This is a genomic window from Sunxiuqinia indica, from assembly GCF_009847015.1.
Classification (GTDB): domain Bacteria; phylum Bacteroidota; class Bacteroidia; order Bacteroidales; family Prolixibacteraceae; genus Sunxiuqinia; species Sunxiuqinia indica.
Genome location: NZ_WVEM01000020.1, coordinates 1 through 57,671, shown reverse-complemented (window position 1 = coordinate 57,671; position 57,671 = coordinate 1). Strand labels below are relative to the sequence as shown.

Below are 57,671 nucleotides of genomic sequence, written 5' to 3'. Positions count from 1 at the left end.
ACTGCCCGAACCGCCCCGTTGATGACGACATCATCCGGCGATTGCCCTAATCCCAACACTTGGGTATAGTAGCCTACTTTTACGTCAAGGCTGTACTGTCCTGGTTCGAATAGAAATGCAAACCGATTTTCATTAAACTCACTCTCCGGCTTTGTCTGAACCTCAAATATTGAATCGATCAATTGCTGAACCTCCATCATGTCCATATCAGGTGAAAAAACAAAAACGTTCTCACCCAGACTACTGACAGGGTCGCCCTCTTTTTTTTCCACTGAACTGCACTGAGCCGCCACTATTAAAAAAGAAAGAAGGCTCGTCCATCTAAAAAAAATCTTATACATAAATTTACCTGGTCTTTAGTTTTCTTATAAAATCTGTCTGTATCACTCTTCCAAAGTCATGTCATCAACACCTATCGTTGAAATATCTCCGGATATTTGCGGATGAAATAAACCGGCGTGCAACTCCACGCATGACAGTAACTGTTGATTGGGAAGAAATGATAGGGTGACAGAAAATCATTGCTTGGGTCGTACACTTCCCAGAAGGTGTCTGCGCCCTTATCTACCATGCCTCCCCAGTATTCAACCAATGATGATTTTGCTTGCTCGTTCATGTTTGAATTGATCAGTGCCTGAATGAAATAACTGTACATGTAAGGTCCGCCAGGATATAACGCCTCTTTATGATTCATCACTGCGGTCAGCGCCTGCTGACTTTGCTTCTCACTTAACACCCCTCCAAGAATCATCCAGATTTGAGACGCATAGGAAATTTGATTGCCTTCCCCACATTCAAATAAACCTTTCTTTTTATTGTACAAATTTTTCAGTGCAGCTTTACGCATCTTTTTAATTTGGTCAGGAACTGACTTGATTTCGTCTTCTTTTCCAAGCATCTGTGCCAGCTCATAAGTGTTTTGTAGTGTAAAAATCATCAATCCCTGGATTGCTGCATTTTTGTTTAGCCCGTCCTTCCAATCGAAAAATAACCACCACTCCTTATTGGCACGCTCATAGTCAACCAGTCCGTCTTCATCCACATAATTGTCGATAATATCCAACTGGCGTTTCGCTACCGGCCAGAGTTCTTTGGCTGTTTCGTAATCGTTTGTTGCAGCTAAGTAGTCTTTTAAAGTTACATTGTACAAAAAGGAATAATCCATCAGTCGTTGGCCTGCCTGTGGATGTGGCTCCGGGCTTTCAAAAACAGTACCCAGCACATAACCATCATCATCCGTTAATCCTGCTAACAAGTACAGACAGCGTTGCGTTAGCTGATGATTTTCAAAAGAGTAAATGTTAGCGAGTGATTCCAAATACATATCTCCCCCCCAAAGGCGTCGATCTCTTTTCGGCCCATCTTCATAAACCGTTTGCATACATTCCTTCAAGGTTTTTAAGCCGATCCTATCAATTTGACGGATTTCTTTCAAAACCGATTCCGGCAAGTCAGCTGGTTTTTTATCAACTGAACTAACGGCCGTGAATTTGAGCTCACTGATTTTAAAGTCGAAATACTGCGATGCACCGAGCAGTGCAATTTTCATGTACCGACCGGATATTCTGCGCTCCAGCTTGACGGTTGAAGGAACGTGCATCACGGTTACGACTTCATCTTGCAACCAAGCTCGGCTTAAATCGCCTGGATAAGGATCAAAAGGCGTGGCAATTTCTGCCGGAACTTCTCCAAAAGTCAGTTTAAACCTGACAGGAGCGTCCGATGTTCCCCAAATAGTTTGGAGATCCATTGAAAAATAACCAGTATAATGATCACCGAAATCGACCACCACACTTTTTACTTGACGAAAAGAACTCGCGTAGAGCGAGTCAATAGTGGCTACTTTTTTGGCTTCCCACCCCTGAAACGCGTTTTCGTTTTCCACCATTTCAACCAGGCCGACCGGTTTAACGACGGTTTCTGTCAGCTCCGGTTTTAGCTGTTCAGCCTTTTCTACCCATTGCTTGCCATTGGGATAATAACTTTGAGCAGTTACACTACCTGAAAAGATAGCAGCAATTGCAATAATTAAGATGTGTAAATTGACTTTATACATGAGGTAATAGTTTAGATTTTTCTGCTTTAAAGTGTCTGTTCTTTTTCTAATCGTAAAGTTGTTGTTAAGCGAACTTTTTCTGATGACGACCCAATAAGGATGGCGTATTCTCCTGCATCGGTCTTCCATTCTGCCTGTTCGGAATCGTAAGAGGCCAGATCTTCCGGTGTGATTTCAAATTGGAGCGTGGTTGATTCGCCCGGTTGTAGCAAGGCTGTTTTTGAAAAATGTTTCAACTGAATCATCTTTTCTCCTTCTACTTGCACATATAGCTGAACCACTTCTCTTCCTTTTTCCGCTCCCGCATTGGTGACAGTCAACTCAATGTTGAACTTATTACCTTCGGATGGAATTAACGTCAGATCGTTGTATTCGAAATCGGTGTAGGACAATCCAAATCCGAATTCATAAGAAGTTTCGATTTGATTAGCTGAATAATGACGATAGCCCACTAAACTTCCCTCCTCATAGTTCACTTCTTTGGGATCCAAAGTCGGATCTGGGAAATATTCAGATGACGGAACATCTGCATATTTCACCGGGAAGCTCATGGTTAATTTACCTGAAGGGGAAACTTTGCCAGACAAGATTTGAGCGACTGCATTGCCGGCTTCCTGTCCCGGTTGCCATGCTAAAAGAATGGCATCTGCATCTTCTTTCCATGATGCTGTTTCAATAACTCCCCCAATATTCAGAAGTACAACCAGTTTTTTGTTTGCTGCATGAAAAGCCTTAGCCAACTTTTCGATCATATTTTTCTCTATTGCCGTTAGTTCAAAATCACCTTCGATTTTCCGATCGGCAAATTCTCCGGATGTACGTGAAATCGTAAACAAGCCAACATCACAAACTGAAGCAACTGCTTCGAGGGCGTGTTTCGACCAATCCATTTCATTCAACATCACGTCCGGATCAAAATAAGATTTTTTCTCACCGATTCGTTTTTTCTCTGCAATTACGTGATTTTTATAGGCTTCAATCAAATTAACAGGTATTTCGTAGCCCAGGTTTTCCAATCCTTGCTGAATTGATGTCGTGTAAGCCATGTTTACATTCCCACTACCCGTTCCAACAGCTATGGTCTCAAAAGTCCCAATTCCAAAGGCCCCAATTTTCTCTGCTGTTTCTTTTAATGGCAATGTTTTATCTTCATTTTTCAATAAAACCATGCCTTCTGTCGCAGCTTGCAACGCGACTGCTGCATGCTGTTTTAAGTCCGGATTATCATTGTATTGATACTTTTTGAATTTTGGTGTTCGTTTGATGACTTTCAGAATTCTGTCGATATTACGATCAACGGTTTTTTCATCCAATTCGCCTTTTTCAACAGCCGCTTTAATCTGGCTGGCAACGTATTTACTTCCCGGCATTAATAAATCATTCCCGGCTTTCACTTGTTCAATGCGATTTCTGCCAGCAAACCAATCGGTCATCACAAAACCATCGAAGCCCCATTGATCTCTCAGAACTGAATCCAACAACCACGGATTTTCAGCAGAGTAAGTACCATTTATTTTATTGTAAGCTGACATCACTGTCCAGGGAGCTGATTCCTTTACTGCAATTTCAAAACCTTTTAAGTAGATTTCTCTCAGAGTTTCCTCACTCACCATTGCATTGATTGACATACGATTGGTTTCATTGTTGTTCGCTGCAAAATGCTTGATTGATGTTCCAACACCATTCGATTGAACGCCTTTCACCATGGCTGCAGCCATTCTTCCTGATATGACAGGATCTTCCGAGTAATATTCAAAATTCCGTCCGCCCAGAGGATTCCGGTGAATGTTTAAGGCAGGAGCCAACAGAATATCGACACCGTATTCCAACGCTTCCTTTCCCATGGTTGCACCCACCTCACGAACCAAAGCCGTATCCCAGGTGCAAGCCAATAATGATTCAATTGGAAAAGCGGTTGCAAAATAAGTCTTCGAGGTATCTGCCCTGTGCGGATCAATACGAACACCTGCTGGACCATCGGCTAACACAATGGCAGGTATTCCCAAGCGTGGAATTCCAAAAGTTGTTCCGGCAGCACCGGGAACTAGTTTTTCTGTTTTTCCGACAACCGGAGGCTGAGTCATAAACAGCGTATCGTCGCCACCAAACATAGAAGGATAGCCTCGCGGAAAACCGGGGTCGTCGCCAACGAGCAACTGCACTTTTTCCTCCAGCGTCATTGCGGCAATCACTTCCTGATTGGAATGTGTCCCTAACTGAATTTTGGAATTTTGATTAACGCAGTTAGTGGTGATCAAAAATACACAGAGCAAAAGAAGCAATGGCGTAATTTTCAGTTTTAATCGCATTATCTGATACATGATTTTTAGTTTTCGGGGTGTCTATTTACGGTTTGATATCCAGTTTATTAAATCAATCATTGAATGATTATTTTTTTTGACTCTTGCTGGGTTGAATGGTCAATATTCACGATGTAACAACCGCGAGCCAGGGAAGAGGCATCAATCTTCTCATTGCCATTTAAACCGCTTTTCTTGATCAACGCATTCCCGTTCAAGTCCGCTATGGTTAAAGAATAATTCGCGAGCTTGGTTTGAATTTTAAGTTTTCCACCCGGTTTTAATGGATTAGGATAGACATTGAACAATGATTTATTTTCGATCGAAGTCATCGAAGTCGCTGTTCCGGAGCCACCTAACTGCAACCAGTTCATTTGCCAACCTCCACCATGCACTACCAATTTGAGTTGATGGGCACCTTCTGCTAAAGAAATATCCTGATCATAAGTAATGGTCTCCCATGTTCCGAGCGTGCTTGTAATTGGTGTATCAAAGGTTCCGACGAGATTTTCTCCATCATACAATGAAAATGACGATTCCCATACGGATGTAATTCTTATTTTCAATTTATAATTATCGGTTTTATCAACCTGAACGTTGTACTTCAGCCAGTCAGTATCGTCAAAATCGTGTGCCGCTAAAATACCTGATGTATCTTCAATTTTAACAAGATGAATCCCTTCCATATCCACATAGTGCTCTGTCTCAATCGTATCACCTAAGGTGTGATAATGCTCTTCATCGTAGGAGGACATATTCGCATAAATCAACCCCAGGTCCGTTAACGCTCCACTTACATTGTTGTAAAAAAGGTTTGTATTGAGCTGATTCGGATTTCGGGAAAGAAGCCAGGCATAGCGAAAAACCTTCGGTTCATTTTCCAAATAGTCGACCGCTTCGACCATGTAATTTTGCTGAGAGGTTTCTGTGGTGGTTCCGGCACTATGATTGAACTCTGTTAGCCAGATGGGTTTATCGTACTTCTCGAACAAACTAATATACCAAGGTAAGGCGCCTGCGTTATCAAAATAACCATGTACACCGATGTAATCAACCCGGCTGGTATCCGGAAGCGCTGCAAAAAAATCATCCAGGTATTCTACCGGATCAACGTATGCTTTTCCATTTTCTTTGACAGCCCCTTCCTCCCAGCAAAAGTTAACCGCCGGACTAACCAATTTCAAGTCAAATTCATCTGCAATTTTTTCTAATTCGGGCCATAAAGCTGCAGCCTGAGATGGTGTTAAATTTGCCTGTTCCAAAAAATTAGGCTCGTTAAATCCAAGTAGGTATTCTATTTCAGGATGGTTACTTAAAAATGTTCTTAAAGCTTCCCTGTCGTAACTGTTTCCCCATGCCATTGGTGTATAGTCGATGTAGTCTTTGACTTCGTTTTCGATGCTCGCCTGTGTGTTCTGGCCCCAATTATAATACCAACCATACTTTGAGGCAGCTAACAGGTCTGCCATATCGTAGAGATCTCCGCAAAATCCGCGTTTGTCACTCACCGTTTGCGAATGAGAAACGATCCAGAAAAAGCTAATTAGGATTGAAAGGTATATTTTTACTAAATTCATTTGGTACGAGTTAGTTATTAAAATGTCTGCGCAATCGTTTCTTTTGAACTAGGGAACAATCAGTTTCTCACGGTAATTTCCCGTAATCACGAGGTAAACTCCCGAAGACAAGTCCGACAAATCGATTGATCCACTGCCTGCAAGCTTGTTGTGATAGACTTTTTTTCCATCGGAATTATAAATGGCAACGTGAGTATTTTTTAAGTTCGGTAACGTATAATTTAAAACCTGATCAGGGGCTAACGGATTTGGATAGAGTTTGCAGGCGTGTTCAAATTCTCGACTCGAAGTAGCAACATCTTTCGTCCCCCAGGTGAATATTTCCCATCCATCAAAATTTCTTCGGTTAGCATTCATGGGGATGCTTCCATCCTCCATTGAAACGAAGCCACCTAGCCCCAACAAAGCCACTTCATGATTCGGCAGATTTATCCAGTAAAATTTTTCTGATTCACCGATCTCTGATTTAGAACAAGTCATGGAAGTCATACCATTATTGGAACTTACGTACTTGCCATTGTTACCTTGCAACGCAATTTGTCCGTCATTGGCATCTACAATTTTGAATATCTCCTGATCGCCCAACCCTACGCTGTTACACGTCATTGGTACATCACCTCCTTTAGAACTAACGTAAGTCCCATTATAGGCCTGAAACCAAACATACTTGTCAATTCCTCTAAAAACTTCCTCTTGTGTATGATTTCGGATGGTATCGATTAGTTTATCGTTACGAAAAAACTTAGGTGTCTTAAATTGATCCCATTTCATTTTAATTTCTTCTACCGGATCGAAGCTCAATTCAGGAACGGGATTGTTATTTCCTAAATATAAACCCCAGTTGTATTGATTGGTATTGTTTTTATAGCACCAGTTGGACCAGGAGGCGTTGAATGAATTTAGTCCCAACATCCATTTTCCCCAAAGGTCAAGGTGATTCCAAAAATTATACTCGCCAGCCAATACGGGAACATTCCAATGTTTTTGGTGCCATGCCATATCCGACAGGGCATAATTAATAAATCCATTTTGAGAGTCTCTATTCTCAAAGTCAGTATTGTAATAATGTGCCTGATACAATACGTTTTCCCATCCCTTTTGACCGGGCGATGCAATCATGTCGAAGTTGTAGAACGCCTGAACTGAAATAATATGGTCAGGATCAATTTTTCTGACTTCCTGATAGATTTTATCATACATGTCGCTGATCGTAAACTGCGGATTGTTGCTTACGGGCTCATTCATCAAATCATAAGCCGCAACAGTTGGCTCTCCTTTAAAGTGTTCCGCTACTGCTTTCCATAGATCAACGGTCTTTTTTTGCGCTTCCGGATCATTCCATAGTTCGTTGGTGACGGCTTGTCCACTAGTAATATAACCGTCAAGTCCACCGGGAGCTCCATGTAAATCGAGCATGACATAAATCTCACGTTTTGAACATTCGGCAACCAACCAGTCAAGTTGATCAAAAGCGTACTCTTTTATTGTTCCATCATTATTCATGATTTCCATCCAGTAGAAGGGCACGCGGACCATATTCATGCCCATTGCTTTAATGGAATCGAGATCAGCCGTCGTAATCCAGATTTGCTGATAATAGTCCCACAGTTGATCGGCAGCTTCAACGCCAAAACGATCATAAGTAGCATTCCGAACGGAATAATCATCGTTCATCATCAGGTAAAACTCGGCAACAGCCCAATTTGCGTTCGATGAAGCAGCAACCTGATACCTTACATATTTTGCTTCAATAGCTCCGGTATTGAATGAAATTTGGCTCGAACCGCCCGAACTATTGGCGATTTGTGTCCAGTTAATGCTGTCGGTAGAAATTTCAATGACATACTGTACTGGAGATTCATTGGTGTTCTCTCCTGATTTAATCAGGACACGATCAAAAACAAGCTTTTCATTTAAGCTGAATATTAGCCACTGACTTCCATCACCATTTTGAGTGACACCAGACTGCCAAACAGTTTCGTCGTTACCATCAATTATAAAATCTAAATCACTGGTTGAAACGCTACCGGATGAGTAAACTTGCCAATTGTCTCGATTGATTGCTCCGTATCCCAGGGGACCAATCCAATGCTCCATACTTAGCCACGAGCCAAGGTTAGTGCCCCGTAGCGAAACAACTTCTCCACTTCCCGATTCATTCTTCATCACCGGTCCATCAGTTTTCAAAAAATCTGAACTATCGAATTGAGCATTGACTTCAGAAAATATTGAAATTAATGCAATAATTGACAGCAATATATTTAAAGTTCTCTTCATTATTGGTTTGACTTAAAGCAGATTGCTTATTCTAAACTGGTTCAAATTGGCATAAGAAGTCCCGATCTCGATTTTTTTTCAGCGAGATTTAAATGAATAGTAGAGCAGGCAATTAAAAATTAATTACCTGCTCGTAAAAAGAATTTAGTATCCTGGATTTTGTTCCATATCCGGATTTAGACGTATTTCTCTTTCAGGAATCGGAAAGATCAACCGTTTTTCTGTAACATTATAGGTCTCGCTAATTGGAGAGATACCGGCAGGATAATAATATTCCTGTGGATTGGCTTTAATTTTTGCTCCCTGAGCATTCATCACTTCAATGGCATTGTCCGTACGTACCAGGTCTAACCAGCGCTTATTTTCGAAGGCTAACTCAATTTGTCTTTCCCGAAGAATAGCTTCACGAAGTTGTGCTTTATCAGTAATTGTTAATGGAGCCAGTCCCGTGCGAGAATGAGCATGTACCATATTTAAATAGGTTAATGCATCGCCTGGCTCATCCTGCTCGTTGTGTGCTTCGGCCAACATTAATAAAACCTCAGCATAACGGTAAACCGGCCAGTCATCGTTTGTATTTGGGGCAATACTTGCTCCATGCACATATTTTTTCACATAGGGACGGTTGGTGTACCCTTCTCCGGTATAAAACCCGATTGACGCATCCAGACGTTGATCTCCATCTTCGTATGATGCAATTAAATCCGGGGTAGGAACATTCCAACCGGCATAAGCATTCGTATTTCCATCGGGGAATCCGGCGATTACACCAGGATTATTTAAGATAGGCAAAAAGTTGTAAGCCCAGTTACTTGCAGCTCCCGCCGTTGGATCGTCGGTGTACTGGACTTCAAAGATCATTTCTGCATTGTTCTTGTTGTTTGGATTAAATATCGATGCATAGTCCGATAATAAAGAATAGCCAGTTACTTTTGTCAAAGCTATTTCAGCCTTTTCCCATTCTTCCAGAACAAGATATACATTACCCAATAAGGTGTACGCTGCACCATTCGCTACATAGCCAGCAGGTTGAGCCGAAGGAGCAGGCAAGAGTTCTGCCGCGGTCGAAGCATCAGCAATAATTTGATCATATACCAGGTCTTTGGGTGTTCTGTTTTTTAATGTCTCGTTGTAGCTTGTTGGAGGATCAATGATTAGAGGAACATCACCAAAATACTGCACCAGATCAAAATAGGCAAATGCTCTTAAAAATAAAGCTTGACCTTTGTAATTATTTTTAGCTGCTTCATCAAATTCAGCCTCATCTATTCGACTTAAAAGCTGGTTCGCTCTTCCGATAATAATGTAATCGTTATTGTACTTATTGGAAATTGATCCTCCGTTAGAATCGTCGATAAATAAATCGACATATTCTCGATCAGCATATCCTCGGTTAACAGCATTAAAACTAAACGTAGTATTGTCTGATCTCATTTCGCCCATGGTCCATGCACCATAACCAGCTAAACCGGTATTATAAAGTGTTCGCAAAGGCTGATATACACCTATTATTGCTTGTTCGTAATCTGACTTTGTTTGATAAAAGTCTTCAGCAGAAACCACCGTTTCAGGCAGCTTGGTTAAAAAATCCTCGCTGCATGATGTTACCCCCAATATGGCAACAACAAGCAAGTAAATTAATTTATATTTTTTCATCGTTGATTTCATTTTTCGATTATAAATTCACGTTAACGCCCAGTGTAAATGTTCTTGGAACCGGATAGGTGGTATAGTCATTTCCTGAAAATAATCCAGCACCGGCTGAGACTTCTGGATTGTTACCCGGATAGTCGGTAAATACATAAGCTTGTTGTATACTACCATACACCCGCAATCCTCTAATATATCTTGTATTACGAATTGGAACCTGGTAACCAAGCGTTATATTTTTAATCGTCAGATAACTCGCGTCATAAAGAAATTTAGAACTCATCCAGTCACGCTCATAACCTGTTGTACCCGATATAACCTTACCATAGATGCCATCGCCAGGATTTTCTGGCGATCTCCACCTATTGTCAACCGCTTGTAGTACATTAAATGCACCATCTAGGTTCGTTGAGAATCGCTCAATATGATTAAAGATTTTATGTCCAAAAGCCCCTTGAGCTACAATCGACAAATCGAAGTTTTTATAATTAAAGGTATTGGTTAAACCATAAATTGCTTTAGGAGTTGAACTACCCAACACAATCTTGTCTCTGTCGTCGTTGTTAACCCAACCATCACCATCATTGTCGGCAAATTTAACGGTACCTATCTGAGCGCCATCGCGACCAACCTCATCAATTTCTTCTTGCGTGTAATAAAGTCCTTCCCACTTTAGTGCATAAAGTTGTCCTAAAGGTTGCCCAACCTCTGTAATTGTATTATCTCCATATATTGCAGCATTGGAAGTACCCAGCTCTAGAGCCTCATTCCGGTTAAATGCAATATTGAAATTAGTATTCCACTTAAACTCTCCAACCAGGTTTTTGGTATTTAAGGCAAATTCATGCCCCCAGAATTTCAATTTGCCGACATTGGTCGTAAAATTGAAAAAGCCTGAAGAAATTGGAATATCAACATTGTACAACAGGTTATCCGTAATCCTGCGGAAATAATCGTAAGTTAGATAAATACGATTGTTAAAAAGACCAAAGTCTAATCCTAAGTCGACCTCAGTCGTATTTTCCCACCCTAGTTCTGTGTTGTTCAGGCCAGCTAAACTTTTACCACTTATTAAAGTGTTATTAATCGGACTGTTTGTCGCCACCATACTGGCATACTGCGTATAGTTCCCGATATTGTTGTTTCCGGTAACCCCGTAACTGGCTCTCAATTTCAAAAATGAAATTTGTGGAACTGCTCCCATAAAATCCTCTTCAGAAGCAATCCATCCGATCGATCCGGAAGGGAAATCCCCCCAGCGATTATCGGACCCGAATTTGGAAGAACCATCACGACGATAAGCTAGCGTAAGCAAGTATTTCTGCTTATAGTTGTAATTAATACGGCCGATTAAAGACAATAAAGACCAGTCTTGAATATCTGTAGTTCCGGTAATATCTTTAGCGACATTTAGCGTGTGAACCTTATTGTCCGGGAAACCCGTTCCACTCATCGATCCACTCTCGCCATGAGCACTTTGTGAGGAATAGGCTCCTAAAACTTCAAAGTTGTGATCTTGAATACTTTTCTTGAAAGTCAATATGTTTTCCCACAACCATGAATAGCCCAATGAGTTTCCGTGAGTAGCATAAATACGAGAAGCATCCGCTTCATTTCCTGGATTAAAGATACTACCCGCTGTTGAAGGATTAAAAAAGTCTGAAACACTACTTCCCAAATCAATACCCACAGATGATTTATATTTCAACCCTTTTATTGGTTCGTATTCCAAAAATCCCGTTGCTAAAAGCCCCACATTTTTTGAGGTATTTTTTACTACCTGTACTTGATTGTACCAGTTTGGTCCCGGACTTGATCCATAGTCATTCCCCCATACTCCCGCATTTACAGGAATTGTTCCATCTTCATTTATATAAGGAGCAATTGGTGAAGTCAAAAGTGCAGACTGGACAATACTGGGAGAGTTGTACCAAATACCATCACTTTGAGGTGTTTTATTTGTTGTGACTGTATTGGATGCGTTTACACCAACCTTAACTTTATCATTAAACTGATATTCTGAATTTATCCTCAACGAGAAACGTTTGTAATTTGAATTCAGCAACACACCATCCTGGCTAAAGAAGCCACCAACTACGGCTGATCTGAATTTATCTTTACTGGTGCTATAGTTGATCGAGTAATTTTGGATTAAGGCTGTTCTTGTTACAGCGTCTAGCCAATCCGTTCCTTCTCCGTATTGTTTCGGGTTTTGAAACATTTCGGGAACACCCCAGCCATTTTCTTCATGAATTTCTTTCTTAAAACGGGCAAATTCCTGTGCATTCATCATTTCAGGACGCAAATAATCAGGAATCTGCTGAAGTCCTTCATAAACACTAACGGTTAAACTTGATTTGCCAAATTTCGCCTGTTTTGTTGTAATCAGGACAACACCGTTTGCTGCTCGTGATCCGTAGAGAGCGGTAGAGGAAGCATCTTTTAGGACTGTTATACTTTCTATTTCATCTGGATTGATATTAGATATATCGCCCGTAATTGGAAATCCATCAACTACATACAAGGGATCACTCCCTGCTGATATCGAAGCTTGACCACGAATCCGAATTGACATTCCTTGTCCCGGAATACCTGTTGTTTGATTGATTTGCACACCCGCTAATTTTCCCTGTAACTTTTGAGTAAGCTGTGCGGTAGGTATATTTTCAAAATCCTCACTATCAACACTCTGAATTGCTCCCGTTACATTCCGCTTCGATTGCGTTCCATATCCAATAGCCACAACTTCATCAATACCGATGGTCTCCTCTGCCAGGCTTGCGTTAATCGTTGACCGCCCACCAACACTGATCTCCATGGGCCTCATGCCAACAAATGAGAAAACCAAAACGCCATCGCCTGGAACATCGGTTAAGGAGTAATTTCCATCTCCATCAGTGATTGTTCCTTTCATGGTTCCCTTAATAACTACCGTAACACCGGGTAGAGGAACACCTGATGCATCGGTAACTATTCCGGAAACAGAGACTTGCTGTTCGATCACATTTCGATTGTTCAGGTTATTTCCAAGCTTATCGTCCTTGTACAAGGAAATCTGACGGTCATCAATTGTGTAGTTAATGTTTGTGCCATTTAGAAGCTCTGACAACACAACATCAATTGTTTTTTCATTTACAGAAATTGAGCGTTTAATCGTTTTATCAATAATTCCACTTTCATACAAAAACACAAAACGACTATTGTCTTCAATTTCCAACAATGCCTGCTCAATCGTCACATTGTTTAGCGACAGGTTCAACTTCGTATTCTGGGAATACGAACCTGCATAAACCGAAAAGGTTAATAAAAAAGTTAGTAGGGTCGTTAATCGCATAATTAACAAAAACTTTTGGATACCTCTCCGTTCTGGAGAGACATCATTTTTCCATTTTTTTTTCATAAATTTGAAACTTAACAGGTTTAAAATTGCCTTTAGACAGGCGGTTAAACTAATTTTAGAGGCTGGTTAGGGTTGGCGCTTTTAACCAGCTTCTGCTTTTTATCTATTTTGTTACATCTTCCTCATTTTTTAATTTGAAAAACACTTCTCGATCATTCTCGCTATAATTTCCGTTTGATATTAAAGCCACAGCATCCAACACTCGCTGAAAGTCTTCCTTTAAGTCCAGCTTACCGGAAACTATTTTCTCTTCTGCTGCCGACGACCAGTCTATATCGATATCGTAAAACCGTGCTACCCTTTTCAGGACTCTGGGAAGAGGAGCTTCATTAAAAATGAACAGTCCATCAATCCACGAGGTGTACGTTTCTGCGTCAACTTGCCTCACCGCATAAGAATCATTAGTATTATCAACGATTACCTGTTGATCCGGCTTCACAATGATATCGCTACCCCATAATTTCTTCCCCGGATTCAAGCTTATAACTCCTTCAACCAGTACAGTTTCTTCGGCATCTTCATCAGGGTATGCTTTTACATTGAAAGAAGTACCCAACACCTCAATTTTTGAATTTGCTGTTTCAACAATAAATGGTCGCAACGGATCCTTTCTCACTTGAAAATAAGCTTCTCCCTGCAACTGAACATTTCTACTATTTTTCTCAAAGTGTGAGGGGTATACTAAACGCGAACCTGCATTCAACCAGATTTCTGTATGATCAGCCAATATAACCTTCGACTGTTTTCCAAAAGGAACGATCAACTCGTTGTGTTCTGTTTTGGAAGAAGCATTTGGTAATGAAATCGCTTTCCCATCGACCTCTATTTGATTTCCCGCCTGAAGATATTCAACGCTGGAACGTTCTGAATCGATCGGAATCAGTCTTCCATCATCCAATTTTAAATGTGTTTGCGAGTAATCCTGAATGTTGTATGCTGTTTGAAAGTGCATTGAGTTATTTTGGGCAGCAAAATACCATGCTAAAGCAGAAATTGAGAATACGATCATAATACCTGCCGCATATCGCATGGTTCGTTTGATCGTAAGCGTCTTCTTCCCTTTGTTATACGCCGCACCAATATTCTTCCACATTTCCAGTTTACGCCGCGGATCGGTAGTCAATTTTTCATCTTCTAAAAGTCGGATAATCTGGTAAGCTTCATGAAAAGTGGTTTTCTGTTCCGGATATTTTTCCAAAAACTGATGATAGTGCTTTGCCAATTCTGGATCGTTCGATTTTGCCCACCGGCAAAAATCATGATCGTCTAAAAAATCTTCCAGCTTGTATTTTTGAAAATTATCTTTCATTTCCGTGTCTTTCATGAATAAGTATCATCAAAAGACAATCTATAGACATTTTTTTTGAAAAAAAAATAATAAAAAATTAAACCATAAAAACTAAACCACTATAATTCAACTACTTCTTATGCAAAAAATGAACGAAAAATAGTTGCGAAAATGAGGCTAGAGTAGTTTTCGGTACCAAAAGTATCTTTGATTGTTTTCAATGTACGATAAACAATTGTGCGAACAGATTCCACACTAATCTGCATCAAATCCGATATCTGGGGATAATCAAACCCACAAGTGAATTTTAGGTATAAAACTTCTTGCTGTCGACTGGTAAGGCTTTGCTTAACCATCGTTAGAAATTTGCTTTTTATTTTTTCTGTTTCGTCAGCAATCAGCCTGTTTTCAATGGAATAATTGATTCGAAATTCGGTTTCACCTAAGTTATCGGTGGAAAACATTCTTTTTGCTTTTCGCTGCTCATTGGAAATCTGGTTTCTCAAGGCTTTCATCAAATAAAATTTAATGTTTTCTACAGATCTTTGTTTCCCTCTATTTTTCAATAGGTCAATAAATAGGTTCTGAATACAATCTTCGACTAGGTACCGATCGGTGGCATATTTCATTCCAAAATTCAACAGCAAATCAAAGAAGTCAAAATAAATGGTCGAAAGAGCCGCATCGTCTCCTTTCAAAAAGCTTTCCCAGATTTTTTGATAATTATCGTCCATTTCTCTCACCCTCTCCCGCCTATGTTAGTAGCAACTTGAAAGGCCTAAAATAGACAATTTTAATTACACTGCAATCTACTCAGTCGGAATTCACGCCCCAATACTCTGAACATAAACATGTTAATTTAACAGCGAGCATTCGGTCCTCCTGCACGGCACGTAAACAAAACAAGAAACAGACAGGTTCTGTTAAAAAGCTCGCAAGTTATATTGCATATTACTGAGTTAACTCAATGATTTAGCAACAATATATAGCAACGTATTACACATATCGCCCGGCCGACCAAGACATCGCCCGACAATCATTGTAAGTAACATAACCCGCATTCATTGGCATCAAAAGATTACCCCGATCTTAAAAAAGCATTCCCATTTTCTGAAAAACAGAATCATATTGTCGTAGAAAAATTGGGCGTAAAAAGAGAAAAGTATTATCTTGATCTCCTCACAAAAAATGAACTAAAATGACGACCAAATTCTCAATTCTTCTATCGCTAACTCTGTTCTTTGTACTTCAATTTTCCGCTTTTTCACAACATAAAAATGCTGACATTCAGCAAATCATCAGTCAAATATCAGAACCAGAAATACCGTCGAATACAATAAAGATTACGGATTTTGCTTCGGTTGATGAGCTAGCAAAAAACAGCAAACCGGCAATTGATCAGGCGATAAAAGAATTAAAATCCAAAGGAGGCGGGAAGCTTGTGTTTCCGTCGGGCAAATACCTCATCAATGGCCCAATTCATTTAATCAGCGATATGGAATTACACCTGGAGGAAGGAGCGAACTTACGATTTGGGTCCAATTATGAAGATTATCTTCCGGTAGTGAAAACCAGTTGGGAAGGTACGTTCTTATACAATTACAGTCCGTTTATTTATGCGTATAAGTGTACTAACATTGCCATTACCGGTTTAGGAGTAATTGATGGAGAAGCTTCAGAAACATGGTCGACCTGGCACGGCAAACAAAAACCGGATCAACTTCTTAGTCGCGAAATGAATCACAGCAATTCACCAATGGAAGAGCGGATTTTTGGACAAGGACACTTTTTAAGACCACAGTTAATTCAGTTTTTCGATTGTAGTAAAATCAAGGTTTCCGATGTCAAATTGGAAGATTCTCCTTTTTGGTGTTTACACTTGCTACGTTGCGAAAATGTGACCGTGAGAGGCGTGCGTTACGATGCTCAAAATAAAAACAATGACGGAATAGATCCGGAATATTCAAAGAATGTTCTCATTGAAAATATTCATTTCAACAATTCTGACGATAATATTGCGATTAAAGCCGGAAGGGATCACGAGGGAAGAGGCTCCAGATATCGATCGGAAAATATTGTCGCCCGAAATTGCCATTTCAAAGGCTTGCATGCCTTAGTCATTGGAAGTGAAATGTCGGCCGGAGTTGAAAACGTTTTTGTGTACGATTGTGACTTTGCAGGGAAACTCAAAAGGGGGGTTTATCTAAAATCAAATCCCGACCGGGGTGGTTTCATTCGAAATATATTCCTTGACAACATTGCTTTTGGTGAAGTAGAAGATTGCGTTTACATCACCTCATTCTATCATGATGAAGGCAAAGGCTTTGCGACTAAAATATCTGACATCTATTTTAACGACATAACCTGCCAACAAGCGAGCGGAACAGGCATTGTTATTCAGGGATTTCCGTCAAAAAAGGTTTCTGATGTATTCTTTAATAACCTCACCATCCATTCAGCAAAAAATGCGATCAGCCTTTCTGACACTCGAAATATTGTACTGAATGATGTAACGATTGGTGAACCGGCGACAGCGCCTTCATTTGTTGAATAAAGTTTTCAAAAGAGCGATCTGCCGCGGAATGCTCAATACGACAGATATTTTTTGAGCAACATAGCCTCTATCGGCGTTTTGCTTCGAGTTTTTCGATAAACTTTTCTTGCTGCCAGTTCCATCATCCCGTTAAAGGCAACAAAAAAGGAGAACCAATTTCTTGATTCTCCTTCTGTTAAGTAGCGGGAGCCAGACTCGAACTGACGACCTTTGGGTTATGAGCCCAACGAGCTACCAACTGCTCCATCCCGCAATATATCTTAAGTATTTTTAGTCTCTTTGAACGTACATTTTTGACAATCTTGTCTCAAATGCGGATGCAAATATAATGGATGTTTTCAGAAAATCAAAATGATTGTGATTTATTTTGAAATATCTTCACCTCGTTAAAAAGTCTTAATTTCAGAGCTTCGAAATAGGCAATCATCGAATTGTTGCTAATTTTGTTGCTGCAAAATCGGAGAATGGCAAAAAAGGAAAAAAAGAAAAAGCTAATTGAAAAGCTCAAAAACCGTTACAGGTTAATCATTTATAACGATTCAACCTACCAAACGGCATGGAGTATAAAGTTAACACGACTCAAGGTTTTTACCTTTTTCGGGATTGGCGGATTACTTCTCATTCTTTTCACCATCCTAATGATTGCTTATACACCAATCCGCGAATTCATTCCAGGCTATCCCTCATCCGAAGTTCGGCAATTAATTGTGCACAATGCGGTTTTGGTCGACTCATTGGAAGAACAATTGCAAATCAGAGACAACTACTTCGAAAAAATACGAACTTTAATTGAAGGAGATGTCCCACAGGATCCTGATTTTGTTACTGATACAGCCATCCCCCAAAACAATTTGCAAATCAATTACTATAACCACGATTCGGTTTTCAAACAAAAAATACTGGAAGAGCAACTCAACCTGTCCATTCAAAAAGAAAACCCCCAAAACAGAAACATTGCCAACATCCATTTTTTTGTTCCATTGAAAGGAATGATCACCAATAAATTCGATGTCCAATCCGATCATCGGGCTGTTGATGTTGTTGGATTACCAAATTCGAGGATCTCAGCGGTGCTGGATGGCACGGTAATCTTTGCGGGGTGGACAGCCGAAACCGGTTATGTCATCTATCTGCAGCACGAAAATGACTTAGTGTCGGTCTACAAACACAATGCTGAGTTGCTAAAAGATGTTGGAGACCAGGTAAAAGCGGGTGAAGCGATCGCGATTATGGGAAATACCGGAGAGTTGACTACTGGCCCACACCTTCATTTTGAACTCTGGAATCGCGGTATCGCTATCGACCCCGAAAAATACATTGACTTTTAAACCTAGCCATGAAAAAACGTATTGCTATTTTAGGATCAACCGGATCAATTGGAACGCAAACATTGGAAGTCATTGCTCAAAACCCCGATCAATTTGAAGTGGAAGTTTTGACAGCCAATAATAACATTGGTCTGCTGGTTGAACAAGCAAAGAAACACCAGCCCAATATGGTGGTGGTCGCCAATCACTGCCGTTACGAAAAGCTTGCCGAAGCATTGAAAAATGAGCCAATTAAAATATTTGCCGGCAAGGAAGCTCTGGAACAAGTGGTTCAGTTGGATACTATAGATCTGGTGGTGACCGCGATGGTTGGCTATTCTGGATTAATTCCAACTTTAAAAGCAATTGAAGCAGGTAAACACATCGCACTGGCCAACAAGGAAACACTAGTCGTAGCCGGTGAAATTATTACTCGTGAGGCTTTGAAAAATAAAGTCAGTATTTATCCGGTTGACTCCGAACATTCAGCCATCTTTCAGTGTTTGGCAGGGGAACACATGAATGAGATTGAAAAAATTTATTTGACCGCTTCCGGAGGCCCATTTCTAAATTACAGCCAGGAGCAACTAGAAAAAGCAACTAAGGCTGATGCATTGAAACATCCAAATTGGGACATGGGTGCCAAAATCACAGTAGATTCGGCCAGTATGATGAATAAGGGATTTGAGGTAATTGAAGCCAAATGGCTATTCGACTTAAGACCGGAGCAGATTGATGTAATCGTTCATCCGCAAAGCATTATTCATTCTCTGGTTCAATTTCGTGATGGTTCGATGAAGGCCCAAATGGGACTTCCGGATATGAAATTGCCCATTCAATATGCCATGAATTTTCCCAAACGGCTACCTTCGAATTTCGAGCGATTTAACTTTATCGACTACCCAAAACTGACTTTTGAACAGCCGAATACAAAAAAATTTCGTAACCTTGCACTCGCATTTGAAGCCTTGAAAGCAGGGGGCAATTTACCATGTATTTTGAATGCCGCAAACGAAGTTGTGGTGCAAGCCTTTTTAAAAGAAAAAATACGCTTTGTTGATATGCCCGATCTGATTGAAGAAAGCATGCAAAAAGTAAGTGCCATAAAAAATCCGGTTTTAGACGACTATATTCAAACTGATAAAGAAACACGATTGTTAACGACTTCGATCATTAAACAACGAAGTAAATTAAAGCTATAAAAGAAGAATGGAACAAGTATTTATAAAAGCAGCACAATTGATTTTAAGTTTATCCATTTTAGTGGTATTACACGAATTTGGACACTTTGCTTTTGCCCGCCTGTTTAAAACCCGGGTCGAGAAATTCTACCTGTTTTTTGATCCTTGGTTTGCCTTGTTTAAAACAAAACGCGGCGAAACCGAATATGGAGTTGGCTGGCTACCACTGGGCGGCTATGTGAAAATTTCCGGGATGATTGATGAGTCGATGGACAAAGAAGCCATGCAACTGCCACCTCAACCACACGAATTTCGATCAAAAAAACCATATCAGCGTCTACTTATTATGCTTGGTGGAGTGATGATGAATTTTATTTTTGCTTTCGTGATTTACATTGGAGTACTTTACGCTTGGGGAGAGCAGTTCTTACCCAACGAAAATGTCACCCATGGAATCATGGTATCCGAAACCGGGGAAGAAATCGGACTTGAAGATGGAGATCAAATTTTATCGGTCGACGGCAATTACATCGACAATTTCAACAAAATCATACCAACTGTTATTCTTGACAATGCAAAAACCATCCAGGTTTTAAGAGATGGGAAGCAAGTTGAAGTTGAGGTTACTGATGATGATTTAGCAACACTTATAAAAAGCAGCCGCGTAATCAGCCCCAGAGGATTTTTCCATGTAAAAGTAGCCAAAGTTGAAGAAGGTTATCCAGCCAAAGCTGCCGGTCTGCAGAAAGATGACGTATTTGAAGGAATCGACGGAAAAGAATTTACCTACTACGACGAATTTTTAAACTACATCAAATCGCATAAAAACGAAAAGATTGAGCTTGCAGTTAATCGGGATGGAAAGTCACTAACAATTCCTGTAACTGTTCCTGAAGATGGGATTACCGGATTTCAGGCAAAACCACAAGAAGAAGCGTTTAGTTACCTTCAATTTGAGACCATTGAATATGGCTTTTTGGAGTCTATCCCAGCTGGCTTTTCCCGTGGAGTAAACACCGTAAAAGATTACCTGAAGCAATTCAAACTCATATTTTCTCCAAAAACAAAGGCCTACGAATCTCTCGGTGGATTTATTGCCATTGGAAATATTTTTCCCGGAGCGTGGGATTGGTATTCATTCTGGAACATGACCGCCTTCCTGTCTATTATTCTGGCAATTATGAACCTACTTCCGATTCCGGCATTAGACGGAGGACATGTCACCTTCCTGCTTTACGAAATTGTTTCAGGACGCAAGCCTGGTGAAAAATTCATGGAATACGCACAAATTACCGGCATGGTCATTTTACTTAGCCTGGTGCTCTTTGCCAACGGAAATGATATCTTCAAACTAATTAATCAGTATTTTTAAATAAGGAATTAAGAAGCGATTGTTTTTTTTCTATTTTTGTAGAAACCATTTAAACGTTAAACTATGTATTTATCAATTATCTGCGGCATGTTTGGCCCTCAAGAAATAATCATCATATTAGTCATTGTATTACTTTTATTTGGCGGCCGCAAAATTCCTGAACTAATGAAAGGACTGGGAAAAGGAATGAAGGAATTTAAGAATGCCACCAAAGAAGACGAGGAGCAACCAGAAACAAAAAAAGATTCTGAAAAAAAATAAAGAACAAGATTTATACTGAAATGAAATCCCGTTTACATGACGGGATTTTTTTATGGTAAGATTTTTGTAGATTTAGCTGCAAAACTCAGATTCTGATAACTATGAAACGAATATTTTCCTCAACTTTTTTATTGGTCGTAATGGCTGCATTGCTGTTCACTTCGTGTGACGACCAAACCAATATGCGTAAAAAAATTACCGGCAAAGCCGGCGAATTAGTGGTGGTAGTACCTGATGCAACCTGGAAAGGTGAAACTGGAAAACGATTCCGGGAAATACTGGCGCAACCTCAGCTTGCCTTACCACAAGATGAGCCAATTTTTGACCTGATACAGGTTCCCCCAAATGCTTTTGGCGAAATTTTTAAAACAACCAGAAATATCATCCGTGTCAAAATATCGACGACCGTTGATTCTTCACAAGTACGGTTCAGAAAAGACATATGGGCCTGGCCGCAATCTGTCGTGGATATTAACGCGCGATCAACCGAAGATTTCAATCAGCTGCTCGAGCGACATTCGGATCGGATTATTGCATTTATGCTAAAAGCGGAGCGTAGCCGCCTACAAATGAATTATAGGAATTACAGCGACAAGGCAGTAAAGAACACGATCAAGGAGAAATTTAACATCGACATAACTATTCCTCCAGGCTTTAAAGTGACACTTCAGAGAGAAAATTTTGCTTGGGTTCGTTATGAAACACCGGAGATCAGTCAAGGAATTATCATTTACACCTATCCATACAAGTCGGACAGTACATTTACGAAAGATTTCTTACTAAACAAAAGAGACTCGATACTGAAAGCACATGTTGAAGGCCCGGCCTCGGGGAGCTACATGACAACCGAGCATCGGATACCTCCGGTTTTTAATGTGTTGGAACATAATGGCAACTATGCTGCCGAGATGCGTGGATTATGGCGTGTTGAAGGTGATTTCATGGGCGGGCCATACGTCAACTTATCGGTATTAGACGCCGCCAATAACCGCATTGTTGCCCTTGACGGTTACGTTTATGCTCCACGTTTCGACAAACGCAACTACCTGCGTCAAGTGGAAGCTATGATTTATTCATTGAAGCTACCCGACCAGAAAAAGAATGATAAAATCAAAAGCCAAATAGACATGGGAAATTAACAGCAAAAAAAAATAAAAAGAAAGGGAATTGTGTGGATCACACAATTCCCTTTCTTTTTGCTGTAATCTTGTAATTGACTCTTGTAATACGACTTGATTTGAAAGCATTAACTGCTTTTTCATGCAACCGGGATCAAATCCCGAATTTATGTTTCTTTCGCCCTCTGGGAGTGTTATCGTATAAGAAGTTTCCTGTTGAGTTTCCCAAAATTTACTTCAAGCAACTTTTGGTATTTCTTACTTTTTCATCATCCAGCTTTAATCTTCTTCGCGATAAACCAGTTCGGTTTTGCCATTTTTATCACCTAACTCCCATGTTTCGATCATAAATAGAACAAGTCAGTTTAAGACTTACAATCAAGATAACATCTATTACATCTTTTGATTTTGTTCAAATAGACAATAGTTACTCATCCAAGTCATTTTTCAGTTGAAAATATTCTATTTTTGATCACTTAAACAAGATTTGTATTTTTTAGTTTAAGTGCAAAACGAATTAATTAGCATGACCGAAACATCATCTTATTTTCCGGCTGAATGGGAGAAACAAAGTGGCGTTCAACTAACCTGGCCCGATACTCAGACCGACTGGAACTCAATCCTCGGAGAGGTACTTCCCGTTTATGAACAAATTGCCAGAGAAATTCTAAAGCGCGAAAAGCTCTTGATTGTTTGCCGTGATAAAAATTCACTTCCCGACTTTCTTCAAGATGATAATGAGCAGCTGATTATTCAGGAGATGCCCATCAACGACACCTGGGCCAGGGATCATGCAGCAATTACAATTATTGAAAATGGGCAACCAGCACTACTCAATTTCCGCTTTAATGGTTGGGGAATGAAATTTCCGGCAAACCACGACAACCAAATTACGTCAACTCTTTACCAACAAAAAGCTTTTCGGGAAGGAATTCAGTTACATGACCTTTCATATTTCACCTTCGAAGGCGGAGCGATTGAAAGTAATGGTGCCGGCTGTGCATTAACAACCAGCGAATGCCTGCTATCAAAAAACCGCAACGAACATTTAAGTCAAACAGCTATTGAGTTTTTGCTGAAAAAAACCATGCATATTGAAAAAGTGCTTTGGTTACATCATGGTTTCTTAGCCGGCGATGACACTGACAGCCACATTGATACGCTGGCTCGTTTTTGCAATAAAAACACAATTGCTTATATCAAATGCACCAACACGCAGGATCTTCATTATGACGCACTCCAAAAAATGGAAGCAGAACTAAAACAACTGACTGATCAAAATGGTCAGCCATTTCAGCTCGTTCCACTACCCTTTCCCGATCCAATATACGATGAAGACGGGGAGCAACTACCCGCAACTTATGCGAATTTTCTGATACTGAACAAGGCCGTGCTGCTTCCTGTTTATGAAGTAAAACAGGATTTGGATGCTATCGAAACCATAAAAAAGCTGTTTCCTGAACATGAAATTGTGCCGATAAACAGCCGTCCGTTGGTTAAACAGCACGGATCAATTCATTGCATCAGCATGCAGTTTCCAATTGGCGTACTCTAATTATAAAGAAACAAATGACAGCAAATAAAATTAAAGTTGGACTCATACAACAAAGCAATACCGGAGATATCGATCAGAACAAAGCAAAACTAGCTCGAAACATTGCCGACTGTGCCAAACAGGGAGCCGGGCTTGTTGTGCTTCAGGAGCTGCACAACAGCCTCTATTTTTGCCAAACAGAGGAGGTCAATTCGTTCGATCTCGCTGAACCAATTCCAGGCCCGTCAACTCAATATTATTCTGCATTAGCAAAAAAACACCAGCTGGTGTTGGTCACTTCCCTGTTCGAAAAGAGAGCCGCCGGCATCTATCACAATACAGCGGTTGTTTTTGAAAAAGATGGAAGCATCGCCGGTAAATATCGTAAAATGCATATTCCGGATGATCCGGGCTTTTATGAAAAATTCTACTTCACACCGGGCGATTTAGGCTTTCATCCCATTGAAACGTCTATTGGCAAACTAGGCGTATTGGTGTGCTGGGATCAGTGGTATCCTGAGGCTGCCCGCTTAATGGCTATGGCTGGTGCCGAGATGCTCATTTATCCCACTGCAATTGGATGGGACCCACGTGATGACGAGCAGGAAAAAGATCGCCAACGCAACGCCTGGATTACCATTCAGCGTTCGCACGCAGTGGCTAATGGTGTGCCGGTAATCAGCGTCAACCGGGTTGGACACGAAGGCGATCCGTCGCAGCAATCAGAAGGAGTTCAGTTTTGGGGTAATAGCTTTGTAGCCGGACCGCAGGGTGAATTTTTACAACAAGCACCCACCGATACAGAACAAAATTTGTTGGTTGAAGTAGACTTAACCCGATCCGAAGATGTACGACGCATCTGGCCATTTTTCCGCGATCGCAGAATTAGCAGCTATGCCGATATTACCAAACGTTTTTTAACCGACTAAAAGAAGTCTTCAAACTCAGCCGGTTTCTTGCTGGTGTCATTTTGCTCATCGCAATCCAAATCCATAATGAAGTTGGTTGGCTTTTCAAACTCGTGGTCGGGTTTGTACTCGAGCGATTTGTCGGCATACACCTTCTTCATAAACCTCCCCCAAACCGGCAAGGCCATGTTAGCTCCCTGTCCGGTTGAGATGTCATCGAAGTGGATGCTTCGCAAATCTGCACCAGTCCAGACACCGGCTGCAATTTGTGGCGTCACTCCCATAAACCACCCATCAGAATGGTTCTGTGTTGTTCCTGTTTTTCCAGCAATAGGTCCTTGAATTTGTCCATAAACCGGATGCCAACGAACACGTCCTCCGGTTCCGCCATCAATCACTCCACGAAGTAGATTGATCATCAGATAAGCCGTTTGTTCATCAATAGCATCGTGCCGTTCAGGACGGAAGCGGGCAATTACATTCCCATGTTTGTCTTCAATATGAGTAACAAAAATGGGCTGGGTATAAACGCCTTTATTGGCAAAAGTTCCATAAGCGCCCACCATTTCATATAAGGTAATATCCGATGTTCCTAAGAACATGGATGGCACCGGATCAATTTTACTATAAACACCCATTTTTTCCATCACATCAACCACCGATTGTGGATTATATTGTTTCATCACCCAGCCTGAAATATTATTCACCGAATTAGCTAGTCCCCACTTTAGGGTAACCATTTCGCCTTCACGCTCACTTCCCGAGTTTTTAGCTTCCCAAATAGTTCCATCCGGCATGACGAATTGCTGGCGAACGTTGGGCACTTTAGTACATGGCGATAATCCGTTTTGCATCGCCAGTGTGTACATAAATGGTTTCACGGTCGATCCAACCTGGCGCTTTCCTCCCTTCACCATGTCATACATAAAGTGCCTGTAATTAGGTCCACCAACATAAGCCCGAACCTGCCCGGTTGCCAAATCCATAGCCATAAACGAAGAGCGGAAATAACTGAGATAATGTCGAATTGAATCCAATGGAGTCATAATTGTATCCTTATCGCCCTTCCAGGTGAAAATCTCCATTTCAACGGGTTGCTCAAACACCTTGCGAATTTGGTTAAAGTTTTTTCCTTCCAATCTCAAGACTCGATAACGCTCACTTTGCCGGATTTTCCGGTTCAACAAGTCGTCGACTTCTTCGTCATCCATATCTCCCGAGAAAGGGGGATTTTCAAGAGATTTTAAATGTTTATTGAAATCTGGCTGCAAATCCAGTTTTAAATGATCCTCAACAGCTTCCTCTGCATACCGTTGCATTCGCGAATCAATTGTCGTATAAATCTTCAATCCATCTTCGTACAGATCATAGTTGGTCTCATCCGGTTTGAAATTCTTTTGGCACCATCCAAACAAGGGGTTAGTCTCCCATTCAACCGAATCTTCTTCATATTTTATTTGTTGCCACGAAGCATATTTGCTACGCTCCGGTTTCGAGGCTCCCATCGTTATCCGCAAATATTCGCGGAAATACGGAGCAAGTCCACTTTTAAAGTCTTCCTTCTGATAGTTCAGACCTAGCGGGAGTGCACTGATGGAGTCGTAAGCTTGCTGATCAATGTATCCATATTTTTGCATTTGAGCCAATACCGTATTTCGTCTCCTTTTTGTTAGCTCCGGGCGGCGCAACGGATTATAAAGGGAAGAGTTTTTCGCCATTCCAACAAACATGGCAGCCTGATGCATTTTCAGTGAATCCGGCTCTATATTGAAATAAATACGCGAAGCAGATTTAATTCCGACAGCAAGGTTCAAAAAATCATACTTATTTAAATACATCGTCAGTATTTCTTCCTTTGTATAGCTTTTCTCCAGCTTAACCGCAATCACCCATTCCTTAAATTTACGTAGTACTAACTCGAGCTTACTCTCAAATTGCTGGCGTGGGAAAAGCATTTTAGCCAATTGTTGGCTAATTGTACTACCACCTCCAGAGCTGCTATCGCCGGTGATTACTCCCTTCACAACACGTAACAGCCCGCGCAAGTCAATTCCTGAATGGCTGTAATAGCGAACATCTTCGGTCGCAACCAATGCTTCAATTAGCTCAGGAGGCAAGTTATCATAATTAACATAACTCCGATTTTCCCTAAAATATCGACCCAACACCTTGTGGTCGCGAGAAATAACATCTGAAGCTAACAAACTTTGAGGATTTTCCAGCTCGCGAAAAGTAGGCATCTCCCCCATTTTGCCCTTCGCAATAAAAAAGAACAGTCCGAAAACCATCAACAGCCCCAAAAAGAATAGCGACCAAAATCCGTACGTATATTTTTTAAAATTCTTCTTCTCTTTTTCCATCCGAAAATTGTATAGTGAGTATTGGAGACAAATATAACGAAAGGAATAAGAATATTATTTTTTACTATTTCAAAACGAGAGGGGGAATTTCACTTTACTCCCCCCAATCGTGATCAGAGCGCTAAATTTTTAGTTAATTTATTTGGTCTGATTTTCAACACTCAGCAAGCTATCAATGAGGACTAAAGGGCAATAAAATAATCATTATCAAACAAATAAGAAATCAAGAATCTTCAGTTAAAATTTGAAGATCGTCAAGCATTTTCTTTTATTTGCAGAAATTTTTAGAAAATAGGAGGTTTTTATGAGTGAGAATCTGGTTATTGTTGAGTCCCCTGCCAAAGCGAAGACAATTGAGAAATTTCTAGGCAAAGATTATCTGGTCACATCTAGCATGGGACATATTAGAGACCTCGAAAAAAAGGATTTTGGGATTGATATGGAAAACAATTATACACCTAAGTATATTGTTTCACCCGATAAAAAGAAAATAGTTACAGAACTGAAGAAGTTAGCCAAGGATGCCAAGATGGTTTGGATCGCCTCCGATGAAGACCGCGAAGGAGAAGCAATAGCCTGGCACTTGAAAGAAGTTCTGAAGTTGAAGCCTGAAAAAACAAAACGAATTGTCTTTCACGAAATTACAAAGGATGCCATTCTGCGGGCCATTGAAAATCCACGGCCGATAGACGAAAATCTGGTTAACGCTCAACAAGCTCGACGCATTTTAGACCGTATTGTAGGTTTTGAAGTTTCGCCAGTGCTTTGGAAGAAAGTAAAACCTTCGCTTTCTGCTGGTCGGGTTCAGTCAGTTGCCGTTCGTTTGATTGTGGAGAGAGAACGGGAAATTATAAATTTCCAAAGCAAATCAAGCTTCAGGGTTACTGCAGCTTTTCTGGTTCCTGATAAAAATGGTAATGCGGTAGAACTAAAGGCAGACCTTAAAAAACGGTTAGAAACCAAAGAGGAGGCACAAGCATTCCTTGAAAAGTGCAAAACGGCAGATTTCAGCATTGCCGATATCACCACCAGACCATCGAAAAGAACACCGGCTGCCCCATTTACAACTTCAACCTTGCAGCAGGAAGCCAGTAGAAAACTAGGCTTTTCGGTTTCCCAAACCATGGCAGTTGCCCAGCGTTTGTACGAAGCAGGTAAAATTACCTACATGCGTACTGACTCGACCAACTTGTCATCATTGGCCATCAACTCGGCAAAGAGTCAGATTATTAATTCACTCGGAGAAAAATACCACAAGGTTCGTCAATACAAAACAAAGTCGAAAGGAGCGCAGGAAGCTCACGAAGCAATCCGACCAAGTTATATGGATCAAGCAGAGGCAGGTGGATCTAACCAGGAAAAGAAACTGTACGAGTTGATATGGAAGCGAACGATCGCCTCACAAATGGCGGATGCGGAACTGGAACGAACAACAATTAATATATCTGTTTCAAACAGTAGCAATTTATTTCAGGCTACCGGCGAAGTAATTAAATTTGACGGGTTTTTGCGTGTTTATATGGAATCGTCTGACAATGAGGACGAAATTGACGACAACAGCACCTTGCTTCCTCCCGTAAAAGAAAACCAACAGCTACGCGCTGAATGGATTGAAGCCACTCAACGGTTTACGCAAAAACCACCGAGATATACCGAAGCAAGCTTGGTGAAAAAGTTGGAAGAACAAGGCATCGGACGTCCTTCAACCTATGCACCAACGATTACGACAGTTCAAAACCGTGGTTACGTAGTGAAGGAAGAACGACCAGGGGTTGAACGAAAATACACACAGCTCTCTTTAATTGGAACTGAATTGAAAGAAGCTGTAAAAACAGAAATAACAGGAGCAGAACGAAATAAACTCTTCCCTACGGATGTGGGCATGGTAGTCAACGATTATCTAGTCAAATATTTTGATAAGATAATGGACTTCAGTTTCACCGCAAAAGTTGAGGTAGAGTTTGATGAAATTGCTGAGGGGAGCAGGGTATGGAATGAAGTTATTGACGAGTTCTACAAACCATTTCACCAAAATGTGGAAAACGCACTGGAAGTTTCTGAACGTACAAACGGAGAACGTGTCTTAGGCGATGACCCGAAAACAGGCAAGCCAATATCTGTTAAAATTGGAAGATATGGCCCATTGGCTCAGCTGGGTGAAACGACAGAAGAAGGTGAAAAGCCCCAGTTTGCCAGTCTCCGAAGTGGCCAGCATTTAGAAACGATAACGCTCGAAGAAGCAATTGACTTGTTTAAACTTCCTCGCGACCTGGGAGAATATGAAGATAAGAAAGTGACGGTTGCGATTGGTCGTTTTGGCCCCTATGTCCGTCACGACAGTAAATTTGTATCACTCGAGAAAGGAGTGGATGACCCATATACAATTGAGCTTCCACGTGCCATTGAGTTGATTGAAGCTAAACGTGAAAAAGATCGTAAAGCGCTTATTAAAACGTTTGACGAGGAACCGGAGTTGCAAATACTCGAAGGTCGCTGGGGACCATACATTAAATACAAGAAAAAGAACTATAAAATTGTAAAAGGCACCGAAGCTGAAAAGCTAAGCCTTGAAGATTGCATGAAAATTATTGAGGAAGGTCCGAAGCCCAAACGCAAAAAGAAAAAATAATATCCAAAGGCAAACGTTAAAATGTTTGCCTTTTTTATTTATTTTCATCCTCAGAAAAAAAATCGAACGAATGGATATTAAGCTTTATCTGAAACCTGTCGACTTTTCAAAATTTAAGCTGCCGGACTGGGCGCAACCCAAATTTAGCTTAGGCACAATTTTAGAAAAAAATCATTCCAAGCTACCGCTGGAAAAAGCGGAGATCATCATAATTGGGGTTGAAGATGATCGAAGTGCCATTGTGAAAGGAAGCTCGAAGGCTCCAAATAAAATTCGTGAGTATTTATATCCATTGAACCGAATTTCCCCCCGATTCAAGATCCTGGATTTGGGCAATATTAAAACTGGCAAAACAATCAACGATACTTATTTTGCTTTAAAAGACGTTTGTGCCAGCCTGATTGGAGCGGGCAAAACAGTCGTGGTATTGGGCGGTAGTCAGGATCTTACATTCGGTATTACAAAAGCATTTGAAGAAACCCCATTCAATTTAGTAAACATAGACCCAAAATTAGATTTTAAAAAGGGGATAAAAACAATCAATTCGGAGACCTATTTGAATTTCATTTTTGAAAAGCAACCAAACCTGTATTCTCAATCTACACTTGGGTATCAGAACTATTTTGTCGACTCACTTGAACTCGACCACAGTTATGAAATGGAAACAGAGAATAAACGACTGGGAGAGATTCGATATGACATGTCTTCCATTGAGCCTTACCTGAGAGATGCAGACATACTTAGTTTTGATCTTAATGCGATTAGGCAACTTGAAGCACCAGGACAATATTTTGGTTCACCAAATGGGTTATATGCTGAAGAAGCATGCCAGGTAGGCCATTACGCAGGAATGGCGGATAAACTAAAGATAGCAGGATTCTTCAACCTGATTCCTCGGCTTGATCAAGGCGATCTGAGTTGCAAACTCATGGCTCAAATTGTTTGGCATTTTCTGGAAGGCTTTTACTTTAAAAAAGTTGAATCTCCATGCGGAACAAATAATGATTTCAATGAATTTATAATAGAAATTGATGATATTGATTTGCCATTGATTTTTTACCAAAGCCAAAAAACAGGGCGCTGGTGGATGAAGATATCCGATGACGATGAAATTATCGAGCGTACATTCTCTTGTTCTGAGGAAGATTATAGAATGGCTGCTCAAAACGATATACCGGATCGCTGGTGGCGAAATATTCGAAAATTAAATCGTATCGTAAAATAAAAGCAGGCCCTATGCGTTCAAAAACTTAGGCACATGATAAAAAAAACATCAGGAAAGATTCATTATTTTCACTTACTTTGGCGCTAGAAATCGGCAGCAACAGCCAGTTTATGAAAAAAATATTTTACTTTTTATTTTTGTTAATATTCGTTAACTTAGCCGCAAATGCTCAGCAAGACCCTCAGTTTAGCTTCAATAAAGAAGCACAGCTGTCGGTGAACCCGGGCTTTGCTGGCAGTAATGATGCAATAACTGGATTAATATTAAACAGATATCAATGGAGTGGCTTCGACGGCACTCCTAAAACACTGTTATTTAGCGTGGAAACAACTGCTAATATATTTGGGAGTACAAGTGGGGTAGGATTAAACATCATTAGTGATGAACTCGGTTTTTCAAAAAATGTTCTCGTAAATCTGAACTATTCTTACCAAACAACAACTAGTATCGGAAATCTCGGTATTGGTACGTCTTTGGGCATGTTCAACAAATCAATTAATGGCGAGTGGATTACTGTTGGAGAAGATGGGATCCTGGGAAATGCCACTGGAGACCGGTTGATTCCTCAAAGTGAAGTCAGTCAAATAACTTTTGATGTTGGACTTGGTCTTTATTTAAAATCAAATGACTATTTTGCGGGTCTCTCAGTGACACATGTCAATCAGGGAGAAATCAAATACGGAGATGGAGGAGAATATTTCCCTCTGCTACGGCACTACTATTTATCAGCTGGGTACAATATTAGTTTGCCCGACCCGTTATTTGAGTTGCGACCTTCGGTTTTTGCAAAATCAGATTTGGCAAGCACCCAGGTTGATTTTAATTTGAGTGTGGTCTACAATAATCGCTTCTCAGGCGGATTAACTTATCGTCTGCAAGATGCGATCGCACTTTTAATAGGAGTAGAATTAAAAAATGGCTTAAACTTAGGTTTAGCTTACGACGTAACAACATCTGCACTAGGTCGATATGGATATGGATCGCAGGAGATTTTCCTGCGTTACTCTGTTGATATCGGCAAGGGAAGATTAAAGAAATATAAGAGTATCAGATTTTTATAAGCTGATTTAACGAAAGCAAAAGTGTAGCTATGAAAAAAATACTTTCTTCAGGTTTAATTATTGCGGCTATCTGGGCATTAACCGGCTGCGGTAAGTCTGGAAATGGAGAGCTAACCGGCGTTCAAGGTCGTGGGAAATGGTTTGAACCAGCTCCCTATGGAATGACTTTTATTCACCGCGGAAGCATAAATATCGGTCCGAACGATCAGGACCCAACTTGGTCGTCAACCCCAACAAAAACAGTCTCCATCGATGCATTCTGGATGGATGACACTGAAATAACAAACAATGAGTACCGCCAGTTTGTGAACTGGGTTCGGGATTCAATTGCACGGACACTAATTGGGGAGCAATATCCTGAATTCATGATCAGTGAAGATCGGGATGGAAACATTATAGATCCCCCTCGCATTAACTGGGATGAGCGGTTGGAATGGAACAATCCGGATTATGTTGATGCGTTAGAGGAGATGTATATTCCTGCAAACGAGCGATTCTTTGGGAAAAAAGAAATTGACGCCCGAAAACTTTTCTATACTTACCATTGGATTGATTATAAGCAAGCGGCAAAATCAGCCAATAAATATAACTACGAAACCGAAAGCTACGAAGGTACCGTATTCGATCAAAATGGAGAAGAACGCCCAATTGAAAACCGTTCCTCTTTTATTTTCAGCGAAACAACATTTGTGCATCCTGATACTTTAGTTTGGATTCGTGATTACACCTACGCTTATAACGAACCGTGGACAAGCAAGTATTTCTGGCACCCGGGTTTCGACGACTATCCCGTAGTTGGTGTTACCTGGAAACAAGCAAAAGCATTCTGTCATTGGAGAACCAAATTGCACAATGAATATCTTGAAGGAGTGGGTGAACCGGTGATCCAAGACTACCGCTTGCCGACAGAGGTCGAATGGGAATATGCAGCAAGAGGAGACAAGGACATTTCAATGTATCCTTGGGGTGGCTATTATACCCGTGATGACGATGGAAAGTTTTTAGCAAACTTCAAGCCGTTCCGTGGAAATTATGTAGAGGATGAAGGGCTGGCAACACTGCGGGTTGGAAACTACGACCCCAATATGTTTGGGCTGTATGATATGGCAGGGAACGTTGCTGAATGGACAATCTCTGCTTATGATGAATCAGCCTACATGTATGTTAATGATTTCAATCCAAATTTTGAATACAACGCACTTCCAAACGATCCTCCTGTAATGAAAAGAAAAGTGATTCGCGGAGGTTCGTGGAAAGATATTTCCGCTTACTTACAAGTTTCAACAAGAAGTTTTGAATACCAAGATACTGCTAAATCTTATGTCGGTTTCCGCTGTGTCAGATCGTCATTTGGTAATGAATTTTAGTCAAACCCTAATCTACAAAACATGAACATTGGTGAAATAATTCAGAATAAACGATGGAAAGTCTTTACCGGCTACGTTTATAACTTGGGTGCCTCAATCGTATTGTTAGGTGCCTTATTTAAGCTTCAACACTGGTCTTATTCGGGTCTATTATTAATTGTCGGGTTGTGTACTGAGGCATTCATTTTCTTCATTTCGGCATTTGAACCACCTTTGGAAATGCCCGAATGGTCAAAAGTATATCCTGAATTAAAAGAGGATTATGATGCCGACGAGGCCATTGAGACTGACTCAAAGGGTGGGTTTGGTGATTTTTGGAATAAAGCAGATATTTCACCGGAGTTATTGACGAAAGTTTCGAAAGGATTGACTGATTTGAGTAATACGGCCTCAAGTATTAGTGAAATCAGTTCGGCAACATTAGCCACTGATTTATATGTCCGGAATTTGACTTCGGCATCTGAATCGATGAGCACGCTATCGGAGATTAATAACCAAGCCAATGATAAAATCAGCGACTCCGTTTCAAATTTGGTAAGTTCCTACTCAAAAACGGCAAAGAGCTTAACTGAGAATGGTGACCAATTACTAACGAAGCTTTCAGTTTCAGGAGAGGAGTTTGCCAATCAGCTAACACAGACAAGCCACAAACTTGCTTCATCATACGAAAAAGCAGCAGGCTCAATCGATTCTGGAATTGACTCAATCAGTAAAAGTTCCGCAAGTTATGGAGAAAACCTCAATCGGTTAAATAAAAACCTTGAGACACTGAACTCTTCATACGAAAGTCAGCTGAAAGAAACCAACGCACAGTTACAATCTTCTCAAAAATTCTTCACCGAAATGGCACAGATGAACGAAATGATCGCCTTGTCGACTGAAGAAATTAAGAAGTATAAATCAAATGCTGAAGAACTGAACAAACACCTTGAAGCATTGAATTCTGTTTATGGCAATATGCTGGGAGCCATGAATTACAAGAAATAATAAAAACCGATAAGCCTTTCGTATATGGGAACCAAGAATTGCCCGGAAACTCCACGGCAGAAGATGATCAACATGATGTACCTGGTACTACTGGCCATGATGGCGCTAAACGTAGCATCAGAAGTACTCGACGCCTTCCGCATCGTTGATTCAAGCTTAATGCAAACATTCAAGAGTGTAGATTCAAAAAATGAGCAAATTTATGCCTCTTTTGCTCAAGCCTATGAGGAGAATCCTACAAAAGTAGATGAATGGAAAAAAAAGGCTGACTTGGTGAAGTCCATGACAGATAGTCTGGTCAATAAAATCACTTCCCTAAAAGAAGAACTTGTCATCAAATCAGGAGGAACAAATCTTTCTGAGGAGAACGAAACATACAACGGCAATAAAAGACAATCCTTTGTGATCAATAACGAAGGTGATACCTTGGTGTTAAAAAAAGATGATGAACTGAATGTACCTTCAGAAATCATGATCAGACTAAACAAGGCCGAAGAGCTAAAAGCTGGAATTAATGAACTAAAAGAAGAATTTTTATCGCTCCTGGAAGAAAATTCGCCCATGCGCTCTACAATTAAGCAAGCGCTGGACACCTCTGATCCAAAAGTCACACTAAAAGAATCGGAGAAAATCACATGGGAAATTGAACACTTTGAGAGTAAGCCGTTAATTGCCGTTATTGCATTGCTTTCGAAAATACAAATCGACATTCAAAACGCGGAGTCAAACATCTTAACCTATTTGTATAGTCAGATTGACGCCAGTTCGTTTAAGTTTAACAGGCTAAGGCCTACTGTGATTGAAAAATCATCCTATATTCTTGAAGGTGATGTTTACCGCGCTGAAGTTTTTTTAGCTGCCGAAGATACCACTCAACAACCTATTATTTTAGTCAACAACAAAGAATTGAAGATCGAAGGTGGAAAAGGAATTTATCAGGTTCCGGCTACTTCGCCAGGAACCTATAAATGGGGGGGGATTATAAAATATAAAACTCCCGAAGGCGAATACAAAAACTACGAATTCGAAGAAGAATACCAGGTTAGCAAACCTTCGGTCACCATATCGCCCATAAAAATGAACGTCTTTTATATGGGTGTTCCTAACCCGGTAAGCGTTTCTGTTCCGGGAGTACCTTCTGAAAACCTACAAGTTACCATGTCAAATGGTAAAATTGACAGGGACGGCAAAAACTACCTCGTTTATCCAAAGGTGGAAGATATTAATGGAAACCGCACAAAAGTTTCTGTGAGTGCTGACTTTGAAGGCAAACTACGATTTATAGGAAGTATGGACTTCCGGGTAAAACAAGTTCCCGATCCTGTAGCAACAGTTGCAGGGGAAAATAGTGGTGTTTTACGTAAAGAAGATCTGTTAGCCGAGGCGGGAATCTTTGCAGATCTTAAAGATTTTGATTTTGATTTAAAATTTAAGGTAACTCAATTCGATATTACATTTACCGGAACAGGTGGATATAACAATACCTGGTCGTCAACCTCAAATCGTTTTACTGATGAGCAGCGCACTCAGTTTAACACACTTGCTCCCGGAAGTATTATTTACATCGATAATATATTTGCACATGGTGATGATGGAACCGATCGGGAATTGTCTCCAATAAGCTTTAAAATAAGATAAAGCATGAAACGGAATTTGCATACAGCTAAATCACTATAAGCGAATTCCTTCGAATAGTTTTGAACGTTAAAATTGAACGAGATGAAAAAGTTTTTTGTAGCTATAGGAATTGTTTGCTGCGCAGTTAGTTTCTCGGCGAAAGATACACAGGCTCAGATTATTGATGGAGCTTTCAAGCGTAACAATATTGAAAATAAAAAACCCATGGCTTTTGCTTCTATCCGTGAGGCAGATGTGATGTGGTCGAAAAAAATATGGCGAATCATTGATTTAAGAGAAAAAATGAACCAGGTTTTGTATTTTCCAACTACCAATATGGATGGCCGTACAAACTTGATTAATTTATTCATTGAAGGAATTGAAAACGGACAACTGACTGCTTATGATGCCCGTACCGACGATGAGTTTAAAGTACCAATGACATTTGAGCAAGTAAAAGAAGCATTCGGCGCAACAACCCGGACACGACAAGTTCGTAATTTAGATACCGGAGAATTGGAAGATCGAATTGTAGTAGGAGAAATTCGTGCTGAAGAAGTGAAGCAGTTCATGGTTAAAGAAGAATGGTTCTTCGATAAGCAAACTTCAACACTAAATACCCGCATCATTGGTATTTGCCCAATTCAGGAATACTACCGAGATCAGGACATTAACAGAGAAAATGTTCAACGTCGTCAAGTATTCTGGATCTATTACCCGGAAGCACGAGAACTGATGGCCACACACTCGGTTATCAACCCAAACAATACAGCTCAAAACATGTCTTTCGACGATCTGTTTATCAAGCGTAAATTCAACAGCTACATTGTAAAAGAATCCAACGTATACAACAACCGTGCAATTAGTCAGTACTTAAGCGGTCGTGAAGCCATGCTCGAATCCAGAAAAATTGAACGTGAGATTTTTGATTTTGAACAGGATTTGTGGGAATATTAAAATATTACACGCATACAACGCTCAAACGCCTTATGAGATATTCTCATAAGGCTTTTTTCAATTTAAGAATTGTACAATATTGAAATTTGTAACACGTTAACTTAAAGCGTACCATACTGCCCAATTTTGTAAATGAATAGATCTTTTGTCATATCCGTATTTTTTGTGCTCATTCTCGTTGCTTCGTGCAAAAAGGATGATACACTCAACTACCTGTATCCGGAAGAGTCGAGACCATTTTATGAGCCTGCACCGTTTGGAATGACATTTATCGAACGAGGAAGCTATGTGATGGGCACTGAAGATGACGAGCTACAAAATTTTAATACAACTTTAAAGCGAGTTTCAGTTGAAGCCTTTTGGATGGATGACACGGAAATTACCAATAACGAATATCGGCAATTCGTATACTGGGTGAGAGATTCTATTGCCCGAACCCTCTTGTCTGAAACTTATCCCGAATTCATGATCACAGAAGATGACTTTGGGAACTTTTATGAAACTCCTCATTTAAATTGGCAAGACCCCATTGAGTGGAACAACCCGGATTTCCAATTAGCTATGGAAGAATTGTACATTCCGGAGGAAGAACGGATGTTTTTCTCAAAATCGCTGGATACCAGAAAATATACTTACGATTATTATTGGGTCGATTATAAGCAGGCGGCCAAAAGTCAAAACCGATACAACTACGAAACTCAAACCTACGAAGGATCAATTATTAATCAGGACGGAGAGGAAGTTCCAATTTCAAACAGATCTTCATTTATTTTTAAAGAAAGTGTGCCAATATATCCAGATACCTTGTGTTGGATACGTGACTATACATATTCGTATAATGAGCCCTTAACAAAGCAATATTTTGCTCATGTTGGTTTTGATGATTACCCCGTGGTTGGAGTTAACTGGCATCAGGCAAAAGCCTTTTGCAACTGGCGAACTCAAATGATGAACAAGTATCAAACGTTAATGGAAGCTCCTTCGGTTCACGCCTATCGACTCCCAACTGAAGCCGAGTGGGAATATGCCGCTCGCGGTGGACATGAACGAACGTTATACAGCTGGGGAAGTTATTACACGCGCAATTTGCCGGGTTGTTTTAAAGCGAATTTCAAGCCGCGCCGGGGGAACTATGTGGCAGATAGTGAGTCGAGCACAACAACGATGAAAGTAGCTAGTTTTGATCCCAACGATTACAAGCTATATGATATGGCCGGGAACGTAGCAGAGTGGACCAGTTCTGCATTCAACGAAGCAGCATATGAAAACATCAATGACTTCAATCCTTCGTACGAGTATAATTCTTCACCAGATGATGCTCCGGTTATGAAACGAAAAGTAATAAGAGGTGGTTCATGGAAAGATGTTGCTTATTATATTCGGAATTCAACTCGAAGCTTTGAATATGAGGATACCACAAAATCGTATATTGGTTTTCGATGTGCCCGGACTTCATTTAAAGACGAGTTCAGAGAATAAAAAAAGCTTCCTCATTACTGAAGAAGCTCAACCTTTTCGTCACTATTTTATTTATACAAACTCATCACCTTTTACCATCTTCACATCGCTTACAAACTGACGTATTTGTTGCTCGTCCTTCTTTCTGCAAACAAGCAAAGTGTTATCCGCCTCAACAACAATATAACCATCCAGCCCTTGTAAAACGACAACCTTTTCTTTCGGTACATTAACCACGCAATTTTCAGTTTGATAGGTAAAAACATCTCCTCCATTAATGGAATTATTGGCATCATCTTTTTTACCATTTTCATACAACGAGCCCCAGGTTCCCATATCACTCCATCCAAAGTCAGCACATAAAACATATACATTTTCGGCCTTTTCCATAATGCCATAATCCAACGAAATATTTTGGCATTCAGAGTATGTTTTGTTGATAAAGTGGACCTCATCTTCGGTGCCATACAATTTTAGGCCTTTCTGAAATAGGCCTGACACATCCTCAAGGTGTTCGTCAAAGGCTTTCAAAATACTTTTCAGCGACCAAATAAATATCCCCGAATTCCAGAAGAACTCCCCACTTGAAACAAATACCTCGGCCATCTCCCGATTAGGCTTTTCCGTAAATGTTTTCACTTGATACAGGTTTTCGTAGTTCTTATACTCCGTTTTCCCATCTATCTGAATGTATCCATACCCCGTTTCAGGCCGACTGGGAGTAATCCCTAAAGTCACCAATACATCATTGTTCGAAGCATAATCAATCCCTTTTTGAATTTCTGCAATAAATTCGTCCTCTTTCAAGATCAAATGATCCGAAGGAGCTACAATAACATTGGCATCGGGATTGATACTTTTTATTTTATAACTCGCATAAGCCACACAGGGCGCGGTATTTCTTCTCAGAGGCTCTAACAAAACCTGATCTTCTTTTAGCTCAGGTAGCTGATCCAGCACTAACTCTTTATAATCAACACTTGTTACAACATAAAAATTTTCAACCGGACAGACACGTTTAAACCGGTCAAATGTCATTTGGATAAATGTTCGACCGGTTCCTAAAATATCTAGAAATTGCTTAGGCATAGAGCTTTTGCTCATCGGCCAAAAGCGGCTTCCTATTCCTCCGGCCATAATAATACAATAATTGCTATTCATTCGTCAAATTTTTTCGTGACATACTTCAAATATACCTATTTTGAAGGTAAACCATAAAGTTATTTCGTGGTTTCCTTCTAAGTAGATTGATCGTTATTCATAGATCTAACGCATAAATAGGTTTTTTCATATGCTATTATTTGTAACTTTAGGCTAAAGTATTGTTATGAAGTTTTTCTTTCACGTAGGACGCTATTTTACACTATTGGGGAGAGCTTTTTCCCGCCCCGAAAAGCATCGTATCTATTTACGGAGGCTCTTTATAGAACTAGAACAACTAGGGCTTGATTCGGTTGGTATTGTTGCTATAATCTCCATATTTATGGGTGGAATTATTACCTTACAAGTCGCCTACAACATGTCGAGTCCGCTATTCCCAAGTTACTTAATCGGACTGGGAAACAGAGATACACTAATCCTTGAGTTTTCGTCAACCATTCTGGCGCTGATCATGGCAGGAAAAATAGGATCAAACATTACTTCCGAAATAGGGAGTATGCGCGTTACCGAGCAGATTGATTCACTGGAAATTATGGGAATTAATTCTGCCAGCTTTTTGATCATGCCAAAAACATTGGCTGTCGTATTTATTTTCCCCTTTTTGTTTGTGTTGAGCGTATTTTTCGGACTGATTGGAGGTCTCATTGTTGGACCAGCAGTTGGTGCAGTTACTGCTCCCGATTACATCAATGGTATTCAATATATGTTTACGTCATACTATGTTACATTTTCAATGATTAAAACCTTATTTTTTGGTTTCTTAGTGGCCACTGTCCCAGCCTACTTTGGGTATTATGTTGAAGGAGGAGCATTTGAAGTTGGAGCTGCAAGCACAAGAGCTGTCGTAAATACGAACATATTAATTTTGGTCTTCGACCTGATTCTAACACAACTTTTATTCTAATGATTACCATTCAAAATATATTTAAGTCATTTGAGGACAAACAAGTTTTGAGTAATATCTCTACTGTTTTCGAGCCCGGAAAAACGAACCTGATCATTGGGCGAAGTGGTAGCGGAAAAACTGTTCTGTTGAAATCAATTGTTGGTCTTCATGATGTGGATGAAGGAACTATTTTTTATGACAACCGTAATTTCACTCAAATGAATGAAAAGCTGCGAAAAAAACTACGCCAGGAAATGGGCATGGTTTTTCAGGGTGGCGCTTTGTTCGATTCATTTAATGTTGAAGAAAACGTGAGATTTCCACTTGACATGTTCACAAACAAAACCGCGAAAGAGAAACAAGAACGGGTTGATTTTTGCCTCGACCGGGTTAATATCGACAAAGCCCACAAACTTTATCCGGCCGAGATATCAGGCGGTATGAAAAAGCGAGTAGCGATCGCCCGCGCCATTGTCATGAATCCGAAGTATTTGTTTTGCGACGAACCAAACTCAGGATTGGACCCCGAAACTTCATTGGTTATCGATGAGCTGATTCATGAACTCACCGTAGACTTCGAAATGACCACAGTCATTAATACCCACGATATGAATTCGGTAATGGAAATCGGCGATAAAATTTTATTTATCAGTGAAGGAGTAACCTGCTGGGAAGGCGATAAAGATAAAATATTAGAGGCCGAAAACCAGAAGCTCCAGGAATTTGTATTTGCCAACAAAACATACCGCCAACAGCGAGATGAAAAAATTGACAGTAAAAATTAAGATTTTGGAGACAATGTAATCACCGGAATAATCATTTCTTCAAGCGATATTCCACCATGCTGATACGTATCGCGGTAATACTGAACATAGTGATTGTAATTATTGGGATAGGCAAAAAAGTCGTTATCCATCGCAAAAATATAACTTGAGCTGACATTTCGTCCAGGCAAGTGCGCTTTCTCAGGATTTGTAATTTCAAATACCTGTTTGGCTTTATAGTTTAAATTTCGTCCAATTTTGTACCGAAGATTGGTATTTGTTTCCCGGTCACCAATCACTTTCAGTGCACTATCCACCCTTATTGTTCCATGGTCGGTTGTTAAAATCACTTTTATTTTATGCTCTGATAATGTTTTCAACAGCTCAAACATGGTCGAGTGAATAAACCAACTCATTGTTAAAGAACGGTATGCTTTCTCGTCGCTGGCCAGTTCTTTCATCATCTCCATTTCGGTACGAGCGTGCGAAAGCATATCCACAAAGTTAAACACCATAACCGACAAATCATTTTGCAGGATATTCCCCAGGTTATCGTTGAGTCTTTTCCCGGCTCTGGGATTGGTAATCTTTTCAAAATACAATTTATCCGTGCGCCCTCTGCGCTTCATTTGCGTTTGCATCAGCTCACGTTCGTGCACATTCTTGTTGCCTTCGTTATCGTCGTCTTCCCAATATTCGGGGTACAACTGAGCAATTTCAGCAGGCATTAAACCTGCAAAAATTGAATTTCGGGCATACATGGTTGCCGTGGGTAATATACTGTAGTATAGATCTTCTTCTTCGGTTTGATAATACTGACTAACTGCAGAGCTTAGCACACGAAACTGATCGTATCGCAGGTTGTCAATAACCAAAACCAGCACTTTGTGTCCTTTATCAAGCTGTGGAAAAACTTTCTTTCTGAAAATATCAGGAGACAAGATTGGCCGATCTTCTGAATCCTTATCGAACCAACTTAAGTAATTTGCTTTAATGTAGCGGCTAAACGCTTTGTTAGCTTCGGCCTTTTGCATTTTCAGCACTTCATCCATTGTCGAATCTTGCGACGCGCTCAATTCCAATTCCCAAAATACCAGTTTTCGATACACTTCAGTCCATTCTTTCCAGTCCAACCGCTCGTTGATTCGCATACCGATTTTTGCAAATTCGCTCTGGTAAGCTGAAGTAGTTTTTCGAGTAACCAGCTCATTCTGGTCAACATTCTTTTTTATAGTAAGAAGAACTTGTTTTGGATTAACCGGCTTAATCAGGTAGTCAGCCATTTTTGAACCGATGGCCTGATCCATAATATCTTCTTCCTCACTTTTAGTAATCATTACCACAGGAACATTCGGATCAATGGCTTTTATTTCATCCAGTGTTTCCAGCCCGGTTCGCCCCGGCATATTCTCATCCAAAAAGATGATGTCAAAATGATTTTCACGGACAAGGTCGATACTGTCAGCTCCGTTATTCGCTGTCATTACATCATAACCTTTTTCTTGCAGGAAAATAATATGGGCTCTTAATAAATCAATTTCATCGTCAACCCAAAGTATATGTATTGTCTTCATGTTTTTTGTCTTTTTAAAGAGATAACACCTATACTAACAAAGAATGTTCCCCAAAATGTATATCCTTAACACAATTTAACGCTACTAGCGATTCAAGTAGAAAGTTTTGTAGAAATCAAGGTATTTACTTGTATCCTTATTGCCAAGCAATAAGGATAAATTAGCTGGCGTAATTACAAAATTGCGGTAGCTGACCTCCGATAGAGGTTGATAAACCTGTTGATTGCGAACAATGCTTTGGAGATAATTCAAGCCCGATTCCTGATCTTGAATACCAGTAACGGTTAGAATGTAATTGTCAACATTGAACTCCTCTCGTTCAACCGCCAGATTCATAGTTGGGAAGTTGCTTGCATTGTGGGCCTCTATGGCTGACTTAACTGCTGTGTCATCAACTCCATTTTTAGGAATGATTAACACAAAATTTTGCTTGCCGGCTACATCGGTATTGAAAGGCCCTTCGTACGTAGGTTTTGCCGGCTGAACCGGAGCAACCGCTGACCTTGTGTTATTTACTGATGCTGTTGAAGCCCCTGTTGATTGCGATTCGTTTTCAGCAAAATTACCGCTAATGTAATAATCGCGGAAAAACTCAATATAATCATCAATCGAGCTTTCTGAGATCATTTTCTCCAAGTTGGCCTGTGAAATAACGAAGTTGCGGTAGCTACGGGTTTCCAGACTTTCATATAAATTACGATTGGCAACTACCTTGCTGAAGTACCCCATCGCTTCGCGAATGTCAGCCAACGATTTAACGACCATCAACTGGTAATCTCCAAACTTTTGCTGTTCGATTGTCAAATTTTTACCACCAAATTGCGAGCGGTTGTATCGGTTAAATCCAGGGGTAAGTGCCCGCAAGTCAAACTTCGGATCGTTAACAGCGATGACAAAATACTGAGGAACATCAGTCTCTTTAGCGTACAAACCTTCCGTTTCATCAGCTTTCACCACGACAAAAGAACCTTTTTCAACCAGCTTATCTTCCTCCGCGCTAGCTTTTGCCATCAATTCTTCCGGATCTGCTAATTCATCTGCAGGGAAGTCGTTGCTAATAAATCGACTATAATTCTTAACGAAGTATTTCAGGTATTCCAGGTAATTTTTGTCTGATAAAACTTCGCGATAGTTGTATGACGAAGCCACAAAGTTGACATACTGAATATCCTGAAGGGTTTCGAAAACTTCACGCTTGCGAATGATCGAACGGAAATAAATCAAACTTTGCTCTTTGTCAGGTAGCGGCCTCACCACAACCAATATCGTTTCGTCATTCAGATTTTCGGTTTCAATATCGAAATCCATCTTTGTATAATGATCGATGTTGTAGTTGGCAATATCGAACTTCAAGCGGTTTAAGTCAACCTCAGCACTCCGGGGAATTGCAATTACAAAATAATGTAGCAATTCATCATCATACGAAAACTTACCACCAAACTCATCCTGATCGGCCTGATTTTCAGGAAGCAACTCCTGATTCTGAATTTGATCATTCAAGTACCCAATTTCCACCAGCTTCTGATAATCAGCCAATGTACTATCTTCAATTAACTTGAGTATTTCGTTTGCCAATGGCACGGTGCCGCTTTCTGGATAAGTCTGAACATGTTCATTCAACATCTTCCCAAACTGTGTCCAGTCGGTTTTAATACCATCAGCAATGGTTTCAATAAAAGCAACCTTAGGCATCAACAAGGTGTCAGGCTCCATGTTTTTGATTTGTCCGGCCAATTCTCCGGCATCTTGATAATTACCTTGCCGATAGTTGTAAAATGCCTTTTGATACAAGTTATTCATGCTGTCTTGCCGGGCTTCAAGCTCAACAAAAAAGAACGGATTAACCAGGTATTTGGCATATTTACTATCGGGGTATTCGTCAACAATCCTGCTTTTGTAATACTCCGATTTTTGGTCATCTCCAAGTTGTTTATATAAATCCCACAACTCAAAATAAGCTGTAAGTTCATATACCGTATTGTCATATCTTGTCAGCAATTCTTCATACTCGTTAATCGAGCGCTCGTAATTCTCAAAATCTTGCTTAAAAATTCGTCCGGCATTATACAAAGCTTCTTTAATTCGCTGATGAGATTCGGCCATTTCCTCTTCCGTTGTTGGAACATCTTGTAGGTAGAATTCACGTTCCATAGGGTCGGCCACTCGCATCTCACTGCTATCAACACCTGATTCATTATCAACCAACTCGTCCATTTCAAAATCGCCTGCCGAACCTTTGTTGCTTCGACGCCAGTTGTCCTCCAATTTACGGTCACCCCATATCTGCTGGAATTCAACCTTACCATAAGCCACGGTTGTTGGGTTGTAGAAATACCAGCCACTCCCCTGTCTCTGCTGGCTTAATCCCATACGCGATTGATTCATTCTAAAAAAATTCCGATCCATCATCTCTGCATTGGCTAACTGACGCTGGCGTTGCTCCTCTTCGCGTGCTTGGTTAATCCATTCAGTAACTAAATCATTTCGCTCCTTTTCACTTAACGAAGCGATGTGTTGCAAACTATCCTCCCGCTCAACAGTGTACAAGTTGTTTGTCAGTCGGGTTAAACTATTATACCGTTCAACAATTGTTTCATATTTAGGGTATGTTTCATCGATAACAACCATGGCGCTATCGTAATAGCTTTGAGCATTTTTATATTCCTTATCACTGAAATAAATATCGGCTAAGGTGAGGCACGATAAGGCGCGTTGGAAAGTATTCACGCTACTTGCAGCTGCCGATTGGATATAATTATCAGTAGCGACCTGTTTGTTTCCCTCAGTCATGAAAATATTCCCCAAAGCAAAATAAATCTGATCGCGATATTCATAATTCTTTGAGTCACGCAGCATTTTATTTAATTCCTTTTTCAACTTCGCAACATCGCCTTCACCTGAAAAAGAACCGGCAGCATTGATCCGGGCGTTGAAAGCCATCTCATAGGGAGGATTCATTCTGGCAACTTCGCGATAGGTTTCAGTAGCCAAAGCATTTTGCCCGGTTTCTTCATAGAGCTGAGCCAAAATATATTTTAACCGAACTTTATTTTTCTTACCAGAAGTTTTATCTATCGCTACCTTCAAATTTGGGATAGCCTCATTAAACTCATTTTGCCTGAAATAAAAGTCCGCTACAGCCAACGCAAACTCTTCGTCGTACTTTTTGGGGAAATCTTCACTGGCATCTACATTTTGAATCAGTTCCAGTGCCTCATTGTAGCGTTCTAATTCGGTATAACAACGAACCAACCAAACGTACGCCTCATACTTGGTGTCCTCCTCACTAAATTTACGAACCACATGCGACAGGTTCTCAATGGCAGCCATATAGTTTTTCATATAGAAATAGGCCTTCCCCATCAATATATAGCTGTCGTCCACCCAATTGTTATATTCTTCCTTACTTGCCAACCGGATGTAAGCGCGGCTTCTGTTCTTCCTTCGTTTGGGCTTTTTGGTAATCGAGTGCACCTTAATCAGCTTCGAAGCTTTCATGATGGCATACTCCATATCAGACTGGGCCATTTGTCCGGTTCCCGGTTGGCTCGACTTATAAATTGGAAGCAGCTTGGTAAAGTCATCTTCCACTGATTGGTTGATGCGCTCAACGCCGGACTTAAGACTCTCCTTGCCGTTGAAATACACATTGTAATGCGATGTCAGGTTGTGATAGGCACGCGATATACGCGTATTTTTTTCGGTGGAGCAACCACTAAGAATAGCCAGTACAAATACGATGAAAAAGGTATGTAGTAAATTTCTGCTCAAACAAGTATATTTTAACACTGTAGGATAAACTTATTTATTCGAATAATATTGTCTGCTTTAACATGGAAAAGTAGCATCTGGAATAATTGATATCGCCTACTTAGCCCGTACCCACAAAACGCCTTTATCTTTAGTTTATTTCAACTTTTAAAAAGTTTACAATAATACAAAAAACAAGCTAATTTATTGGGACTTGAATGCAAAATGATTTAACCGAGGAACGAGATCTTTTGAAACAATGCTCCATCAGAATCTACATCAAAATAAAAATCCCCGGATCACAATGATTCAGGGATTTAAAAGTCATCTCGACGATCAGTTATTTCCTACTTACCTTCACCTTTTTAGTAGGATCTATATCTTTATTTCTCAATTCTACCTGCTTAATCGTATTGGCTGCCACATCGAGAAATGCCTTCCCCATAGGTGATTGTTCGTCGACTGCAGCGGGAACACCAGAGTCTCCCCCTTCGCGAATCCCCTGCACCAATGGAATTTGCCCCAACAATGGAATCTCCATCTTTTCGGCCAGGTTTTTAGCGCCATCCTTTCCAAAAATATAATACTTGTTATCAGGCAGTTCCTCAGGTGTAAACCAAGCCATATTTTCAACCAGCCCTAAAACCGGAACATCAACATTTTTTCCCCGGAACATGCCGACCCCTTTAATGACATCAGCCAAAGCCACATCTTGCGGTGTAGATACGATGACAGCTCCTGTAACCGGAACGGTTTGCACCAAGGTGAGGTGAATATCACTTGTGCCCGGAGGAAGGTCGATTAGCAAATAGTCTAACTCGCCCCAGTTTCCTTCGGTAATCATCTGCTTCAACGCATTGCTCGCCATCGGACCGCGCCAAACCAAGGCATCGTCGCCAGCCACAAAAAAACCGATTGACAAAATTTTCACTCCATGCTGAAAGACTGGCTCAATCATCTCTCTTCCATCTTTTTTGACTCCGCTCGGTTGAATTTTTTCTGCCCCAAACATTTTAGGCACCGAAGGGCCAAAAATATCAGCATCAATCAGTCCAACTGAAGCTCCGGTTTTGGCCAACGAAACGGCCAAATTAACAGCAACGGTTGACTTTCCCACGCCTCCCTTTCCGGATGACACGGCAATAATATTTTTTACGCCTGGTAAAATCGGACGCTCCATTTGATGGATTGCTTTGGCTGTAATGTTTCCTTTGATCTCGACATCAGGGCCAAGCTCTTGCTCAACAATTTGCTCACACTGCTGAATCACAGCTCCAATATTTGGATCGTCGGAACGTTGAAAAACAAGTGAAAAACTAACTTTCTTTCCAGCTATTCTTATCTCCTGAACCATGTCAAGATCAACAATATTTTCTTTTCCTCCGGGAAATTGCACTTTCCGAAGTACATCGGTTACATTTTTTGGAACGATAAATTTTCGTGGTGTATCAGACATCTTATTTTGTTTTTATTGAATTCCTAACTCTTTGACCGGATCCCAAAATACATCTTCAAAATTGAGAATTTGGTCATCTTCAACAGTAATTCCCTCACTTTCCAGCAATTCTTTCATCACTTGCTGTCCTTGAAAATGATTTTTACCGGTAAGCAATCCTTTGCGATTAACAACCCGGTGTGCGGGAACATTAACTTTTGATGCGCGGGAATTGTTCATTGCCCAACCAACCATTCGAGCAGAACGAGCCATGCCCAAGTAACGGGCAATGGCGCCATAGCTGGTCACCCTCCCCACCGGAACCTGACATGCTACTTCCCAGGCCTTTTCAAAGAAATTATCCATAGTGCTTATTCTCTTGCCGAACGACCAAAACTACGGTACGGATCTTTTTCTATCTCAACATCGGGCTCGCGCAATGGTTTATCTGCATTCAGTTGAAATGACAAGTATTTAATCGGAATGCCACGTTCCCGCCATTGTTTCTCATAAAAAGTCTGAATGGACAGAACTTCATTTGCCGAGGGAGAATGATCAAGATCCTCAATTTCTGTCAAAATGGGAAAATCATTTTCCTTAACCATGGCTAAGGTATATTGATATTGAAAATTACTATCGGTCTTTAAATGAATGACACCTTTCGGTTTCAGGAAACGGCTGTAACGATTCATAAAGGTTGTAGCAGTAAGTCTCTTGGTGTGCTTTTTCATTTGCGGATCGGGAAATGTCAACCAGATTTCAGACACCTCTTCAGCTCCAAAAAAAGAATCTATAATTTCGATATTGGTTCGAATAAAAGCAACATTTTTCAGTCTCTTTACATGAGCCGACTTCGCCCCTCTCCACATTCGGGCTCCCTTTATATCTACTCCTATAAAGTTCATCCCGGGAAAATATTCAGCCAATGAAACGGTATATTCACCTTTCCCACATCCTAATTCTAAAACAATCGGATTTTCATTCTCAAAAAAGTCTTTTGCCCAGCTTCCCTTTAATTCATGATCTTTATGATTATGCTTATTGTAAGGAGCCTGGATAACATGATCAAATGTGGCCATTTCAGTAAATTTGGCCAGTTTATTCTTTCCCACTTTTAACGCTAATTATTTATTTTCTCAATTCGAAGTCCAATATCGTGGATACCCTTTAGCATTTCAGTTCGCATGCCTTGTTGAATGCGAAATTGGTAGGTGCCTTCTTTCTCAAAAACAACATTTTTTCGATAAACAAACTGATTGTCAAACAAATCGCCAATTCCACTTCCGTGCCATTTTCCCGATTTCTCAGCTAGAATATATTCGATCGTATCGGTTAGCAACTTCCCTTCAGGCTGCTGAATTTCCAGGAACAACCAGAGGTTGCTGTTCGGATAATTTCCTTTATTTCGAACATTGATATAAATACTGTATGGCTGATCTATTTCAGGCACATCAACATCGAACTGAGCAACAGAATCTTTATTCCAGCCGGATGGATCAATGGTTTTATAGTCCTCATACACTCTGTTGGTATCACAAGCTACCAACAGAAGCAGAGAAACGAAGATGTAAATCGGATTCCTCATTTTTTATTTCTTGGAGGTCGTGATGATTTGTTCTTTGTAAACCGCTTTTTCTTTTTTCGATGGCGTGGCTTTGGCTCATCGAAACGAGTCAGGCTTTCTTGCGGAATGACATCCTCAAAACCTTTATTCTGCGTTGTTTTGACTTCAACAATACGGTCAGCAACTTTCTCGACCTTCTTGCCTCTTTTATTTAATCGGATGATTTCCTTGGCTCGCTCAACACTAACGGCAACTGGCCCAGAAACAGAACTACTGTTTGACGTGTAATAAAGCGTTCGGTTAAATACATCAGCCTTTTGAAAATAGAATCGCCCCTCTTCTGATTCCAACGGAATATTACTCGGTGGAAAATCCCTTTGAGCATCAATGTAAGCGTCAACTTCAAAATTCAAACAACATTTCAGTTTCCCACATTGTCCGGCCAACTTCTGTGGGTTTAATGAAATTTCCTGGTAACGGGCGGCATTAGTGGTTACCGAAACAAAGTTGCCGATCCAGGTAGCACAACAAAGTTCACGTCCGCACGGGCCAATCCCACCAATTCGTCCGGCTTCCTGTCGAGCACCTATTTGCTTCATTTCAATCCGAATACGAAACGTATCAGCCAGCACCCGAATCAGCTGCCTAAAATCAACACGTTCATCAGCAATATAGTAGAATATGGCTTTGGTGCGATCTCCTTGGTACTCCACATCGCCAATTTTCATATTTAAACGAAGATCGGCAGCAATTTTACGTGATTCAATCATCGTTTGGTGCTCCAGACTCATTGCCTCGCGCCATTTGTCAATATCAACCGATTTTGCTTTTCGGTAAACCTTGCGAAGTTCGCCATTAATCATGGTTACCTTGTGCTTTTTCATCTGGTGCTTCACCAATGCCCCGGTTAATGTAACAAGGCCAATATCGTGCCCGGGACTTGCCTCTACAGCGATAATATCTCCCGATTTCAGTTTCAGGTTATTTACATTTTTGTAATAATCCTTTCGCGTATTTTTAAACCGAACTTCAATGATATCGTCATCACCTGACTTATTGACCACATCGTCCAGCCAATCGTAAACTTCTAGTTTTGCGCATGTTCCGGCAGATTTCGCACAACACCCCCGCTCGATTGATAATTGATCATCCATACATTTACAATTAATCCCGGATTGATACTGATCCGGCAACAGCCTTTTGCTATAATCTACAAAAATAATTAATAAAGCTGAGAAACAAAGTGCTTGTGACAGATGTCAACAAAATTGACCAAACAGAGAGTCAGACCACAACAATATCTCAAGATTGTGTGGAATAACCTAGATTCTTACAAAGAATTATTCTAAATTAGTTCTCTGAGCCATTAATATTTTATAAATCGAGGTGAATTCTTCAATTTATAATCGAAGAGTTTCATTCAAAATCAACCCAGAAATGACAAACGGTTCGTCAAAACTACCACAATATCAATCCATATTTAGAGAAATCCCTCTGGGTTGCTCGCTCAATAAAATCATTTATAACTCAAAGAATACCCCCATCGATTTTCAGGCTTACGAATTAAATGAGGCATTTGAAGAAGCAATTGGACTTCCCGCAGCGAAACTAATTGACAAACCGGCAAAATCGCTATTTGCAAATCTGGAGGACAAGTGGGTTCGAAAATTTGTTTCAGTTATTGAATCAAAAAAGAAGAAAGAATTTACCGAATTTACTTTTGATGGTAAACACCTGTACAACATCCAAGTTTCCCCTGTTGGGAATGAAGAATTTGTACTCATTTTAAAAAAGCGACTAAAAACACTTAAACTCGCAACAGGCCCAATAAAGTTTTATGAACGGTTGATGGATCATTTACACGAGGGGCTTTGGGTTACTGACAAGGAGGATAATATTTTCTACACCAATTCGGGAATGACTCTAAACACCGGTACTCCAAAACATAAAATCCTAGGGAAAAACATACTCGGGTTTGAACGTCAAAATATTGGAACGCTTGTCGATAGTTATTTAAAGGCGAAAAACGTATTAAAACCCCTGCAATATGAGACAGAACTAACAACACTTGAAGGCAAACGTATTGTTATAGCTGGCTGGCTGGTTCCCCTGATCAAAAACTACCGCTTTGATGGGATGATTTGTACCCTCAGAGACATTAGTGAGGACAAAAAGAACAGAAAAAGAATAAAAGAAAGTGAAGAAAAGCTCCGTAATATTATAGAGCATAGCACAAATGTATTTTACGAACATTCTACCGACCATAAAATCACGTTTATAAGTCCTCAAATTGAGAATTTGGTTGGATACACGCCTAAAGAAGCGATGATCAAATGGACTACGCTGGTATCAGACAATCCGGTCAACTCCACTGGTTTTGACTTGACTGTAAAAGCAATCAAAACAGGCAAAATTCAGCGACCTTACGAACTTGAGATGGTTCATAAAGATGGGAGTTTAGTTTGGGTTGAAGTGCGCGAAGCTCCGATTGTTGAAAATGGAAAGACACAAGCAATTGTTGGCGCCTTAATCAACATTACCAAGCAGAAGAAAATTACACAAGAGTTAATTGAGAATCAACAAGGACTAAAAAATCTCGTTGATGAATCCCCAATTCCTATTGCCATTAACACCAAGGATGGGGCCGTCGAATATCTCAACAACGAGTTTACCCTCACGTTTGGATATACCATAGAAGATATTCCTACTGTTGAAAAATGGTTTGAAGCGGCCTACCCCAAGAAAGCCTACCGCGAAAAAATAAAAACCCTCTGGCTTCAAGAGCTGGAACAACGATCGGATAGAAAAGATACCCTGCCTCCTTTTGAAGCAAGAGTCGTGTGCAAAGATGGTACCGTGAAGTTCATCCAAATACTGTGGAGTTATATTGGAGATAAGCTCGTACTTATTTTGAATGATTTGACAAATCACAAGAAACTCCAAAAACAAATACTTGAGAAAAATGATGAACTGCAAAATGCATTAAACGAATTGCAGAAGCTAAATATAGAATTGCAAAAAGCCACTGAGAAAGCTCAGGAAAGTGACCGATTGAAATCTGCTTTTCTGGCTAACATGTCGCATGAAATCCGCACCCCAATGAACAGCATTATTGGGTTCTCTAGTTTATTATCGCTACCATCGGCAGACAAAAAGAAACAGGAAAAGTACACCGAATTTATTCAAAAGTCAGGCACGCACTTACTCCGAATTATTGACGACATTATAGACGTAGCCAAAATTGAATCGAACCAACTAAAAGTTGATAAGAGCTATTTCTCCATTGTCCCTTTCCTGGAAAATATCTACGACTATCACCGTCAGAGTCCCTTATTCAACTCAAAACCCAATATTAAACTGGCTACAGAACACCGGATAATCCAGAAACCCTTAATTCTATTTACCGATCCGGTACGGTTAAAACAAGTCTTTGATAATCTGCTAACCAACTCCATAAAAAACACCAATGAAGGCTCCATCACTTTTGGTGTTTACTCCTTGGTTGAAAACGAGATTACCTTTTTTGTAAAAGATACAGGGATTGGAATTCCTGAGAAATTCAAAGACACCATCTTTAACCGCTTCACCCAGGTGGAGTCAAAAAATATTAAACCGGGAACAGGACTTGGACTAAGTATCATAAAAGGCATCATAAACCTGTTGCATGGAGAAATTTGGTTTGAATCGGAAGAGTTAGCAGGAACCACGTTCTATTTCAAACTTCCTGTACTGCCCAAAGAAAAATCAGATTAGTTCTTATTTTACTTGTTATTTGCGAATCAGCTTCACGATCTTCAATGCCATGTCGGTAAAAATAATCCGAGGATTGCCATTCATTGAAATATGCTGAAACGCTTTCTCCAGCTCTTCACTAATAGGCACAACATTTCGTTCGTTGATGAATGGCGAGAAACGCGCCGAAAAAGTCTGCTCTTCTTCATGCATATAAGTCAGAGCCGGATTTTTCAGATTGTACACAAAGTTCTCGCGAATTAGCCCCATGCAGTATTGTAAAAATATTTTTTGCCGCTCGCGCCCCATATTCGAAACCTCACTAATCCACTGAAAAAGATCTATGAATTTGCGTCCATACGAAAAGCGCATCAGCTCTTTAAATCGCTCTAAGTTGTAGCGGGTGCTTTCGTTCAGCTCCAATAAGTTTAAGGCCTGCCTGTAATTTCCACGGCTCAAGTGAACCAGGTTATCGACATCTTTACCGGCAGCTCCTTCTAACTTTTCAATGGCTGTTTTCATGGGTTCGGGCTGAATTCCGGGAATTTTAATCAGCTGGCAACGCGAGCGAATTGTCGTAATCAGTTCCTCTTCATTTTCGGTAACCAATAGAAACAAGGTTTTTACCGGAGGCTCTTCAATCATTTTTAGCAACTTGTTGGAGCAAGAAATATGCATCTTTTCGGGCATCCAAATAATCATCACCTTGTACTCCGCTTCGAATGACTTCAGATTGAGCTTGCGAATAATCTCCTCACTCTCGTGTGAGTAAATTAAGCCCTGAGCATTTTCTACTCCTATAAAATTAAACCAGTCTTCGAGGTTGAAATAAGCATTCCCCAATACAAGCTTTCGCCATTCGCCAATAAAATTGTCGCTCACCGGATCTTTAAACTTGGGCGTTTTTACCACTGGAAATACAAAATGCAAATCAGGATGAATTAACTTGGCGTATTTTTTACACGACGAGCACTGCCCACACGAATCACCATCTTGCTTGTTTAAACACGAAACATATTGCGCATACGCCAAAGCCAAGGCCAACTTGCCCGATCCCTCGGGCCCTGCAAACAATTGCGCATGACTAATACGCTCTTCATTCACTGACTGAATTAATCTTTTTTTGGTGGCTTCCTGCCCAATTACGTCGCGAAAAAACATAGGCTAACTTTAGTTGAAAACAAAAATAATAAAACCTACCTCGTTTACATCTTTTTCCGATGAAGTTTGTTAAAAAGTGCCCACATACTAAATCCAAAAACTCAAGTTTACCTCTGCATTAATATTTCTTTATTAAGCGAATAGACCGTACTCAAAAAGCTTCCTTTTTCGTTATATTTGGAACGATTTTTTAAGAAACTAAAAAAAACAATTATGCAGACTATTGAAACCTATGATTTCGCAGGGAAAAAAGCACTAATCCGTGTGGATTTCAACGTTCCTTTGAATGATAAATTCGAAATCACTGACGATAACCGTATGCGTGCAGCCTTGCCAACAATCAAAAAAGTGATTGAAAAAGGTGGCTCTCCCATTATCATGTCTCACCTTGGTCGTCCAAAAAACGGACCCGAAGATAAATTCTCATTAAAACATTTGGTTGGTCACCTTTCGGAATTGCTGGGTGGTGCCACAGTAAAAATTGCTCCTGATTGTATTGGCGACGAAGCCAAAGCAATGGCCGCTGATTTGAAACCAGGTGAAGTATTGATTTTGGAAAACCTTCGTTTCCACAAAGAAGAAACTGCCGGTGACGAAGAATTTGCTAAGAAATTGGCCGAAAACGGCGACTGCTGGATTATGGAAGCCTTTGGTACGGCACACCGTGCTCACGCTTCAACAGCTGTAATTGCTCAATTTTTCCCAAATGACAAACTGTTTGGATACTTGGTTGACAGCGAAGTAGCGAGTTTGGATAAAGTCGTTGCCGATCCTCAACGTCCGATGACTGCCATTATGGGTGGAGCAAAAGTTTCAACTAAAATTACAATCATCGAAAACATGTTGAACACCGTAGACAACTTGATTATCGGTGGTGGAATGATCTTTACGTTCGTAAAAGCAATGGGTGGAAACATCGGTTCATCGCTTTGCGAAGATGATTACTTGGAATTAGCCAAAAGCATTATTAAGCAAGCGAAAGAAAAACGTGTGAACCTGGTAATCGCTTCAGACTGTGTGGCGGCTGATAAATTTGCTGCTGATGCCAATACTGAAATTTGCCCTGCCGGTGAAATTAAAGACGGTTGGATGGGATTGGACGTAGGTCCTGATACCATTGCTACTTTCAACGAAGTAATTGGCAATTCAAAAACGGTACTTTGGAACGGCCCTGCCGGTGTTTTCGAAATGGAAAAGTTTGCCGAAGGAACCAAAGTAATTGGTGATGCTGTTGTTGAAGCAACTAAAAAAGGTGCTTTCTCTCTTGTAGGTGGTGGCGACTCGGTTGCAGCGGTTAACAAATTCGGTATTGCTGATGGTGTTTCATACATCTCTACTGCCGGTGGAGCCTTGTTAGAATACCTCGAAGGAAAAGTTCTTCCCGGAATTGCAGCTGTTCGCGGCGAGTAATTCTTAAATTGAAACAAACAACACAACGATAACTCAGGCCCGGAGAATTTCTTCGGGCCTTTTTTTGGCCCGGAAAAAGGCTGATGATTCCCCAAAAGCATAAACATTCGGGCAATTTATCGGTTATTGGTGAATACGAGTAACGATTAAAACAAACCCATGGAACTGAAGATTGAAAAAATGGCTTTTGGTGCCCGACCCAACAAATATATGCCCGACCAGGAATTGTACAAATACCTGGATGAGAAAGGTGTGCGCCAAATGGTGAGCGACCACTACGACCTGCTGGCACAAAGTTCTTTTAAGCACCTCTTTCCTTCAAACCCCGTTGGGCTCGATGCTGCCAAAGAACGATCGGCCGACTTTTTTATTCAGCGACTGGGTGGGCCCGACTACTTTAACCAGCACCGTGGAAAACCGGTTTTGGTGCGCAGGCATTTACCCTTTAAAATTACGCCCGATGCCCGCATTGTTTGGCTCGAATGCTACCGCGAAGTATTGCTGAAGCTCGATGCTCCCGAGCACCTGGTAAAAGCTTTTTGGTTGTTTTTACACGACTTCTCGAACTGGATGGTAAACACTCCCGATGGTTCGTTTTCGATACCAAAGCATGAAGAAGGGATGGAATAACAGGATTGGTTGATTGTCGTGCCCCAGTGCTGCTCCGGATTTACAGCGACCCAATTACTTATTGGCCTAAGAACGCTAAACCACACGAAAGGATTCGTGCGGCAGCGGGGGTTTGATGACTCCTCCTGTAAGGCGACACCAGTGTCCAATTGCTCGTTTGCAACTTCCACCATCTCAATTACAGCATGCAATGAACTTTATTTTGCCGATTCATCGCTTCTCGGCACACTATGTGGTCGGGCGGGATTTCGAAAAGAAATCCTGTCAGACCCGCAGGAATGTGGGCACGAGGTCTGACTTGTCAGACCGCTAGAACCCCCGCCTGACATATACAATTTGTTACCAAACGTTTTTTATTTTATCACTCCAATATCTCAGAAATTAATGTCTTATATTTTTGAACATTCTTTTCAGAATTCTTCCGTACGTCAATCCACAATACAATTCCTATCACTAATAATATCCCTCCATATAACATGGTTGCATTATTACTTATTCCTAAGATTAATGCCAATAGACCCAAACCCACGAAAAAAGACACATACAATATTGTCAAAAAGTGTTGACTAAAAGAGATTTCTAAATCAGTTTCATTTTCACTATCTGTTTCTAATATCTTTCCATTTACAACAATTTGATTCTCCCGTATAAAATTTAAATAATTTAGACTCCGTTTACGCACTTTAAATATTATAGAATCCTTTGTACCAGTATCCATTCTAAAAACAAATCCGCCTATAGACCCAAGTGCTGAATCCAGTTTCTTACTAGTCTCTTGAGGATTACTTTTTACTTTTAAATTCCATGTTTTCATATTCTCCCTTTATGTTATGATCATTATCTATCAGTAATTTCTATTTTTCCAAATTTTTCATTTTTCAGCTCATTTTTGCTGTCCACTTTTACATTTGCAACAACTAATTCGCCTCTGAAAGATAAGCAATTTCATCTGTAATCTATCAGAATGTGCTTGTGTCAAAATGTTTGGTAACGGTCACTTGATCGAGTAGGCAAAGGGAATTTCACCCCAAGCCTCTCACAGAACCGGACTTGACAGTCTCCCGTCATCCGGCTCTTCTAATATAGTTAATTCTATGAAGCTCATCCCCTTTCAGGTTGGCAAGAGATTCAACTATATTAGCTAACCCCTTCGCTCCACT

41 protein-coding genes and 1 tRNA gene (1 of these 42 running past the window's edge) are annotated in these 57,671 nt (G+C 40.4%); 21 read left to right on the top strand and 21 right to left on the bottom strand.

Annotated features, from left to right (window positions below; all coding sequences use genetic code 11):
• The 9 genes from GR929_RS20670 to GR929_RS20630 form a co-directional block, all read right to left on the bottom strand.
• A protein-coding gene (locus GR929_RS20670) for a coagulation factor 5/8 type domain-containing protein (RefSeq protein WP_159523529.1) crosses the window boundary here: on the bottom strand, positions 1-272 show its beginning. The gene continues 1,396 nt to the left of window position 1, outside the view; 272 of the gene's 1,668 nt are visible here — the first part of the coding sequence; the start codon lies at positions 270-272; the stop codon falls past the left edge of the window.
• Positions 273-412: 140 nt separating this feature from the next.
• Positions 413-2,056, bottom strand: coding sequence for an alpha-L-rhamnosidase-related protein (locus GR929_RS20665; RefSeq protein WP_159523527.1), 1,644 nt, complete (start codon positions 2,054-2,056; stop codon positions 413-415).
• Positions 2,057-2,082: 26 nt separating this feature from the next.
• Positions 2,083-4,377, bottom strand: coding sequence for a beta-glucosidase (locus GR929_RS20660; protein WP_201301079.1), 2,295 nt, complete (start codon positions 4,375-4,377; stop codon positions 2,083-2,085).
• 56 nt (positions 4,378-4,433) lie between these two features.
• Positions 4,434-5,933: a glycosyl hydrolase gene (locus GR929_RS20655; RefSeq protein ID WP_159523525.1), complete on the bottom strand. Its 1,500-nt coding sequence runs from the start codon at positions 5,931-5,933 to the stop codon at positions 4,434-4,436.
• 48 nt (positions 5,934-5,981) lie between these two features.
• The gene (locus GR929_RS20650; protein WP_159523523.1) at positions 5,982-8,210 is read right to left on the bottom strand and encodes a cellulase family glycosylhydrolase; all 2,229 of its coding nucleotides are present in this window, start codon (positions 8,208-8,210) and stop codon (positions 5,982-5,984) included.
• A gap of 144 nt (positions 8,211-8,354) precedes the next feature.
• Complete coding sequence (locus GR929_RS20645) at positions 8,355-9,866, bottom strand: RagB/SusD family nutrient uptake outer membrane protein (protein WP_159523521.1); 1,512 nt, start codon at positions 9,864-9,866, stop codon at positions 8,355-8,357.
• 19 nt (positions 9,867-9,885) lie between these two features.
• The gene (locus GR929_RS20640; RefSeq protein WP_201301078.1) at positions 9,886-13,260 is read right to left on the bottom strand and encodes a TonB-dependent receptor; all 3,375 of its coding nucleotides are present in this window, start codon (positions 13,258-13,260) and stop codon (positions 9,886-9,888) included.
• 103 nt (positions 13,261-13,363) lie between these two features.
• A complete protein-coding gene (locus GR929_RS20635; protein ID WP_159523519.1) occupies positions 13,364-14,569 on the bottom strand; it encodes a FecR family protein in 1,206 nt (401 codons plus the stop codon).
• A gap of 116 nt (positions 14,570-14,685) precedes the next feature.
• Entirely contained in the window at positions 14,686-15,282 is a 597-nt protein-coding gene (locus GR929_RS20630) for an RNA polymerase sigma factor (protein ID WP_159523517.1), read from the bottom strand.
• Positions 15,283-15,746: 464 nt separating this feature from the next.
• On the opposite strand from GR929_RS20630, the gene GR929_RS20625 reads away from it, so the two are divergent.
• Positions 15,747-17,102, top strand: coding sequence for a glycoside hydrolase family 28 protein (locus GR929_RS20625; protein ID WP_159523515.1), 1,356 nt, complete (start codon positions 15,747-15,749; stop codon positions 17,100-17,102).
• Between the two features lie 180 nt (positions 17,103-17,282).
• On the opposite strand, the gene GR929_RS20620 is transcribed toward GR929_RS20625, so the two are convergent.
• A tRNA-Met gene (locus GR929_RS20620) sits at positions 17,283-17,355 on the bottom strand.
• Positions 17,356-17,566: 211 nt separating this feature from the next.
• Between GR929_RS20620 and GR929_RS20615 the strand changes: the two genes are divergently transcribed.
• The 7 genes from GR929_RS20615 to GR929_RS20585 all read left to right on the top strand — a co-directional run bounded on the left by GR929_RS20615 (position 17,567) and on the right by GR929_RS20585 (position 24,804).
• A complete protein-coding gene (locus GR929_RS20615; RefSeq protein ID WP_159523513.1) occupies positions 17,567-18,430 on the top strand; it encodes a M23 family metallopeptidase in 864 nt (287 codons plus the stop codon).
• 8 nt (positions 18,431-18,438) lie between these two features.
• Entirely contained in the window at positions 18,439-19,611 is a 1,173-nt protein-coding gene (locus tag GR929_RS20610; protein WP_159523511.1) for a 1-deoxy-D-xylulose-5-phosphate reductoisomerase, read from the top strand.
• A gap of 7 nt (positions 19,612-19,618) precedes the next feature.
• Positions 19,619-20,962 (top strand): RIP metalloprotease RseP, encoded by a 1,344-nt coding sequence (rseP, locus tag GR929_RS20605; RefSeq protein ID WP_159523509.1) that lies wholly within the window; start codon positions 19,619-19,621, stop codon positions 20,960-20,962.
• Between the two features lie 63 nt (positions 20,963-21,025).
• A complete protein-coding gene (tatA, locus tag GR929_RS20600) occupies positions 21,026-21,223 on the top strand; it encodes a twin-arginine translocase TatA/TatE family subunit (RefSeq protein WP_159523507.1) in 198 nt (65 codons plus the stop codon).
• Positions 21,224-21,324: 101 nt separating this feature from the next.
• Positions 21,325-22,362 carry a DUF4837 family protein gene (locus tag GR929_RS20595; protein ID WP_159523505.1) on the top strand — a complete coding sequence of 346 codons (1,038 nt, stop codon included), beginning with the start codon at positions 21,325-21,327 and terminating at the stop codon, positions 22,360-22,362.
• Between the two features lie 505 nt (positions 22,363-22,867).
• Positions 22,868-23,896, top strand: a complete 1,029-nt coding sequence (locus GR929_RS20590; protein ID WP_159523503.1) for an agmatine deiminase family protein — start codon at positions 22,868-22,870, stop codon at positions 23,894-23,896.
• Positions 23,897-23,910: 14 nt separating this feature from the next.
• A complete protein-coding gene (locus GR929_RS20585) occupies positions 23,911-24,804 on the top strand; it encodes a carbon-nitrogen hydrolase (RefSeq protein ID WP_159523501.1) in 894 nt (297 codons plus the stop codon).
• Here GR929_RS20585 and GR929_RS20580 read toward each other — a convergent pair.
• Positions 24,801-27,143: a transglycosylase domain-containing protein gene (locus tag GR929_RS20580; RefSeq protein WP_159523499.1), complete on the bottom strand. Its 2,343-nt coding sequence runs from the start codon at positions 27,141-27,143 to the stop codon at positions 24,801-24,803. The genes GR929_RS20585 and GR929_RS20580 overlap by 4 nt on opposite strands.
• A gap of 304 nt (positions 27,144-27,447) precedes the next feature.
• Between GR929_RS20580 and topA the strand changes: the two genes are divergently transcribed.
• The 8 genes from topA to porK (GR929_RS20540) all read left to right on the top strand — a co-directional run bounded on the left by topA (position 27,448) and on the right by porK (GR929_RS20540) (position 38,465).
• Positions 27,448-29,772 carry a type I DNA topoisomerase gene (gene topA / locus GR929_RS20575; protein ID WP_159523497.1) on the top strand — a complete coding sequence of 775 codons (2,325 nt, stop codon included), beginning with the start codon at positions 27,448-27,450 and terminating at the stop codon, positions 29,770-29,772.
• Positions 29,773-29,842: 70 nt separating this feature from the next.
• Complete coding sequence (locus GR929_RS20570) at positions 29,843-30,997, top strand: formimidoylglutamase (RefSeq protein WP_159523495.1); 1,155 nt, start codon at positions 29,843-29,845, stop codon at positions 30,995-30,997.
• A 110-nt stretch (positions 30,998-31,107) separates the two neighbouring features.
• A complete protein-coding gene (locus GR929_RS20565; protein WP_159523493.1) occupies positions 31,108-32,058 on the top strand; it encodes a PorP/SprF family type IX secretion system membrane protein in 951 nt (316 codons plus the stop codon).
• A gap of 29 nt (positions 32,059-32,087) precedes the next feature.
• Positions 32,088-33,425 carry a T9SS ring complex lipoprotein PorK/GldK gene (gene porK, locus GR929_RS20560; RefSeq protein WP_159523491.1) on the top strand — a complete coding sequence of 446 codons (1,338 nt, stop codon included), beginning with the start codon at positions 32,088-32,090 and terminating at the stop codon, positions 33,423-33,425.
• A gap of 21 nt (positions 33,426-33,446) precedes the next feature.
• Complete coding sequence (gene porL, locus GR929_RS20555) at positions 33,447-34,412, top strand: type IX secretion system motor protein PorL/GldL (RefSeq protein ID WP_159523481.1); 966 nt, start codon at positions 33,447-33,449, stop codon at positions 34,410-34,412.
• A gap of 24 nt (positions 34,413-34,436) precedes the next feature.
• Positions 34,437-36,050, top strand: coding sequence for a type IX secretion system motor protein PorM/GldM (porM, locus tag GR929_RS20550; RefSeq protein WP_159523479.1), 1,614 nt, complete (start codon positions 34,437-34,439; stop codon positions 36,048-36,050).
• Between the two features lie 81 nt (positions 36,051-36,131).
• Positions 36,132-36,986, top strand: a complete 855-nt coding sequence (porN, locus tag GR929_RS20545) for a type IX secretion system ring subunit PorN/GldN (RefSeq protein ID WP_159523477.1) — start codon at positions 36,132-36,134, stop codon at positions 36,984-36,986.
• Positions 36,987-37,118: 132 nt separating this feature from the next.
• A complete protein-coding gene (gene porK, locus GR929_RS20540; protein WP_159523475.1) occupies positions 37,119-38,465 on the top strand; it encodes a T9SS ring complex lipoprotein PorK/GldK in 1,347 nt (448 codons plus the stop codon).
• A 51-nt stretch (positions 38,466-38,516) separates the two neighbouring features.
• Here the strand turns inward: porK (GR929_RS20540) and GR929_RS20535 are convergent, their stop codons facing one another.
• Positions 38,517-39,605, bottom strand: coding sequence for a mannose-1-phosphate guanylyltransferase (locus GR929_RS20535; RefSeq protein ID WP_159523464.1), 1,089 nt, complete (start codon positions 39,603-39,605; stop codon positions 38,517-38,519).
• Between the two features lie 166 nt (positions 39,606-39,771).
• Between GR929_RS20535 and GR929_RS20530 the strand changes: the two genes are divergently transcribed.
• Together GR929_RS20530 and GR929_RS20525 are read left to right on the top strand one after the other, a co-directional pair.
• Positions 39,772-40,509, top strand: a complete 738-nt coding sequence (locus GR929_RS20530) for an MlaE family ABC transporter permease (protein ID WP_159523462.1) — start codon at positions 39,772-39,774, stop codon at positions 40,507-40,509.
• Positions 40,509-41,276: an ABC transporter ATP-binding protein gene (locus GR929_RS20525; RefSeq protein WP_159523460.1), complete on the top strand. Its 768-nt coding sequence runs from the start codon at positions 40,509-40,511 to the stop codon at positions 41,274-41,276. The genes GR929_RS20530 and GR929_RS20525 overlap by 1 nt, the downstream gene beginning before the upstream one ends.
• On the opposite strand, the gene porX is transcribed toward GR929_RS20525, so the two are convergent.
• From porX to GR929_RS20490, 7 genes are all read right to left on the bottom strand, one after another.
• A complete protein-coding gene (gene porX / locus GR929_RS20520) occupies positions 41,273-42,829 on the bottom strand; it encodes a T9SS response regulator signal transducer PorX (RefSeq protein WP_159523458.1) in 1,557 nt (518 codons plus the stop codon). The two genes, GR929_RS20525 and porX, sit on opposite strands and share 4 nt — an antisense overlap.
• Positions 42,830-42,913: 84 nt before the next feature.
• Positions 42,914-46,600 carry a type IX secretion system periplasmic lipoprotein PorW/SprE gene (porW, locus tag GR929_RS20515; RefSeq protein ID WP_159523456.1) on the bottom strand — a complete coding sequence of 1,229 codons (3,687 nt, stop codon included), beginning with the start codon at positions 46,598-46,600 and terminating at the stop codon, positions 42,914-42,916.
• Positions 46,601-46,919: 319 nt separating this feature from the next.
• On the bottom strand, positions 46,920-48,035 hold the full coding sequence (locus GR929_RS20510; RefSeq protein WP_159523454.1) for an Mrp/NBP35 family ATP-binding protein: 1,116 nt from the start codon (positions 48,033-48,035) through the stop codon (positions 46,920-46,922).
• A gap of 12 nt (positions 48,036-48,047) precedes the next feature.
• Positions 48,048-48,380, bottom strand: coding sequence for an MGMT family protein (locus GR929_RS20505; protein WP_201301077.1), 333 nt, complete (start codon positions 48,378-48,380; stop codon positions 48,048-48,050).
• A gap of 5 nt (positions 48,381-48,385) precedes the next feature.
• Complete coding sequence (gene trmB, locus GR929_RS20500; protein WP_159523452.1) at positions 48,386-49,126, bottom strand: tRNA (guanosine(46)-N7)-methyltransferase TrmB; 741 nt, start codon at positions 49,124-49,126, stop codon at positions 48,386-48,388.
• Between the two features lie 8 nt (positions 49,127-49,134).
• Positions 49,135-49,599 (bottom strand): gliding motility lipoprotein GldH, encoded by a 465-nt coding sequence (locus GR929_RS20495; protein WP_159523450.1) that lies wholly within the window; start codon positions 49,597-49,599, stop codon positions 49,135-49,137.
• Entirely contained in the window at positions 49,596-50,732 is a 1,137-nt protein-coding gene (locus GR929_RS20490) for a PSP1 domain-containing protein (protein ID WP_159523448.1), read from the bottom strand. Before GR929_RS20490 ends, GR929_RS20495 begins: the two co-directional genes overlap by 4 nt.
• A gap of 283 nt (positions 50,733-51,015) precedes the next feature.
• On the opposite strand from GR929_RS20490, the gene GR929_RS20485 reads away from it, so the two are divergent.
• Positions 51,016-53,331, top strand: coding sequence for a sensor histidine kinase (locus GR929_RS20485; protein ID WP_159523446.1), 2,316 nt, complete (start codon positions 51,016-51,018; stop codon positions 53,329-53,331).
• A 15-nt stretch (positions 53,332-53,346) separates the two neighbouring features.
• On the opposite strand, the gene GR929_RS20480 is transcribed toward GR929_RS20485, so the two are convergent.
• Positions 53,347-54,471: a DNA polymerase III subunit gene (locus GR929_RS20480; RefSeq protein ID WP_159523444.1), complete on the bottom strand. Its 1,125-nt coding sequence runs from the start codon at positions 54,469-54,471 to the stop codon at positions 53,347-53,349.
• Positions 54,472-54,684: 213 nt separating this feature from the next.
• On the opposite strand from GR929_RS20480, the gene GR929_RS20475 reads away from it, so the two are divergent.
• Complete coding sequence (locus GR929_RS20475; RefSeq protein WP_159523442.1) at positions 54,685-55,881, top strand: phosphoglycerate kinase; 1,197 nt, start codon at positions 54,685-54,687, stop codon at positions 55,879-55,881.
• 159 nt (positions 55,882-56,040) lie between these two features.
• The gene (locus tag GR929_RS20470) at positions 56,041-56,511 is read left to right on the top strand and encodes a globin domain-containing protein (protein ID WP_159523440.1); all 471 of its coding nucleotides are present in this window, start codon (positions 56,041-56,043) and stop codon (positions 56,509-56,511) included.
• A gap of 361 nt (positions 56,512-56,872) precedes the next feature.
• Here GR929_RS20470 and GR929_RS20465 read toward each other — a convergent pair whose 3' ends face one another.
• Positions 56,873-57,325: a DUF423 domain-containing protein gene (locus GR929_RS20465; RefSeq protein WP_159523438.1), complete on the bottom strand. Its 453-nt coding sequence runs from the start codon at positions 57,323-57,325 to the stop codon at positions 56,873-56,875.
• Positions 57,326-57,671: the final 346 nt, after the last annotated feature.

Excerpts from the sequence above, each read along its gene's own strand:
- GR929_RS20665 (WP_159523527.1), bottom strand. The coding sequence starts at position 2,056 with ATGTATAAAGTCAATTTACACATCTTAATTATTGCAATTGCTGCTATC.
- GR929_RS20660 (WP_201301079.1), bottom strand. The coding sequence starts at position 4,377 with ATGTATCAGATAATGCGATTAAAACTGAAAATTACGCCATTGCTTCTT.
- GR929_RS20655 (WP_159523525.1), bottom strand. The coding sequence starts at position 5,933 with ATGAATTTAGTAAAAATATACCTTTCAATCCTAATTAGCTTTTTCTGG.
- GR929_RS20650 (WP_159523523.1), bottom strand. The coding sequence starts at position 8,210 with ATGAAGAGAACTTTAAATATATTGCTGTCAATTATTGCATTAATTTCA.
- GR929_RS20645 (WP_159523521.1), bottom strand. The coding sequence starts at position 9,866 with ATGAAAAAATATAAATTAATTTACTTGCTTGTTGTTGCCATATTGGGG.
- GR929_RS20640 (WP_201301078.1), bottom strand. The coding sequence starts at position 13,260 with ATGAAAAAAAAATGGAAAAATGATGTCTCTCCAGAACGGAGAGGTATC.
- GR929_RS20635 (WP_159523519.1), bottom strand. The coding sequence starts at position 14,569 with ATGAAAGATAATTTTCAAAAATACAAGCTGGAAGATTTTTTAGACGAT.
- GR929_RS20630 (WP_159523517.1), bottom strand. The coding sequence starts at position 15,282 with ATGGACGATAATTATCAAAAAATCTGGGAAAGCTTTTTGAAAGGAGAC.
- GR929_RS20625 (WP_159523515.1), top strand. The coding sequence starts at position 15,747 with ATGACGACCAAATTCTCAATTCTTCTATCGCTAACTCTGTTCTTTGTA.
- GR929_RS20615 (WP_159523513.1), top strand. The coding sequence starts at position 17,567 with ATGGCAAAAAAGGAAAAAAAGAAAAAGCTAATTGAAAAGCTCAAAAAC.
- GR929_RS20610 (WP_159523511.1), top strand. The coding sequence starts at position 18,439 with ATGAAAAAACGTATTGCTATTTTAGGATCAACCGGATCAATTGGAACG.
- rseP (WP_159523509.1), top strand. The coding sequence starts at position 19,619 with ATGGAACAAGTATTTATAAAAGCAGCACAATTGATTTTAAGTTTATCC.
- tatA (WP_159523507.1), top strand. The coding sequence starts at position 21,026 with ATGTATTTATCAATTATCTGCGGCATGTTTGGCCCTCAAGAAATAATC.
- GR929_RS20595 (WP_159523505.1), top strand. The coding sequence starts at position 21,325 with ATGAAACGAATATTTTCCTCAACTTTTTTATTGGTCGTAATGGCTGCA.
- GR929_RS20590 (WP_159523503.1), top strand. The coding sequence starts at position 22,868 with ATGACCGAAACATCATCTTATTTTCCGGCTGAATGGGAGAAACAAAGT.
- GR929_RS20585 (WP_159523501.1), top strand. The coding sequence starts at position 23,911 with ATGACAGCAAATAAAATTAAAGTTGGACTCATACAACAAAGCAATACC.
- GR929_RS20580 (WP_159523499.1), bottom strand. The coding sequence starts at position 27,143 with ATGGAAAAAGAGAAGAAGAATTTTAAAAAATATACGTACGGATTTTGG.
- topA (WP_159523497.1), top strand. The coding sequence starts at position 27,448 with ATGAGTGAGAATCTGGTTATTGTTGAGTCCCCTGCCAAAGCGAAGACA.
- GR929_RS20570 (WP_159523495.1), top strand. The coding sequence starts at position 29,843 with ATGGATATTAAGCTTTATCTGAAACCTGTCGACTTTTCAAAATTTAAG.
- GR929_RS20565 (WP_159523493.1), top strand. The coding sequence starts at position 31,108 with ATGAAAAAAATATTTTACTTTTTATTTTTGTTAATATTCGTTAACTTA.
- porK (WP_159523491.1), top strand. The coding sequence starts at position 32,088 with ATGAAAAAAATACTTTCTTCAGGTTTAATTATTGCGGCTATCTGGGCA.
- porL (WP_159523481.1), top strand. The coding sequence starts at position 33,447 with ATGAACATTGGTGAAATAATTCAGAATAAACGATGGAAAGTCTTTACC.
- porM (WP_159523479.1), top strand. The coding sequence starts at position 34,437 with ATGGGAACCAAGAATTGCCCGGAAACTCCACGGCAGAAGATGATCAAC.
- porN (WP_159523477.1), top strand. The coding sequence starts at position 36,132 with ATGAAAAAGTTTTTTGTAGCTATAGGAATTGTTTGCTGCGCAGTTAGT.
- porK (WP_159523475.1), top strand. The coding sequence starts at position 37,119 with ATGAATAGATCTTTTGTCATATCCGTATTTTTTGTGCTCATTCTCGTT.
- GR929_RS20535 (WP_159523464.1), bottom strand. The coding sequence starts at position 39,605 with ATGAATAGCAATTATTGTATTATTATGGCCGGAGGAATAGGAAGCCGC.
- GR929_RS20530 (WP_159523462.1), top strand. The coding sequence starts at position 39,772 with ATGAAGTTTTTCTTTCACGTAGGACGCTATTTTACACTATTGGGGAGA.
- GR929_RS20525 (WP_159523460.1), top strand. The coding sequence starts at position 40,509 with ATGATTACCATTCAAAATATATTTAAGTCATTTGAGGACAAACAAGTT.
- porX (WP_159523458.1), bottom strand. The coding sequence starts at position 42,829 with ATGAAGACAATACATATACTTTGGGTTGACGATGAAATTGATTTATTA.
- GR929_RS20510 (WP_159523454.1), bottom strand. The coding sequence starts at position 48,035 with ATGTCTGATACACCACGAAAATTTATCGTTCCAAAAAATGTAACCGAT.
- GR929_RS20505 (WP_201301077.1), bottom strand. The coding sequence starts at position 48,380 with ATGGATAATTTCTTTGAAAAGGCCTGGGAAGTAGCATGTCAGGTTCCG.
- GR929_RS20495 (WP_159523450.1), bottom strand. The coding sequence starts at position 49,599 with ATGAGGAATCCGATTTACATCTTCGTTTCTCTGCTTCTGTTGGTAGCT.
- GR929_RS20490 (WP_159523448.1), bottom strand. The coding sequence starts at position 50,732 with ATGGATGATCAATTATCAATCGAGCGGGGGTGTTGTGCGAAATCTGCC.
- GR929_RS20485 (WP_159523446.1), top strand. The coding sequence starts at position 51,016 with ATGACAAACGGTTCGTCAAAACTACCACAATATCAATCCATATTTAGA.
- GR929_RS20480 (WP_159523444.1), bottom strand. The coding sequence starts at position 54,471 with ATGTTTTTTCGCGACGTAATTGGGCAGGAAGCCACCAAAAAAAGATTA.
- GR929_RS20475 (WP_159523442.1), top strand. The coding sequence starts at position 54,685 with ATGCAGACTATTGAAACCTATGATTTCGCAGGGAAAAAAGCACTAATC.
- GR929_RS20470 (WP_159523440.1), top strand. The coding sequence starts at position 56,041 with ATGGAACTGAAGATTGAAAAAATGGCTTTTGGTGCCCGACCCAACAAA.
- GR929_RS20465 (WP_159523438.1), bottom strand. The coding sequence starts at position 57,325 with ATGAAAACATGGAATTTAAAAGTAAAAAGTAATCCTCAAGAGACTAGT.